General features: G+C 36.6%; 48 protein-coding genes, 21 tRNA genes, 3 rRNA genes and 1 pseudogene (2 of these 73 running past the window's edge). 13 read left to right on the top strand and 60 right to left on the bottom strand.

Annotated elements, in window-relative coordinates:
- Both menD and KDN24_RS20410 read right to left on the bottom strand, forming a co-directional pair.
- A protein-coding gene (gene menD, locus KDN24_RS20405) for a 2-succinyl-5-enolpyruvyl-6-hydroxy-3-cyclohexene-1-carboxylic-acid synthase (protein ID WP_491348137.1) crosses the window boundary here: on the bottom strand, positions 1-1,443 show its 5' portion. 309 nt of this gene lie to the left of the window's left edge; the window shows 1,443 of its 1,752 coding nt (coding positions 1-1,443); the start codon lies at positions 1,441-1,443; its stop codon lies beyond the left edge, outside the window.
- On the bottom strand, positions 1,440-2,846 hold the full coding sequence (locus tag KDN24_RS20410; protein ID WP_491348138.1) for an isochorismate synthase: 1,407 nt from the start codon (positions 2,844-2,846) through the stop codon (positions 1,440-1,442). The genes menD and KDN24_RS20410 overlap by 4 nt, the downstream gene beginning before the upstream one ends.
- Before the next feature lie 276 nt (positions 2,847-3,122).
- On the opposite strand from KDN24_RS20410, the gene KDN24_RS20415 reads away from it, so the two are divergent.
- A complete protein-coding gene (locus tag KDN24_RS20415; RefSeq protein WP_409973130.1) occupies positions 3,123-4,052 on the top strand; it encodes a 1,4-dihydroxy-2-naphthoate polyprenyltransferase in 930 nt (309 codons plus the stop codon).
- Between the two features lie 204 nt (positions 4,053-4,256).
- Positions 4,257-5,045, top strand: coding sequence for a TraR/DksA C4-type zinc finger protein (locus tag KDN24_RS20420; protein WP_409973131.1), 789 nt, complete (start codon positions 4,257-4,259; stop codon positions 5,043-5,045).
- Positions 5,046-5,259: 214 nt separating this feature from the next.
- Here KDN24_RS20420 and KDN24_RS20425 read toward each other — a convergent pair whose 3' ends face one another.
- Genes KDN24_RS20425 through glgB form a run of 5 tightly spaced genes read right to left on the bottom strand, consistent with a single transcriptional unit; the run spans position 5,260 to position 13,166 of the window.
- Positions 5,260-7,653 carry a glycogen/starch/alpha-glucan phosphorylase gene (locus tag KDN24_RS20425; protein ID WP_409973132.1) on the bottom strand — a complete coding sequence of 798 codons (2,394 nt, stop codon included), beginning with the start codon at positions 7,651-7,653 and terminating at the stop codon, positions 5,260-5,262.
- Complete coding sequence (gene glgA / locus KDN24_RS20430; protein ID WP_491348139.1) at positions 7,640-9,094, bottom strand: glycogen synthase GlgA; 1,455 nt, start codon at positions 9,092-9,094, stop codon at positions 7,640-7,642. The genes KDN24_RS20425 and glgA overlap by 14 nt, the downstream gene beginning before the upstream one ends.
- Positions 9,091-10,119: a GlgC family sugar phosphate nucleotidyltransferase gene (locus KDN24_RS20435; protein ID WP_409973133.1), complete on the bottom strand. Its 1,029-nt coding sequence runs from the start codon at positions 10,117-10,119 to the stop codon at positions 9,091-9,093. The genes glgA and KDN24_RS20435 overlap by 4 nt, the downstream gene beginning before the upstream one ends.
- A gap of 19 nt (positions 10,120-10,138) precedes the next feature.
- A complete protein-coding gene (locus KDN24_RS20440) occupies positions 10,139-11,284 on the bottom strand; it encodes a glucose-1-phosphate adenylyltransferase (RefSeq protein WP_409973134.1) in 1,146 nt (381 codons plus the stop codon).
- A complete protein-coding gene (gene glgB, locus KDN24_RS20445) occupies positions 11,232-13,166 on the bottom strand; it encodes a 1,4-alpha-glucan branching protein GlgB (protein ID WP_409973135.1) in 1,935 nt (644 codons plus the stop codon). The genes KDN24_RS20440 and glgB overlap by 53 nt, the downstream gene beginning before the upstream one ends.
- Before the next feature lie 225 nt (positions 13,167-13,391).
- On the opposite strand from glgB, the gene KDN24_RS20450 reads away from it, so the two are divergent.
- A complete protein-coding gene (locus tag KDN24_RS20450; RefSeq protein WP_409973136.1) occupies positions 13,392-13,589 on the top strand; it encodes a hypothetical protein in 198 nt (65 codons plus the stop codon).
- A 73-nt stretch (positions 13,590-13,662) separates the two neighbouring features.
- On the opposite strand, the gene KDN24_RS20455 is transcribed toward KDN24_RS20450, so the two are convergent.
- From KDN24_RS20455 to KDN24_RS20580, 26 genes are all read right to left on the bottom strand, one after another.
- The gene (locus tag KDN24_RS20455) at positions 13,663-14,556 is read right to left on the bottom strand and encodes a D-alanyl-D-alanine carboxypeptidase family protein (protein WP_409973137.1); all 894 of its coding nucleotides are present in this window, start codon (positions 14,554-14,556) and stop codon (positions 13,663-13,665) included.
- Between the two features lie 171 nt (positions 14,557-14,727).
- Positions 14,728-15,807, bottom strand: a complete 1,080-nt coding sequence (locus KDN24_RS20460; RefSeq protein ID WP_409973138.1) for a sensor histidine kinase — start codon at positions 15,805-15,807, stop codon at positions 14,728-14,730.
- Complete coding sequence (gene vanR, locus KDN24_RS20465) at positions 15,800-16,480, bottom strand: VanR-ABDEGLN family response regulator transcription factor (RefSeq protein ID WP_409973151.1); 681 nt, start codon at positions 16,478-16,480, stop codon at positions 15,800-15,802. Before vanR ends, KDN24_RS20460 begins: the two co-directional genes overlap by 8 nt.
- Positions 16,481-16,687: 207 nt before the next feature.
- Positions 16,688-16,759, bottom strand: a tRNA-Glu gene (locus KDN24_RS20470).
- A gap of 8 nt (positions 16,760-16,767) precedes the next feature.
- A tRNA-Ser gene (locus tag KDN24_RS20475) sits at positions 16,768-16,858 on the bottom strand.
- 4 nt (positions 16,859-16,862) lie between these two features.
- Positions 16,863-16,937 (bottom strand) — tRNA-Asn (locus tag KDN24_RS20480).
- A 12-nt stretch (positions 16,938-16,949) separates the two neighbouring features.
- A tRNA-Ile gene (locus KDN24_RS20485) sits at positions 16,950-17,026 on the bottom strand.
- Positions 17,027-17,032: 6 nt separating this feature from the next.
- Positions 17,033-17,106, bottom strand: a tRNA-Gly gene (locus tag KDN24_RS20490).
- 188 nt (positions 17,107-17,294) lie between these two features.
- Positions 17,295-17,370, bottom strand: a tRNA-Phe gene (locus tag KDN24_RS20495).
- Between the two features lie 171 nt (positions 17,371-17,541).
- Positions 17,542-17,618 (bottom strand) — tRNA-Asp (locus KDN24_RS20500).
- A 3-nt stretch (positions 17,619-17,621) separates the two neighbouring features.
- Positions 17,622-17,695: transfer RNA gene (locus tag KDN24_RS20505), tRNA-Met, on the bottom strand.
- Positions 17,696-17,881: 186 nt separating this feature from the next.
- A tRNA-Ser gene (locus KDN24_RS20510) sits at positions 17,882-17,974 on the bottom strand.
- A 10-nt stretch (positions 17,975-17,984) separates the two neighbouring features.
- Positions 17,985-18,061: transfer RNA gene (locus KDN24_RS20515), tRNA-Ile, on the bottom strand.
- A 42-nt stretch (positions 18,062-18,103) separates the two neighbouring features.
- Positions 18,104-18,180, bottom strand: a tRNA-Met gene (locus KDN24_RS20520).
- Positions 18,181-18,210: 30 nt separating this feature from the next.
- Positions 18,211-18,283: transfer RNA gene (locus KDN24_RS20525), tRNA-Ala, on the bottom strand.
- A gap of 10 nt (positions 18,284-18,293) precedes the next feature.
- Positions 18,294-18,370: transfer RNA gene (locus KDN24_RS20530), tRNA-Pro, on the bottom strand.
- 10 nt (positions 18,371-18,380) lie between these two features.
- Positions 18,381-18,454: transfer RNA gene (locus KDN24_RS20535), tRNA-Arg, on the bottom strand.
- Between the two features lie 7 nt (positions 18,455-18,461).
- Positions 18,462-18,550, bottom strand: a tRNA-Leu gene (locus KDN24_RS20540).
- 6 nt (positions 18,551-18,556) lie between these two features.
- A tRNA-Gly gene (locus KDN24_RS20545) sits at positions 18,557-18,631 on the bottom strand.
- A gap of 13 nt (positions 18,632-18,644) precedes the next feature.
- Positions 18,645-18,726, bottom strand: a tRNA-Leu gene (locus KDN24_RS20550).
- A 10-nt stretch (positions 18,727-18,736) separates the two neighbouring features.
- Positions 18,737-18,812: transfer RNA gene (locus KDN24_RS20555), tRNA-Lys, on the bottom strand.
- Between the two features lie 134 nt (positions 18,813-18,946).
- Positions 18,947-19,022, bottom strand: a tRNA-Thr gene (locus tag KDN24_RS20560).
- Between the two features lie 6 nt (positions 19,023-19,028).
- Positions 19,029-19,104, bottom strand: a tRNA-Val gene (locus KDN24_RS20565).
- A 10-nt stretch (positions 19,105-19,114) separates the two neighbouring features.
- A 5S ribosomal RNA gene (gene rrf / locus KDN24_RS20570) occupies positions 19,115-19,231 on the bottom strand.
- Between the two features lie 147 nt (positions 19,232-19,378).
- Positions 19,379-22,314, bottom strand: a 23S ribosomal RNA gene (locus KDN24_RS20575).
- A 313-nt stretch (positions 22,315-22,627) separates the two neighbouring features.
- Positions 22,628-24,177 (bottom strand): 16S ribosomal RNA (locus KDN24_RS20580).
- The 16S, 23S and 5S rRNA genes sit together here with 20 tRNA genes alongside, the layout of an rRNA operon.
- A 724-nt stretch (positions 24,178-24,901) precedes the next feature.
- Between KDN24_RS20580 and KDN24_RS20585 the strand changes: the two genes are divergently transcribed.
- Complete coding sequence (locus KDN24_RS20585) at positions 24,902-25,279, top strand: DUF488 domain-containing protein (RefSeq protein WP_409970518.1); 378 nt, start codon at positions 24,902-24,904, stop codon at positions 25,277-25,279.
- Between the two features lie 387 nt (positions 25,280-25,666).
- Here the strand turns inward: KDN24_RS20585 and KDN24_RS20590 are convergent, their stop codons facing one another.
- The 3 genes from KDN24_RS20590 to KDN24_RS20600 are packed head-to-tail and all read right to left on the bottom strand — an operon-like array spanning position 25,667 to position 27,718.
- Entirely contained in the window at positions 25,667-26,236 is a 570-nt protein-coding gene (locus KDN24_RS20590) for a GNAT family N-acetyltransferase (RefSeq protein ID WP_409970517.1), read from the bottom strand.
- Positions 26,237-26,259: 23 nt separating this feature from the next.
- Complete coding sequence (locus tag KDN24_RS20595; protein WP_409970516.1) at positions 26,260-26,793, bottom strand: GNAT family N-acetyltransferase; 534 nt, start codon at positions 26,791-26,793, stop codon at positions 26,260-26,262.
- 16 nt (positions 26,794-26,809) lie between these two features.
- A complete protein-coding gene (locus tag KDN24_RS20600) occupies positions 26,810-27,718 on the bottom strand; it encodes a DMT family transporter (protein WP_491348140.1) in 909 nt (302 codons plus the stop codon).
- Positions 27,719-27,847: 129 nt separating this feature from the next.
- Between KDN24_RS20600 and KDN24_RS20605 the strand changes: the two genes are divergently transcribed.
- The 3 genes from KDN24_RS20605 (at position 27,848) to KDN24_RS20615 (ending at position 30,492) form a co-directional block, all read left to right on the top strand.
- Complete coding sequence (locus KDN24_RS20605) at positions 27,848-28,543, top strand: MgtC/SapB family protein (protein WP_491348141.1); 696 nt, start codon at positions 27,848-27,850, stop codon at positions 28,541-28,543.
- A 54-nt stretch (positions 28,544-28,597) separates the two neighbouring features.
- Positions 28,598-28,670, top strand: a tRNA-Ala gene (locus KDN24_RS20610).
- A gap of 586 nt (positions 28,671-29,256) precedes the next feature.
- Positions 29,257-30,492: an IS110 family RNA-guided transposase gene (locus KDN24_RS20615; protein WP_491348142.1), complete on the top strand. Its 1,236-nt coding sequence runs from the start codon at positions 29,257-29,259 to the stop codon at positions 30,490-30,492.
- 185 nt (positions 30,493-30,677) lie between these two features.
- On the opposite strand, the gene KDN24_RS20620 is transcribed toward KDN24_RS20615, so the two are convergent.
- From KDN24_RS20620 to KDN24_RS20670, 11 genes are all read right to left on the bottom strand, one after another.
- Positions 30,678-31,142 (bottom strand): hypothetical protein, encoded by a 465-nt coding sequence (locus KDN24_RS20620; protein WP_409970620.1) that lies wholly within the window; start codon positions 31,140-31,142, stop codon positions 30,678-30,680.
- A 140-nt stretch (positions 31,143-31,282) separates the two neighbouring features.
- Positions 31,283-31,867, bottom strand: a complete 585-nt coding sequence (locus KDN24_RS20625) for a hypothetical protein (protein WP_409970619.1) — start codon at positions 31,865-31,867, stop codon at positions 31,283-31,285.
- Positions 31,868-32,418: 551 nt separating this feature from the next.
- The gene (locus tag KDN24_RS20630; protein ID WP_409970618.1) at positions 32,419-33,714 is read right to left on the bottom strand and encodes an IS110 family RNA-guided transposase; all 1,296 of its coding nucleotides are present in this window, start codon (positions 33,712-33,714) and stop codon (positions 32,419-32,421) included.
- A gap of 266 nt (positions 33,715-33,980) precedes the next feature.
- On the bottom strand, positions 33,981-35,111 hold the full coding sequence (locus tag KDN24_RS20635; RefSeq protein WP_409970617.1) for a site-specific integrase: 1,131 nt from the start codon (positions 35,109-35,111) through the stop codon (positions 33,981-33,983).
- Positions 35,112-35,834: 723 nt separating this feature from the next.
- Positions 35,835-36,035, bottom strand: coding sequence for a hypothetical protein (locus KDN24_RS20640; protein WP_409970616.1), 201 nt, complete (start codon positions 36,033-36,035; stop codon positions 35,835-35,837).
- Positions 36,032-36,787, bottom strand: coding sequence for an IS21-like element helper ATPase IstB (gene istB, locus KDN24_RS20645; RefSeq protein WP_409970615.1), 756 nt, complete (start codon positions 36,785-36,787; stop codon positions 36,032-36,034). Before istB ends, KDN24_RS20640 begins: the two co-directional genes overlap by 4 nt.
- Positions 36,784-38,331: an IS21 family transposase gene (gene istA, locus KDN24_RS20650; RefSeq protein ID WP_409970614.1), complete on the bottom strand. Its 1,548-nt coding sequence runs from the start codon at positions 38,329-38,331 to the stop codon at positions 36,784-36,786. The genes istB and istA overlap by 4 nt, the downstream gene beginning before the upstream one ends.
- 253 nt (positions 38,332-38,584) lie before the next feature.
- The gene (locus KDN24_RS20655; protein WP_409970613.1) at positions 38,585-38,941 is read right to left on the bottom strand and encodes a YxeA family protein; all 357 of its coding nucleotides are present in this window, start codon (positions 38,939-38,941) and stop codon (positions 38,585-38,587) included.
- Between the two features lie 22 nt (positions 38,942-38,963).
- Positions 38,964-39,698 (bottom strand): ABC transporter permease, encoded by a 735-nt coding sequence (locus KDN24_RS20660; protein WP_409970612.1) that lies wholly within the window; start codon positions 39,696-39,698, stop codon positions 38,964-38,966.
- Between the two features lie 12 nt (positions 39,699-39,710).
- On the bottom strand, positions 39,711-40,466 hold the full coding sequence (locus tag KDN24_RS20665) for an ABC transporter permease (protein WP_409970611.1): 756 nt from the start codon (positions 40,464-40,466) through the stop codon (positions 39,711-39,713).
- The gene (locus KDN24_RS20670) at positions 40,466-41,377 is read right to left on the bottom strand and encodes an ABC transporter ATP-binding protein (protein ID WP_409970610.1); all 912 of its coding nucleotides are present in this window, start codon (positions 41,375-41,377) and stop codon (positions 40,466-40,468) included. The genes KDN24_RS20665 and KDN24_RS20670 overlap by 1 nt, the downstream gene beginning before the upstream one ends.
- Positions 41,378-41,546: 169 nt before the next feature.
- Here KDN24_RS20670 and KDN24_RS20675 point away from each other — a divergent pair, with 169 nt between their 5' ends.
- Both KDN24_RS20675 and KDN24_RS20680 read left to right on the top strand, forming a co-directional pair.
- Positions 41,547-42,260 carry a response regulator transcription factor gene (locus tag KDN24_RS20675; protein ID WP_409970609.1) on the top strand — a complete coding sequence of 238 codons (714 nt, stop codon included), beginning with the start codon at positions 41,547-41,549 and terminating at the stop codon, positions 42,258-42,260.
- Positions 42,260-43,648, top strand: a complete 1,389-nt coding sequence (locus KDN24_RS20680) for a sensor histidine kinase (protein ID WP_409970608.1) — start codon at positions 42,260-42,262, stop codon at positions 43,646-43,648. The genes KDN24_RS20675 and KDN24_RS20680 overlap by 1 nt, the downstream gene beginning before the upstream one ends.
- A 177-nt stretch (positions 43,649-43,825) precedes the next feature.
- Here KDN24_RS20680 and KDN24_RS20685 read toward each other — a convergent pair.
- Positions 43,826-44,104: pseudogene (locus KDN24_RS20685) on the bottom strand (recombinase family protein); the annotation flags it as partial.
- A 123-nt stretch (positions 44,105-44,227) separates the two neighbouring features.
- Between KDN24_RS20685 and KDN24_RS20690 the strand changes: the two are divergent.
- Entirely contained in the window at positions 44,228-44,395 is a 168-nt protein-coding gene (locus tag KDN24_RS20690) for a hypothetical protein (protein WP_491348143.1), read from the top strand.
- Between the two features lie 541 nt (positions 44,396-44,936).
- On the opposite strand, the gene KDN24_RS20695 is transcribed toward KDN24_RS20690, so the two are convergent.
- Positions 44,937-45,332 (bottom strand): hypothetical protein, encoded by a 396-nt coding sequence (locus tag KDN24_RS20695; RefSeq protein ID WP_409970607.1) that lies wholly within the window; start codon positions 45,330-45,332, stop codon positions 44,937-44,939.
- 540 nt (positions 45,333-45,872) lie between these two features.
- Here KDN24_RS20695 and KDN24_RS20700 point away from each other — a divergent pair.
- Complete coding sequence (locus KDN24_RS20700; protein WP_491348497.1) at positions 45,873-46,022, top strand: hypothetical protein; 150 nt, start codon at positions 45,873-45,875, stop codon at positions 46,020-46,022.
- Positions 46,023-46,280: 258 nt separating this feature from the next.
- Here KDN24_RS20700 and KDN24_RS20705 read toward each other — a convergent pair whose 3' ends face one another.
- From KDN24_RS20705 to KDN24_RS20730, 6 genes are all read right to left on the bottom strand, one after another.
- Entirely contained in the window at positions 46,281-47,894 is a 1,614-nt protein-coding gene (locus KDN24_RS20705) for an ATP-binding cassette domain-containing protein (RefSeq protein WP_409970606.1), read from the bottom strand.
- A 16-nt stretch (positions 47,895-47,910) separates the two neighbouring features.
- Positions 47,911-49,017 carry a YcaO-like family protein gene (locus KDN24_RS20710; RefSeq protein ID WP_409970605.1) on the bottom strand — a complete coding sequence of 369 codons (1,107 nt, stop codon included), beginning with the start codon at positions 49,015-49,017 and terminating at the stop codon, positions 47,911-47,913.
- Positions 49,018-49,028: 11 nt separating this feature from the next.
- On the bottom strand, positions 49,029-50,078 hold the full coding sequence (locus tag KDN24_RS20715; protein ID WP_409970604.1) for a YcaO-like family protein: 1,050 nt from the start codon (positions 50,076-50,078) through the stop codon (positions 49,029-49,031).
- Complete coding sequence (locus KDN24_RS20720) at positions 50,075-50,914, bottom strand: nitroreductase family protein (protein WP_409970603.1); 840 nt, start codon at positions 50,912-50,914, stop codon at positions 50,075-50,077. Before KDN24_RS20720 ends, KDN24_RS20715 begins: the two co-directional genes overlap by 4 nt.
- Positions 50,904-51,797 (bottom strand): McbB family protein, encoded by an 894-nt coding sequence (locus tag KDN24_RS20725; protein ID WP_409970602.1) that lies wholly within the window; start codon positions 51,795-51,797, stop codon positions 50,904-50,906. Before KDN24_RS20725 ends, KDN24_RS20720 begins: the two co-directional genes overlap by 11 nt.
- Before the next feature lie 61 nt (positions 51,798-51,858).
- Positions 51,859-52,089 carry a hypothetical protein gene (locus tag KDN24_RS20730; RefSeq protein WP_409970601.1) on the bottom strand — a complete coding sequence of 77 codons (231 nt, stop codon included), beginning with the start codon at positions 52,087-52,089 and terminating at the stop codon, positions 51,859-51,861.
- A gap of 357 nt (positions 52,090-52,446) precedes the next feature.
- On the opposite strand from KDN24_RS20730, the gene KDN24_RS20735 reads away from it, so the two are divergent.
- The gene (locus KDN24_RS20735; protein WP_491348144.1) at positions 52,447-52,638 is read left to right on the top strand and encodes a hypothetical protein; all 192 of its coding nucleotides are present in this window, start codon (positions 52,447-52,449) and stop codon (positions 52,636-52,638) included.
- A gap of 76 nt (positions 52,639-52,714) precedes the next feature.
- Positions 52,715-53,578, top strand: coding sequence for a hypothetical protein (locus KDN24_RS20740; protein ID WP_491348145.1), 864 nt, complete (start codon positions 52,715-52,717; stop codon positions 53,576-53,578).
- A gap of 597 nt (positions 53,579-54,175) precedes the next feature.
- Here KDN24_RS20740 and KDN24_RS20745 read toward each other — a convergent pair.
- From KDN24_RS20745 to KDN24_RS20765, 5 genes are all read right to left on the bottom strand, one after another.
- Positions 54,176-55,530, bottom strand: a protein-coding gene (locus KDN24_RS20745; RefSeq protein ID WP_491348108.1) for an IS3 family transposase whose coding sequence is annotated in 2 segments (ribosomal slippage) — positions 54,176-55,077 and positions 55,077-55,530 — 1,356 coding nt in all. Because the reading frame shifts where the segments join, the coding sequence is not laid out codon by codon here.
- Positions 55,531-55,670: 140 nt separating this feature from the next.
- A complete protein-coding gene (locus KDN24_RS20750; RefSeq protein ID WP_409974327.1) occupies positions 55,671-56,099 on the bottom strand; it encodes a site-specific integrase in 429 nt (142 codons plus the stop codon).
- Positions 56,090-56,437, bottom strand: coding sequence for a tyrosine-type recombinase/integrase (locus KDN24_RS20755; RefSeq protein WP_409974326.1), 348 nt, complete (start codon positions 56,435-56,437; stop codon positions 56,090-56,092). Before KDN24_RS20755 ends, KDN24_RS20750 begins: the two co-directional genes overlap by 10 nt.
- 39 nt (positions 56,438-56,476) lie before the next feature.
- Complete coding sequence (locus tag KDN24_RS20760) at positions 56,477-56,668, bottom strand: tyrosine-type recombinase/integrase (protein WP_409974325.1); 192 nt, start codon at positions 56,666-56,668, stop codon at positions 56,477-56,479.
- Positions 56,669-57,330: 662 nt separating this feature from the next.
- A protein-coding gene (locus KDN24_RS20765) for an RNA 2'-phosphotransferase (protein WP_409974324.1) crosses the window boundary here: on the bottom strand, positions 57,331-57,671 show its 3' portion. 199 nt of this gene lie beyond the right edge of the window; 341 of the gene's 540 nt are visible here — the last part of the coding sequence; its start codon lies beyond the right edge, outside the window — the gene reads right to left on this strand; its stop codon occupies positions 57,331-57,333.

Here is a 57,671-nt window from a genome sequence, read left to right on the forward strand (position 1 = left end):
AATAATATTTATATTTATTCCGTATTGTTTTGCTGCAATAAGCCCATTTAAATCATGGAAGAAGGTCAAATCTCCAACTACTAAATATAGTGGCTGCAAGGAAACCCCTGCTCCTAACGCAGTGGATGTTGTGCCATCAATTCCATTTGCCCCGCGGTTTGCCATGAGACGTATTGACTTTCCATTAGAATGGAAAAAGGTATCTAAATCTCTTATTGGCATACTATTGCCAACAAATACTGTTGCACCATCAGGTAAGGACTCTGCTAACTGAGAAAATAACTTCCCCTCACTAAGCTCTTCAATATCATTTATCCTTCTGAGATGTGTTCGAGCTATTTCATTCATCTTTACCCATTTTTCTAGAAAACGAGTAACTTTCTTTTCCTCAACAAATGGAAGGATAGAAGAACAAAATTGCGTTTCTTGACAATGAATCATTTCTGTAGAAAGCATACCTGGATCTCGCCATCCACCACCGCCATCAATGACAAATTGACGGACACCATGATTTTCTTTCAGAAAAATGGATAGGGGCTTTGAAACTGGCATGGCACCAAAACGAATAATGACATCTGGTTTCAAATATTTCTTTGCATCTTCATTTTTCAAAAACGTATCATATGCATCCATAATATACGTATGCTCGTGTTCACCGCTTCTTAATTGGGAAAGCGGATCTGCAAGAATAGGGAATTTAAGTGAATCAGCCAGCTTTGTCACAGCTTCTGAGAAACCATCTAATTCAATCGGGCCACAAACAATAATTCCCCTCGAATATTCATTAATGCTTTCACCAATTTCTTGGTACTCTTCCTTACGTAAAGTTAACTCTCCTGTTTGAATTTTCACATATCCACTTGAACGCTCAGTTAACTCGAATAGATCTTCTTTATCCAATTGTGGAATTAAAGGCTCACGGAAAGGAAAGTTCAAATGTACAGGGCCTGCTGGAGCTCGGAGTGCCACTGCTGCTGCTCTTGCACAAACTGTCCGAGCATAGCGAATCATCGCTACTGAGTTTTCTGGGGGAGCCATTTCGACGAACCATTTCACATGATGCCCATATAAATGAATTTGGTCAATTGCTTGAGGAGCGCCGACATCACGTAAATCATGCGGGCGATCAGCTGTTAACACAATTAATGGGATTCTTGATATATTCGCCTCAACTACTGCAGGGAAGTAATTAGCACCAGCAGTTCCTGATGTACAAAGGATGGCTGTTGGTTTATTCGAAGCCTTCGCAATACCTAACGCAAAAAAGGCAGCCGAACGCTCGTCCACATGTATATGTACACGAAGGTCAGGATGCTCTGCCATTACCATTGCCATCGGGGTAGACCTCGATCCTGGGCTTACTACAATATCCTCTACCCCATTATGAACTAACTCTGAAACAAAAGCGGCGATATAAGAGGTTAATGCCTCTTGATGACTCATATATTTTTACCTCCAAGTGCTGTCAGCATCGGTCGAAATTTTATTTTTGTTTCAATATATTCACTATTTGCATCGGAATCCTCCACAACACCACATCCAGCAAAAAGTGATGCTTCTTTCCCTTGAACAAGTCCAGACCGAATGGATACGGAAAACTCGCCGTTACCTTGATAATCCATCCACCCCAGTGGAGCACCGTATAAACCTCTATCAAGCTCTTCTACTTCTCTAATTTTCACTACGCCTGGCTCTTTTGGCAATCCTCCTAATGCAGGTGTTGGATGGAGCCGATCTACTAATAATAACAATGATGTATGTTCATTTGCTTTCCCAATAATAGGTGTATAAAGATGCTGAATATCTCTCATTTTTAATAGCTGTGTTTCTTTTGGTAAAATAACTTCTTCACATACTTCTTCCATCGCTTCTTTAATCATTTGCACAACATACTCATGTTCAATGATATTTTTCGGATCATTTAATAATGTTTCTCCGAGAAGCTGATCATCTTTCTCCGTCTTCCCTCTTGCAATGGAGCCGGCAAGACATGTTGTAAATAAATTTTCTCCACTTTTTTTCACTAAACGTTCAGGGGAAGCGCCGAGAAAACAATCTCCATTTGATTCAAATGCAAATACAAAACTTTCATGCTGTTCAGCTAACAAATGTGTTAGCACTTGCTCTACTTGAATTTCATTATTGAAAAACAATCTTAATTCCCGTGCCAACACTACTTTATCTAATGAAGTTTGCTTTAAATCTTGCACAACTGAGGTGACAGTATCCTTCCATCCCTCTGGATTCACTTCAATCTCATCTATTAAATGAAACATATGATCATTTTGAACATTTGATAATGATGAGAAAAGTGTTTTTCTTTCAGAAACGACTTTTTCAATTAATGACAGGTCATCATGCTGTGTGCACACAATATTTGTCGTTAAAAAAGCCTTCCCTTGAATTTCACTATACATAAACTGTGGAATATGAAATAAAGAATCAGCATATTTCTCCCAAAGCTTTGTTTTTTCTTTCAACGGATCAAAAGAAAAACCACCAAACATAACAGGGCCAATTCCATTCATTTTATATGGATTATATATGACAGCATCAGCAATAAAGCGCTTCCACTCTTTTTCGACATGAAAAAAGCGGCCAGCAGCCTGAGCCGATTGAATTTGTTTACATATTCCAAGGCCAATAATAAAAGTCTCATCGGAAGGGTCTTTCCAGAAAAATCGCTCGCCTAAAAAGCTTTCTTGTCCTGCTACAAAAAAGGAAAGGGGTTCTATTTGATTAATTTGTTGCACTTCACTAATTAGAACTGGTTTACATAAGGCTTTAGCTTTTTCTATTGCTTCAAGGATCCCTTCTTTTAGTTCCGTTTCTTGTATCGTAACCAAAAAAATCCCTCCAATAACAGCCAGTCGACTATTATCTTTTATCTATCTTTAATTTTAACATACACCTACTAAAGACGCTATGTCAATTATCCTCAACTTCTCATTAGCTATACATTATCACCTGAAAAATCCATTGACACTTTTATTCATATTTACTAGACTAAATGATGGATATGACAAATAAATTTTTGACAGAACAAACGATTTTTGTTAATATAAATAAGTTTGAAACTAATTATGACGTTTTACTATAAGAAATCAAAGGGGAGAGTTACGATGCAACCTGAAATGCATACAAATTTTCCATCTTCCGAGCAAAAAAATTGGAAAGTCTGGTGGCAATTAACAAGACCTCATACACTTACTGCTTCCTTTGTTCCTGTTTTACTCGGAACTGCTTTAGCGATTCAAGAAACAACTATTCATTTCGGCATGTTTTTTGCCATGTTACTTGCAAGCTTATTAATTCAAGCGGCAACGAATATGTTTAATGAGTATTATGATTTTAAAAGAGGACTCGACAATGAGGAATCTGTTGGGATTGGTGGAGCGATTGTTCGCAATGGCATTAAACCGAAAACAGTTATGAATCTAGCATTTACGCTGTATGGTGTTTCGATATTAATCGGGGTTTATATTTGTGCAAACAGCAGCTGGTGGCTTGCTCTTATTGGATTAATTAGCATGGGAATTGGCTATTTATATACAGGTGGTCCCCTTCCAATTGCTTACACTCCATTTGGAGAAATCTTTGCTGGATTTTTCATGGGAATGCTAATCATCTTAATTGCATTCTTTATTCAAACGGGAACTGTAACAACAACAAGTGTGCTCGTTTCTATTCCGATCTTAATTCTCGTTGGAGCCATTTTATTATCAAATAATATTCGTGATTTAGATGGAGATAAAGAGTTTGGCCGCAAAACATTAGCCATTTTATTAGGAAGAAATGGAGCAATAAAGTTACTGGCTAGTATGTTTATCGTTTCTTACGTATGGGTATTTATTCTAATTGCGATGAATATCATTTCTCCTTGGTTAGCTATCGTTGTATTAAGTGCACCGAAAGCCATTAAGGCGACGAAAGGTTTCATCGGAAAAACAGTTCCGATTACGATGATGCCTGCTATGCAAGCAACAGCTCAAACAAATACGATATTTGGCTTTTTATTATCAATCGGACTTTTTCTAGGCTATTTTTTATAAAGTGAACTTAAATCAGTGAACCGCTCATTTTTGGATGGGCGGTTTTTACATATATCAGAATTTTACATTCTTTGAAGTTGATGAGTGTCTAGCTACAGCGCTTGAGCTTTTCTTATTTTACTGTCATGTTTTTGAAAATCTCGCTCATACTAATTACATGTAGATTTCTTACGCTGAAATCATTTTTTCGAGGAAGTGAACCGAGTGTTAACAAATACACAACTAAATGAATTAAAAGCAATGCTAATGGAAGAAAAAAAATCATTGGAATCACTCTTACATGGAGATACAGCAGGAAGTTTAGAAGGTGTAAATGCTCGTGAAGCAGTTGGAGAATTATCGATATATGATAATCATCCAGCAGATATGGGAACTGAATTAAATGAACGAGAAAAGGATTTTGCATTAGAGGGGCATTTCGCGACTGAGCTTCATAAAGTTCAGTCAGCCCTACAAGCAATGGAAGAAGGAACATACGGGAAATGTAAAGTGTGTGGAAGTGATATTATTTTTGACCGCCTTGAGGTGATTCCAGCTACATTATATTGCAAAGAGCATAGCCCTGAGCAAAAGGTTTTCAGAGACAGACCTGTTGAGGAGGATGTTCTCGAGCCTGCACATGGAAACACTTTTCAGCATCATCAATTTCGTGAAGTTATTGATAATGAAGACAGCTTTCAGGAGGTTGCACGCTACGGAACATCAGAAACTCCTTCAGATTTAAGAGGCGATTATGAAGATTACAATTCCCTTTATAATGAGGGACATGATGATGAAGGCTTCACCGAGGATTACGAAACATTCATTGGAAACGATATTGCTGCGAACACAAGAACTATTTATCCTTCGAAAAAACACGAAGAGTACGAAGCCATGCTAAATGAAGAAAATATTGAAGCCCCTTTTGGAGATGTCCCTTATAGCTATTCGGACGATTATGTAAAAGAAAGAGAGGATAGCGACGATAATCAAAGAGGGAATGCTGAGGAATAGGAGACATTTCATCATTCGACTTCGGTACATATGATTGAAGTCGATTCTTATAGATAAGTATCATAAATCGACCTTGCTATATACGATTAAGGTCGATTCATACGGACAAGCATCTTAAATCGACCTCACATCATGCGATTGAGGTCGATTCTTATAAACAAGTCTTTTATACTGACTTCATTACATATGAGTAAGGTCGATTCTACTTGTCATTCTAAAGTGGTTTGATCCCCCAAATATCATGAGCATAATCCTTAATGGTTCGATCACTAGAAAAGTAACCTGAAGCAGCAATATTCTGCAAACTCATTTTTAACCATTTGTCTCGATTCTCGTAAGTAATACCAGCACATTCTTGGATTCGAGCGTATGCATCAAAATCCTTTAAAACGAAGTATTGGTCATTTTCAAGTAATAGGGAGTCAAAAATCAATTCGAATTCGTCTTCAACTTCAGGAAAAAAGCCATTTATCATTTGATCCATCACTTGGCGAATTCGTTGATCATGATGATAATATTCCATTGAATTGTAACCACCCTGTCGAGAATAATTCCATACATCTTCTGCGGTTAATCCAAAAATGAAAATATTCTCTGCTCCTACTTTTTCTTTTATTTCAACATTGGCACCATCAAGTGTACCAAGCGTAATAGCACCATTCATCATAAATTTCATATTGCCAGTTCCTGAAGCTTCCTTGCTGGCTGTTGAAATTTGCTCACTCACGTCTGCTGCTGGAAAAACTTCTTCCGCTAATGATACGCGATAATTTTCAAGGAAAACAACCTTTAATCTGTCGTTTGTTTGTAAATCATGATTTACCTTTTCAGCAACTGTATTAATAAGCTTAATAATTTTCTTCGCATAGTAATAGCCTGGAGAAGCTTTTGCACCAAAGATAAAAGTACGTGGGTGCATCGTAAAGCTAGAATCCTCCTTTAATCGATTGTACAAATACATAATATGGACAATATTTAGTAATTGCCGTTTATATGCATGAAGACGTTTCACCTGTACATCAAAGATGGAAGAGGTATCTACAACTAGCCCTGTTTGCTGTTTAATTCGTTGGGCAAGTCTATTTTTATTTTTCGCCTTAATCAGTGAAAGCTGTTGAAGAAATGCGCGATCTTCCTTAAATCGATGTAACTCCATAAGTTGTTCTGGCTGCTGAATCCAAGACTCCCCAATCCCCTCTGAAATAAAGGTTGCAAGCAATGGATTTGCTTTTAAAAGCCATCTTCTATGGGTTATTCCATTTGTTTTATTATTAAATTTTTCAGGAAATAATTGATAAAAGGCATTCATTTCTCGTTTCTTTAAAATTTCTGTATGTAAGGCTGCTACACCATTCACACTATAGCTACCAACTAGAGCTAAATGGGCCATCTTTATTTCATCATGAGTAATGATCGCCATGCTCTCAATCTTCTCCCATTCCCCAGGATATTGCTCCCAAAGCTGGCGGCAATAACGCTCATTTATCTCCTGAACGATCATAAATATCCGTGGCAATAAAGGCTGAAATATTCGTACTGGCCATTTCTCAAGTGCCTCCGATAAAGTAGTATGATTCGTATAAGAAATTGTGTTTACCGTAATATGCCATGCTTCATCCCAGCTTAAGCCTTCCTCATCAAGCAAAATTCGCATGAGCTCTGGAACTGCAAGAACAGGGTGAGTATCATTAATATGAATGGATATATGTTCATGCAAATTCATTAAATGAGTATGTCCCTTTCGATAGCTGCGAATGATGGAGCAGAGGCTTGCGGAAACAAGAAAATATTGCTGCTTTAAACGGAGGATTTTCCCATCATCATGTGTATCGTCTGGATACAAAAATTCTGACACGGATTCAGTCTCACGCTTATATTTTAAAATGTCCTTATGAATAGGATAAGTAGATAACTCTGCATTCCATAGTCTTAACGTGTTAACAGTATCATTTCTATATCCGACAATCGGTAAGTCATAAGGAACAGCTGTGATCATTTCCGCATTTAAATGGTGGAATACGAGCTTTCCATTTTCCTCTTTACATTCAATATGTCCCCAAAAAGGAATATCAATTGCTAAATCAGCTCTTCTTATCTCCCACACATGTCCGTTCTTCAGCCATTGCTCTGGAAGCTCCACTTGATAGCCACCAACTATTTTCTGTTCAAATAACCCATGCTTATAACGGATTCCACAGCCATGACCAGGTAAATTTAACGTTGCAAGGGAGTCCATAAAGCAGGCTGCTAATCTCCCTAATCCGCCATTCCCAAGTCCAGCGTCCGCTTCCATTTCTTCAAGGTCATCTAAATGAATACCCAAGTCGGCTAAACCCTCTTTAACAATGTCCTCAAATCCTAAATTCAATAGATTATGATAAATGAGTTTACCGAGGAGAAATTCGATTGACAGATAATATACTTGCTTCCCGTTCGCTACTCGATAACGTTCATTCGTTTTTATCCAGTTCGTACTAATATGTTCTCTCAGCATATTTCCAAGCGTAAAATATTGATCTAAATTCGAGCTTTCCTTAAAGCTTTTTCCACACATCATCTCAAGCTTTTTTAAAAACGCAGCTTTAAATTCCTCTTTATTCGAAAACATCTTGCTCACTCCTTGAGACGAGTTCATCATATAGCTGATAATACTTACGGGCCGACTTCTCCCAGCTATTGTCTGTTGTCATCGCATTTTTCACAATGGTTTGGAAACATTCTTCATCCCGATAAAAACTAAGTGCCTGCTGAATGGTAAACAACATATCATGAGCATTAAAGTTATGAAATGAAAATCCATTCCCTAGACCTGTCTGTTCATCAAACGTATTTACTGTGTCATTCAGTCCGCCTGTTTCTCTAACAATGGGAACCGCCCCATATTTCATCGCAATCATTTGACCTAGCCCACATGGTTCGAATTTCGAAGGCATTAAGAATAAGTCTGCTCCAGCATAAATTTGATGTGCTAATTGTTCGTCAAAGCCAATAAATGCTCTGCATTTCCGTGGATAAGCTGCTTCCATTTCACGAAAAAAATGTTCAAATTCCTTATCCCCTGTTCCGAGAATGATAAACTGAATATCTTCAGCCATTAATTGTTGAAAAACACATTGAACTAGCTCAAGCCCTTTTTGAGGGGTGAGTCTAGTAACCATAACGAGTAAAGCAGCCTCTTCTCTTTGTGGAAGTCCAAAATCATTTTGCAGCTTTCGTTTATTTACTCGTTTCTTCTGAATATCTCCTACATCATAGCATTGATAAATAGTTTGATCAGAAGCAGGATTATATAAGTCCTCATCTGTTCCATTTAAAATTCCTTCGATACTAGCAGATCTTTTTTGCAGTAGTCCATGAAGTCTTTCCCCATAATATTCCGTTTGGATTTCATCTTTATAGGTAGGACTGACTGTTGTAATTTTATCAGCTGCCACTAATGCACCTTTCATAAAATTAATATTTCCATAAAACTCAAGCTTGTCGATATGGAAATGTCGATCGTCTAGCCCTAATAAGTCCACAAGTGTCTCCTTTGGCATAATCCCTTGAAATTGGAGATTATGAATGGTAAAAACTGTTTGAATTCGTTCATAGCCACTTCTCAAACTATACTGTTCTTTCAATAAATAAGGGATCATCGCTGTATGCCAATCATGACAATGAATAATATCAGGGAAAAAATCGATATAAGGCAGACTTTCTAATACTGCGCGATTAAAAAAAGCAAACCTCTCTCCATCATCAAAATAACCGTATAATCGATCATTGTGAAAGTAGTACTCATTATCGACAAAATAATAAGTAATTCCTTGAACATTCGCTTCTTCAATTCCACAGTCTTGATTTCTCCAGCCCACTGCTACATTCATTACAGCTTTTGTCACCATCTTTTCTTTAATTTCCTCAGCTATTATGCCATATTTCGGAAGGATTACTCTTATATCTGCTCCAAACTTAGCTATTTCCTTTGGCAACGAACCGGCAACATCAGCAAGCCCACCAGACTTTACAAATGGAACACACTCAGAAACGGCAAATAACACTCTCACGAATTCATCAACGCTCCTTGAACGGTCCCTTTTTGAATGACATACGGTAATTCATCAGTTCCCGTTATAACCGCACCTGATTCAATTTTGGCATCTTTATCTAAAATGACAGACTCTAATAAACAATTGTCACCAATCTGACTTTTTTGCATAATGATACAGTTTTTCACAACCGTTCCCTTCCCAATTTTTACTGCTCGAGAAATAATACTATTTTCTACAACCCCTTCGATTTGGCAGCCATTTGCAATCATGGAATGGGAAACAGTAGCCCCTTTCATATATCTTGATGGTGGCTCATCCTTAACCTTCGTATAAATAGGCTGGTCTTTACGAAACAGTTGCTTCCATATTTGTGGTTCTAAAATGGACATGCTCGTAGAAAAATAGGTTTGGATTGAATCGATCATTTTCGCATAGCCATCATACTCATATGTGCAAAGATTATAGGCATGCTCTCGACTTGAAACAACATCATACATACACGTATATCCAGTCAATTCTCTCGTTTGAATTAATTCGATAAGAAGGGATGTTTTCACTAAATACATTTGTAAGGACTCACCATTATGACGAATTTCCGTCATATCACAGCCCGAATAAATATGCCTTTCCAATACGGGCCTAAAATCCATATTAAAAACAGTAAAACAATTAGCGATAAGGGAATACTTCTGTTTACTACGATAAAAATAATCAATATTCGCTTCGAAATGGCTAAATGAGCCAATTCCTTTTCTTTGTCCATCAATATCTGGGGAAGGGAAAAAGAATAATCCATCCTTTTTCCGATTCAAATCCCAATTTTTGCCTGAGCCTAAATGATCCATTAAGGAGCGATATTGAAATTTTGGAAAAATCGCCACACTTTCAATATTAGAATTTACCATATTAGATAAGACAAAATCGATAAGCCGATACCTACCTGCAAATGGAACTGCTGCGAGGGAGCGGTGATTCATTAACTCCGCCAATCCTTCGTGATAGGTTGTCGCATCGATTACACCTAATAATTGATTTTTCAACTATATTTCCCCCTTGAAACTATTGTCTAGCTTTGGAGGCTAGCATTTCCTCAGAAACGAGGATGATTTCATTATCCATTGAAGCTTTTATGATCGTTCCATCTGGTATTTTCATATCTGTTGGAACAATTGCTTTTTCAATAAAGACATTCTCCCCGATCTCAGCATTTGGCATGATGACAGATTCACGAATAAATGAGCTTTTTCCAATTGCCACTCCTTGAAAAAGAACAGACTTCTCTATATCTCCATTTATCGTACAGCCCTCATTAATTAATGAATCACCAATACTTGCTTCAGGAGAGATATACTGTGGTGGATGATTCGGGTTAACCGAATAAATCCGCCAATCATGTTCAAATAAATTGAGCTCACATTGTTCATCCAATAAATCCATATTCGCTTCCCAAAGGCTTTTCACTGTCCCAACATCCTTCCAATAGCCATGAAACGGGTAAGCTACTAGCTTCTTTCTATCTTCTAACAGACATGGGATAATATCCTTGCCGAAATCATGAGTTGAATCATGGTTCCGATTATCCATTTCTAAATATTCCTTTAGTAGTGACCAATTAAATATATAAATCCCCATAGAAGCAAGATTGTTTTTTGGTGAACTCGGTTTTTCTTCGAAATCGACAATTTCCATATCAATGTTTGTATTCATAATTCCAAATCGATTGGCTTCCTGCCAAGGTACTTCAATAACAGAAATTGTCACATCCGCTTTTTTCTCCATATGGAAATTAAGCATCAACTCATAGTTCATTTTGTAAATATGATCACCTGATAAAATCAATACATATTCAGGAGAATATTGCTCAATATAATTCAGATTTTGATAAATCGCACTTGCCGTACCGGTATACCATTTCACCTCAGATGTCTCACTATATGGCGGGAGAACCGTGACCCCTCCATTTCTACGATCCAAGTCCCATGCACTGCCAATACCGATATACGTGTTTAGAACAAGTGGTTGATATTGTGTAAGGACTCCTACTGTATCTATCCCTGAATTCGCACAATTGCTTAGTGTAAAGTCAATGATTCGATATTTACCACCAAATGGAACAGCTGGCTTTGCAATTGTTTTTGTTAAGGAGTAAAGTCTACTTCCTTGTCCCCCTGCTAATAGCATGGCTACGCACTTTTTCTTTCCCAATCCCTTTCCTCTCCTTCCGATGTTTTACCGGACGTAATATTGATATTCCAAAAGGCGGAATGGTTATGCATACCGAATAAGGTTTGCCATGATAATTCACTGCCTCTGTCTGTAAAAGCTTTTTATTACGACTTCCCGAGCCTCCGAACTCATCTTCATCGCTATTTAAGATTTCCCGATAGGAACCTTCTTTCGGGACACCAATTCGATAATTATGATACTTATGATTCGTAAAATTACACACAACAACGAGATGCTCATCTGCTTTTTTTCCCTTGCGAATAAATGAAAAGATTGACTGCTCATCATTATTTACATCGATCCATTCGAAGCTCTCATGAAGATGGTCAATTTCATAAAACGGTTTAGAACGACGGTATAGTTTTAAAAGTTTTTTCATATATTCATTCATTTTTCGATGCATTTCATAGTCAAGTAAATTCCAATCAAGCTGCTCCCTATCTTTCCACTCATCAAATTGCCCTAACTCAGCCCCCATAAAAAGCAGCTTCTTCCCGGGGTGTGCGATCATATAGCCAAAAAGCAATCGAAGCTGGGCAAATCTCTCCCAATATGTACCTGGCATTTTATTTAATAATGATTTTTTTCCATGAACGACCTCATCATGTGAAAGTGGTAACACAAAATTTTCCTTAAAAGCATAAAGTAACGGAAAAGTCATTTTTTTATGAACGTTTGCACGTAAATTAGGCTCTGTTTCCATATACGTAAGAATGTCATTCATCCAACCCATATTCCATTTATAAGTGAAACCAAGCCCACCATCTCTTACAGAAGAAGTGACATTAGGCAAATCTGTTGAATCTTCAGCCATTATTAGACAGGTTGGATCTGTTTCTAGGACGACTTCATTTAACTTTTTCAAAAATTGGATACCAAATGGATTTTCAGTTTTACGATGTTGATTTGGCCAATAAATCATATTTGCAACTGCATCCACTCTAAAACCGTCAATATGATAATATTCCATCCAAAAAAGTGCATTTGAAATAAGAAAGCTTTGTACTTCATTTTTTCCTAAATCAAAATTGGCCGTTCCCCAAACGCTATTCTCACGATCAGCTGCCGTTTCATACTCATATAAATAAGAGCCGTCAAACTGATATAAGCCATGTGCATCCTTACAGAAATGACCAGGTACCCAGTCAAGAATGACGCCAATGCCAGATTGATGACATTGATCAATAAAATACATAAAATCATGCGGAGTCCCATATCTGCTCGTAACTGAATAATAACCTGTTCCTTGATAGCCCCATGAATCGTCGAGCGGATGCTCAACTAATGGCAAAATCTCAATATGGGTAAATCCGTGCTCAATTATATAAGGGAGCAAACAGTCCGCCAATTCCTGATAAGAATAATATGCACCATCTTTTTTCTTTCGCCATGAACCTAAATGTAGTTCGTAAATGGCCATCGGTTCTGAACGTGAATTCTTTCTTGCCTTTTTTTGCAGCCATTTATGATCATTCCATTCATATCCTCCTAAGGAATAAACGATAGAGGCAGTATTTGGCCGGACCTCAGAATAAAAGCTGAAAGGATCCGACTTTAAAATTCTCCTTCCTTCTTTTGTCATAATCTCGAATTTATATAAAGCACCCTGTAAATCTTTATTTACAAGAATACTCCAAATACCCTCATTGTTAACTCTATGTAAGCAATACCCTCTTCCATTCCAATCATTAAAATCTCCAACTAGTCTGACAATTCCAGCATTCGGTGCCCATACAGAAAATCTCGTAAATACCCTATTCTCACTTGTCACTAAATGAGCACCAAATAATCGATAGCTCTCATACAGACTTCCATCATGAAATAAGTGGATTTGAAAATCAGTTGGAAATTTTGTATTCATATAATTCTTCTCCTACTAGTGTATTTAAATTTTGCCTTCATGATTTATATTCGAGTGACCTTCAAAAAAGCCTTGTAAATGCTATGTAAATCTTCCGACAACTTTAGTCGGGTTTTGCCATCTTTTACTGAAATTCTAAGCTTATTTACTGTTTTCAACATAAAACGAGTCATGCAATGACAAAATAAAAGGAGGTTAAATGAAGAGGATGGGAGGAAATGTAAAGTGAGTAAAGAAGAAGATGAATTTTTATTAAGGGAGTTTGAAAAAAAGGAAGAGAAAGTACCGATATTTGGACCGCCAGATGGCAAGATTTTAGCAGTAGGTGATTTATTTCGTGGGCCCTCAACAGGGATTACGTCTGAAATTGATTTAAACAATCCCGGAAGAAAGCTGGAGGAGAGGGAAGTAAAATTAGATTAAATCTCTTATTATTTGTAAAAATTGAAAGAAGCTGTCCTATGTAAATAGTTTACGACAGCTTCTTTCATCATAATTATGATTTAATTTGTTGATAAAGCTTAATACTGTCAGCTATTTGTGCCCTTTCTGGGTTGCTAATATCTTTTAAGGGTGCTCCCATTACGATACAAATGTATTCACGGCCATCTTTAATTCCAAGGGTTGCCCAGCATTCCCCAGCTTCATAGGTTGTACCTGACTTCCCTCCAATTATATTAAACTCTTTTTGATTCACATCATTAAGCCTGGTTAGAACAGTTGATTTTAGCATAATTCCATCTGGATGATCCGCTGTTGGTGTTGTTAGAAAAGTCTCTTTCGTAAAAATGGCTCTAAAGTTTTCATTGTCCAATGCGTAGTCTAGAAGGCGAGCCATATCATAAGCAGTTGTATATTGATTCTTATCATGTAATCCTTCAGGGTTAGTGAAATGTGTATCCCCCAACTCAAGTTCGGCTGCCTTCTCATTCATCAATGCAACAAAATCATCCACATTTCCTGCTACATGAACAGCAAGAGAATTAGCCGCCTCTCCACCAGAGCTCAATATAGTTCCATAAAGAAGATCACGGTAGGTTACTGGTTCTCTCCCATAAAAGCCTGCCATCGAAGCATTATTTGCTACCATTTCCTTATAAGTCTCAACATCTATCGGAGTAGTTGCAGATAAATCATCAATATGCTCAAGAGCAACAATCGTTGTCATAATCTTTGTAAGAGAAGCTGGATATGCTCTGGACTTAGAGCTCTTTTCAAATTCTATACGATTATCTTCTCTGTCGAGTAAAAGAATATATTTACTTGCATACTGGTCATTATCAAAAACCTTTAAAAATTTCGGCAAATGAATAATATCCATTTTTATTAGAATAAATAAACCAACGAATACAATAACTAAAAACTTTAGGGCTTTAATAAACTTTTTCATATATACCTCACTCTTTGTTTTTCAAAAGCTTTTCTATCCTATTTAAATTAGACTTACTTACGTTCTAACACGATTAAAAAAAGCTCCTTATTATCTGATATAAGAATATCAAATAATAAGGGGCTTATTTTTTGTTTTACATGATTAAATCCTTACATTTTTCTTACGAAATTAAGAAGGAAGCCTTACATTCACTTCAACAAATTCATTTTCACTTTTAGCCTCGATAATCCCACCGTGTGCCGTTACAATGGACTTCGCAATCGCAAGCCCAAGTCCAGCGCCTCCCGTCTGAGAACTTCTTGAAGAATCCATTCTAAAAAATTCATCAAAAATATGAGCCATTTTTGCACTAGGGATCGTTGGTCCCCTGTTTGTAACACGTACATCTACAAAATCATGATCCTTACGTACACAAATAGTAATCTCACTATTTTCATAAGAATAATTGATAGCATTTCTAATTATATTATCGATAACCCTTTCCATCTTATTCGGATCCATGTCCAATTGAATATCAGATTCTATATCACTATGAATTGAAAGATTTTTTTCACTCAAAAATGGGGTAAATTCATAAATAATTTGCTCCATCATCATGCTAAAATGAACCTCAGTCTTTTCCAGTATCATATCATTTAAATTAAATCTTGTAATTTCAAAAAACTCATTTATTAAATCCTCTAGCCGAACAGCTTTATCGAAACTGATCTTTAAATACTTTTTTCGAAAACTATGGCTAAGATCATTTTCTTCAGAAAGTATGGTCAAATAGCCGATAATCGATGTTAGAGGAGTCTTGAGATCATGCGCTAAATAAATGATCAAATCATTCTTCCTTTTCTCCGCATCCTTTGCTAATTTCTCATTTTCTCTTAAACTAAACTTGATATTATTCATCTTTGCGGTAACATCTTTTAGATCTCCTGAAAGAGAAATGAGCGCATCATCTTTCTTATAAATCTCGTCAATTGCAGCAATAATCTCATCTGTATGCTTGATAGATTTATGAAACAATATAAAAGTGATAAGGGCATAGCCAAACGACAGAACGATAAAAATTAAAAAAGCTTTATTATAATTAGCCCAGTGATAAAAAGGATAAAGAAATTCAGAACCAAAATATGTATCACTGCTTAAAGTAACTTTAAATATGAAAAATAAAAGGATAACAAAAACCGTATAGAGAATGGCCCACATAAGAAATTCTAATGCGAATTTTCTTCTGAAAAATGGATAGAAATTATTCAATGATGTAGCCGACCCCCCAAACCGTTTTGATAAATTTTGGCTTTCGCGCATTCTCCCCCATTTTTTCCCTTAATCTTGCAATATGAGCCATAATCGTATTGTTGTTATCAATATATTTATCGCCCCAAACATTAGTAAAAAGCTCTTCTGATGAAATAACCTTTCCTCTTTTTTTAGCGAGATATAATAAGATATCAAATTCCAAAGGGGTCAGCTCAATCTCTTTTTCATAAAGACTCACTTTACGAGAATCGATCACGATAGATAACCCATGAATATCAATAAAGTCAGATTCCATTTCTTTATTATAAAATTTTGTTCTGCGAATCTGAGTTTTGACCCTCGCAATCAATTCGAGTGGATTGAAAGGTTTAGTAATGTAATCATCAGCGCCTATTGTTAAACCCATGATTTTGTCAATATCTTCAACCTTTGCTGTAAGCATAATAACAGGGTAATAATATTTCTCTCTAATTCTCTTTAAAAGAGTAAAGCCATCCACATCTGGAAGCATGATGTCCAAAATAGCTAAATCAAAATTATGATGAATCATTTGAAGTGCAGCCTCACCAGCATGGACCTTTACTACCTCATAGCCCTCATTCTGAAGATAAAATTCAACCAAATCAGCTATTTCCTTTTCATCATCAACAACAAGAATTTTTACCATGATAACCCCCAAAACAAACCATTTATTATAAGGAGACGTTCCCCCTTTTTCATTATACTTATAGCATATTCCCAATGAGAACTCCATGATTATTATCCCAGTTCTTCGGATATGCAGCAGATCGTTTGCAGAGTACTGTTATGACAATCACCTTTCCCAAAACAAAAAATGCGTAAAGAAACTAGACGTTTCTTTACGCATTTCTTAGTATGACCCCTACGGGATTCGAACCCGTGTTACCGCCGTGAAAGGGCGGTGTCTTAACCGCTTGACCAAGGGGCCAAAATAAGTGGCGGAGAAGGAGGGATTTGAACCCTCGCGCCGCTTACGCGACCTACACCCTTAGCAGGGGCGCCTCTTCAGCCTCTTGAGTACTTCTCCATTATGGCTCCGCAGGTAGGATTCGAACCTACGACCGTTCGGTTAACAGCCGAATGCTCTACCACTGAGCTACTGCGGAATAAAAGGAATATGGTGGGCCTAAATGGACTCGAACCATCGACCTCACGCTTATCAGGCGTGCGCTCTAACCAGCTGAGCTATAGGCCCTTCTATTGGAGCGGGTGAAGGGAATCGAACCCTCATCAACAGCTTGGAAGGCTGTGGTTTTACCACTAAACTACACCCGCATTTTTTATTGCTATAATCCAAAGATTCACTTACGCTCTTTCATGCCTCTTCCTCTTCTAGTATATTCAAGGAAGTAAATGCGTCGAGGCAACTCGATGATAATTCATGGAAGCTTCGCTCGTGGCTGTGGTTTTACCACTAAACTACACCCGCATTTTTTTATTGCCTATGATTAACGGTAAGTAAATGGTGGCTCAGGACGGAATCGAACCGCCGACACAAGGATTTTCAGTCCTTTGCTCTACCGACTGAGCTACTGAGCCAAATGAAATATTATTTCCTAAACAAATTTTGCGGTAAAAAGTGTGCGCCAAATCTCTTCGTGATTTGTTGCAAATTTTAAAAGTTTACCATTCGGTGATGTTTTGCTCTGTTGCTGTAATCTTTTAAAATTCTCTACCGACTGAGCTACTGAGCCAAACATTTTTTTAAAATGGCGGTCCGGACGGGACTCGAACCCGCGACCTCCTGCGTGACAGGCAGGCATTCTAACCAACTGAACTACCGGACCAAATTGCGGGGACAGGATTTGAACCTGCGACCTTCGGGTTATGAGCCCGACGAGCTACCGAACTGCTCCACCCCGCGATAATAATATTTTTTAAAGTTTCACAATGCTTGTTTTAAGCATTAAGACTGTCCCGATTTCAGGAAGCTTACTCAAGAAGCAGCTCAATCGGTACAACTCGCAGTTTACTCGATGAAGTAACGCTCGTTGCTCCACCCCGCGATAGTAATATTTTAAATCTTGTTATGCCATTCATTTAAGAAAAATGGCGGAGGAAGAGGGATTCGAACCCCCGCGCGGTTTAACCCGCCTGTCGGTTTTCAAGACCGATCCCTTCAGCCGGACTTGGGTATTCCTCCGTATGTTATATGGTGGACCTTGTAGGACTCGAACCTACGACCGGACGGTTATGAGCCGTCTGCTCTAACCAGCTGAGCTAAAGGTCCAAGATTCATCATTATATCAAAACTTGTAAGCAATCTTGAATATGGTAGCGGCGGAGGGGATCGAACCCCCGACCTTACGGGTATGAACCGTACGCTCTAGCCAGCTGAGCTACACCGCCAAATAAATGTTTATTATATTTAAATAATAATGGAGCCTAGCGGGATCGAACCGCTGACCTCCTGCGTGCAAGGCAGGCGCTCTCCCAGCTGAGCTAAGGCCCCGTAATTTTAGTGGTCGGGAAGACAGGATTCGAACCTGCGACCCCTTGGTCCCAAACCAAGTGCTCTACCAAGCTGAGCTACTTCCCGAAAAAACAAACGCGCCCGAAAGGAGTCGAACCCATAACCTTCTGATCCGTAGTCAGACGCTCTATCCAATTGAGCTACGGGCGCAATATAATGGTGCCGAGAACCGGAATCGAACCGGTACGGTAGTCACCTACCGCAGGATTTTAAGTCCTGTGCGTCTGCCAGTTCCGCCACCCCGGCACATTATGGAGCGGAAGACGGGATTCGAACCCGCGACCCCCACCTTGGCAAGGTGGTGTTCTACCACTGAACTACTTCCGCATATTATGTAAAGTGCGGGTGAAGGGAGTCGAACCCCCACGCCTTGCGGCGCTAGATCCTAAGTCTAGTGCGTCTGCCAATTCCGCCACACCCGCATATTTAAAGTGGTGAGCCATGCAGGATTCGAACCTGCGACCCTCTGATTAAAAGTCAGATGCTCTACCGACTGAGCTAATGGCTCAAAATTCAAAGTTTTAAAAACTGAATTTTGATAGTAGTAATAAATATGCTCCAAAGCCCTTTGGTCTTTGTCGCAGATTTTAAAAGCTTACCATTCGTTGAAGTAAAGCTTCGTGGCTGTAATCTTTTAAAATCTGGTGCCGGCCAGAGGACTTGAACCCCCAACCTACTGATTACAAGTCAGTTGCTCTACCAATTGAGCTAGGCCGGCTCATAATGGTGGAGGATGACGGGATCGAACCGCCGACCCTCTGCTTGTAAGGCAGATGCTCTCCCAGCTGAGCTAATCCTCCATATTTAATAGCTTGGCGGCGTCCTACTCTCACAGGGGGAGAGCCCCCAACTACCATCGGCGCTGAGAAGCTTAACTTCCGTGTTCGGGATGGGAACGGGTGTGACCTTCTCGCTATCGCCACCAAACCAATATCTTAATATCCTCATTTAAGAGATTTTCTAAAGACATACTCTATTATAACTAATTTTTAGCTTTTTGCAAGAGGAAAATTTGCAATTTCATTCCCTCAAAACTAGATAATAAGAAGAAGAAATAGAGTAATCATAATTATTTTGGTTAAGTCCTCGACCGATTAGTATTTGTCAGCTCCACGTGTCACCACGCTTCCACCTCAAACCTATCAACCTGATCATCTTTCAGGGGTCTTACTAGCTTGCGCTATGGGAAATCTCATCTCGAGGGGGGCTTCATGCTTAGATGCTTTCAGCACTTATCCCGTCCGCACATAGCTACCCAGCTATGCCTTTGGCAAGACAACTGGTACACCAGCGGTGCGTCCATCCCGGTCCTCTCGTACTAAGGACAGCTCCTCTCAAATTTCCTGCGCCCACGACGGATAGGGACCGAACTGTCTCACGACGTTCTGAACCCAGCTCGCGTACCGCTTTAATGGGCGAACAGCCCAACCCTTGGGACCGACTACAGCCCCAGGATGCGATGAGCCGACATCGAGGTGCCAAACCTCCCCGTCGATGTGGACTCTTGGGGGAGATAAGCCTGTTATCCCCGGGGTAGCTTTTATCCGTTGAGCGATGGCCCTTCCATGCGGAACCACCGGATCACTAAGCCCGACTTTCGTCCCTGCTCGACTTGTAGGTCTCGCAGTCAAGCTCCCTTGTGCCTTTACACTCTACGAATGATTTCCAACCATTCTGAGGGAACCTTTGGGCGCCTCCGTTACTCTTTAGGAGGCGACCGCCCCAGTCAAACTGCCCACCTGACACTGTCTCCCGCCCCGATAAGGGGCGCGGGTTAGAATTTCAATACAGCCAGGGTAGTATCCCACCGATGCCTCCACCGAAGCTGGCGCTCCGGCTTCCTAGGCTCCTACCTATCCTGTACAAGCTGTACCGAAATTCAATATCAGGCTACAGTAAAGCTCCACGGGGTCTTTCCGTCCTGTCGCGGGTAACCTGCATCTTCACAGGTACTATAATTTCACCGAGTCTCTCGTTGAGACAGTGCCCAGATCGTTACGCCTTTCGTGCGGGTCGGAACTTACCCGACAAGGAATTTCGCTACCTTAGGACCGTTATAGTTACGGCCGCCGTTTACTGGGGCTTCAATTCAGAGCTTCGCTTACGCTAACCCCTCCTCTTAACCTTCCAGCACCGGGCAGGCGTCAGCCCCTATACTTCGCCTTGCGGCTTCGCAGAGACCTGTGTTTTTGCTAAACAGTCGCCTGGGCCTATTCACTGCGGCTCATCCGGGCTATTCACCCAAATGAGCACCCCTTCTCCCGAAGTTACGGGGTGATTTTGCCGAGTTCCTTAACGAGAGTTCTCTCGCTCACCTTAGGATTCTCTCCTCGCCTACCTGTGTCGGTTTGCGGTACGGGCACCTGTTACCTCGCTAGAGGCTTTTCTTGGCAGTGTGGATTCAGGAACTTCGGTACTCTATTTCCCTCGCCGTCACAGCTCAGCCTTCACGATAATGGGATTTGCCTCATTATCAGCCTAACTGCTTGGACGCGCTATTCCAGCAGCGCGCTTACCCTATCCTCCTGCGTCCCCCCATTGCTCAAACGGTAATTTGGTGGTACAGGAATATCAACCTGTTGTCCATCGCCTACGCTTTTCAGCCTCGGCTTAGGTCCCGACTAACCCTGAGCGGACGAGCCTTCCTCAGGAAACCTTAGGCATTCGGTGGATGGGATTCTCACCCATCTTTCGCTACTCATACCGGCATTCTCACTTCTAAGCGCTCCACTAGTCCTTACGGTCTAGCTTCAACGCCCTTAGAACGCTCTCCTACCACGGACACCATACGGTGTCCATCCACAGTTTCGGTGATACGTTTAGCCCCGGTACATTTTCGGCGCAGAGTCACTCGACCAGTGAGCTATTACGCACTCTTTAAATGGTGGCTGCTTCTAAGCCAACATCCTGGTTGTCTAAGCAACTCCACATCCTTTTCCACTTAACGTATACTTTGGGACCTTAACTGGTGGTCTGGGCTGTTTCCCTCTTGACTACGGATCTTATCACTCGCAGTCTGACTCCCATGGATAAGTCTTTGGCATTCGGAGTTTGTCTGAATTCGGTAACCCGATGGGGGCCCCTAGTCCAAACAGTGCTCTACCTCCAAGACTCTTACTACATGAGGCTAGCCCTAAAGCTATTTCGGAGAGAACCAGCTATCTCCAAGTTCGATTGGAATTTCTCCGCTACCCACACCTCATCCCCGCACTTTTCAACGTGCGTGGGTTCGGTCCTCCATCCAGTGTTACCTGGACTTCAACCTGGACATGGGTAGGTCACCTGGTTTCGGGTCTACGACCACATACTACATTCGCCCTATTCAGACTCGCTTTCGCTGCGGCTCCGTCTTCTCAACTTAACCTCGCATGTAATCGTAACTCGCCGGTTCATTCTACAAAAGGCACGCCATCACCCGTTAATGGGCTCTGACTACTTGTAGGCACACGGTTTCAGGAACTATTTCACTCCCCTTCCGGGGTGCTTTTCACCTTTCCCTCACGGTACTGGTTCACTATCGGTCACTAGGGAGTATTTAGCCTTGGGAGATGGTCCTCCCTGCTTCCGACGGGATTTCACGTGTCCCGCCGTACTCAGGATCCACTCTGGAGGGAACGAAGTTTCAACTACAGGGCTTTTACCTTCTCTGGCCGGCCTTTCCAGACCTGTTCATTTACCTCATTCCTTTGTAACTCCGTGTAGAGTGTCCTACAACCCCAAGAGGCAAGCCTCTTGGTTTGGGCTAATCCCGTTTCGCTCGCCGCTACTCAGGGAATCGCGTTTGCTTTCTCTTCCTCCGGGTACTTAGATGTTTCAGTTCCCCGGGTCTGCCTTCTATACCCTATGTATTCAGGTAAAGATACTGTTCCATTACGAACAGCGGGTTTCCCCATTCGGAAATCTCCGGATCAAAGCTTACTTACAGCTCCCCGAAGCATATCGGTGTTAGTCCCGTCCTTCATCGGCTCCTAGTGCCTAGGCATTCACCGTGCGCCCTTTCTAACTTAACCTGTTCGGCTAATGATAAGCAGCGTATCTCTGCGTCACCTGCGCTCGTTCACCTCCTCATGTGCTGAAGCACACTCCGGGGTTCACTCACTTGGTTCCTTGATCTACTTGCTTCTCATTACCCTCACAATTCGTAAGAATTGTGATTGGTTTTAAACTCTATTAAATAATAGAGAGAAATACTAAAATGGCGATTACTCGGTTTTTCTTCTTCATTATCTAGTTTTCAAAGAACGAAGTTTTGAGAGATTGTTCTCTCAAAACTGAACGAACAAATGACGTCTTTTTATGAAGTTTCCACTTCATTTTCCTTAGAAAGGAGGTGATCCAGCCGCACCTTCCGATACGGCTACCTTGTTACGACTTCACCCCAATCATCTGTCCCACCTTAGGCGGCTGGCTCCAAAAGGTTACCCCACCGACTTCGGGTGTTACAAACTCTCGTGGTGTGACGGGCGGTGTGTACAAGGCCCGGGAACGTATTCACCGCGGCATGCTGATCCGCGATTACTAGCGATTCCGGCTTCATGCAGGCGAGTTGCAGCCTGCAATCCGAACTGAGAATGGTTTTATGGGATTGGCTTAACCTCGCGGTCTCGCAGCCCTTTGTTCCATCCATTGTAGCACGTGTGTAGCCCAGGTCATAAGGGGCATGATGATTTGACGTCATCCCCACCTTCCTCCGGTTTGTCACCGGCAGTCACCTTAGAGTGCCCAACTGAATGCTGGCAACTAAGATCAAGGGTTGCGCTCGTTGCGGGACTTAACCCAACATCTCACGACACGAGCTGACGACAACCATGCACCACCTGTCACTCTGTCCCCCGAAGGGGAAAGCCCTATCTCTAGGGTTGGCAGAGGATGTCAAGACCTGGTAAGGTTCTTCGCGTTGCTTCGAATTAAACCACATGCTCCACCGCTTGTGCGGGCCCCCGTCAATTCCTTTGAGTTTCAGCCTTGCGGCCGTACTCCCCAGGCGGAGTGCTTAATGCGTTTGCTGCAGCACTAAGGGGCGGAAACCCCCTAACACTTAGCACTCATCGTTTACGGCGTGGACTACCAGGGTATCTAATCCTGTTCGCTCCCCACGCTTTCGCGCCTCAGTGTCAGTTACAGACCAGAAAGTCGCCTTCGCCACTGGTGTTCCTCCACATCTCTACGCATTTCACCGCTACACGTGGAATTCCACTTTCCTCTTCTGCACTCAAGTTCCCCAGTTTCCAATGACCCTCCCCGGTTGAGCCGGGGGCTTTCACATCAGACTTAAGGAACCACCTGCGCGCGCTTTACGCCCAATAATTCCGGACAACGCTTGCCACCTACGTATTACCGCGGCTGCTGGCACGTAGTTAGCCGTGGCTTTCTGGTTAGGTACCGTCAAGGTACCGGCAGTTACTCCGATACTTGTTCTTCCCTAACAACAGAGTTTTACGATCCGAAAACCTTCATCACTCACGCGGCGTTGCTCCGTCAGACTTTCGTCCATTGCGGAAGATTCCCTACTGCTGCCTCCCGTAGGAGTCTGGGCCGTGTCTCAGTCCCAGTGTGGCCGATCACCCTCTCAGGTCGGCTACGCATCGTTGCCTTGGTGAGCCGTTACCTCACCAACTAGCTAATGCGCCGCGGGCCCATCTGTAAGTGATAGCAAAAGCCATCTTTCAGCTTTTCCTCATGTGAGGAAAAGAGTTATCCGGTATTAGCTCCGGTTTCCCGAAGTTATCCCCGTCTTACAGGCAGGTTGCCCACGTGTTACTCACCCGTCCGCCGCTAACTTTTGGGAGCAAGCTCCCGCAAGTTCGCTCGACTTGCATGTATTAGGCACGCCGCCAGCGTTCGTCCTGAGCCAGGATCAAACTCTCCAATAAGATGAGACTTCCTTCGCGGGATGTTTTTCCCCGTGATGGTTAGTCGAATCAATCGGGTATTTACGGGCAGTTATCCGCAAGGATATTACTGCGCGTTAATACGCGATAAAGAGTGAGTTGATTAGCTCTAAAATTGTCTTTTCAAAAAAGACTAAAAAATTAACGTTGACGTTTTTGTTCGTTCAGTTTTCAAAGAACAAAGCTACCACATTGAGTCACTTCATGAATAAACACCTGTGAATAATATCTATGTAGCTTTGCGACGAGCTGAGGAGTCACATCCTCGAATAATCTACGGCGCAGGAGCCAAGGCTTCATTCAATCTGCCAAACAATTTCAGTAAGTTATTTTTGCTTTATCGCTGAGAAGCGACTTTCTTAATTTAACACATTCCCTCATTATTAGTCAATAACTTTTTTTGAAAATCTTTTTCTTATTTAAAGCTACTTATTGAGGACGAGTTCTAATATACCATGCGTGAAAAATGTTTGCAATATAATTTTTATATTTTTATTCGTTTTTTATTTTTCATTATTTAGCTGTAATCTTCAAAGCTTCTATAGCATTGTTCACTGCCTTGCTTGTTAATACTCATCCTATATTTAAATGAATTAAACTATATAGCAATTGAGATACTCATTGTACAATAAAAAAATGAAGCACTTTTTACTGAATGAAATTCAAGTACTTGATCCATTAAATAAGAATGAGGACTGATACTATAATGAAAATTAGGATTAAAAGAATATACGATCCCGTTGAACAACAGGACGGCTGCAGAATTCAAGTCGACCGATTGTGGCCACGTGGAATATCTAAGGAAAGAGCGAGTTTGGCACATTGGATGAAAGAAGTAGCTCCTAGTCATCAGCTTCGAAAACAGTTTAATCATAACTCAGAACAATTCGAAGAGTTTCGAATGAACTATATTGAAGAATTACGTTCGGATACTTTAAAATCTCAAATGATTAAGGAATTATGTCAGTTAGCAACAACTCATGATCTTACACTATTATATGCTGCCAAAAATACAACATATAATCATGCAGTCGTGTTGAGGGAAGAAATCCTCCACATATCCACAGACTTAACAACAATATAAAGACTAGAAAATCAATAATTCACATTTTTATTAACAGGATGTGGATAAAGATACGCACTTTATCCACAAACTCATTCATTTCAGCCAAGTTATTCACAAGCATACTTCTAGTTCGTATGACTAAAAAATAATCATAGCCCCCCATTCAAGTTCATACTATCTACTAACTCTATCATTTTGAAAGGGGGAATCGGACTGGAAACGATAACACTTTATTTATCATTTTTTATGACTATCTTCTTATTTGCGTATGCATACGCAGAAGGAATAAAGATCGCAAATACTGAAGATAAGGTGTATGGAGGGACATTTATCTTCTCTGTAATAAGTGCCTTCGTTTTCTCCAAATTTACATATTTATTTATGTAACAAAAATCTCACTCACAATTAGGTGGATGGCAAGTAGTTCTCTTTTAAAACTGCAGAGATCGCAGCATCAACGAATTGACCTTTTTCAAAATAACGTTTTCTTAGAATACCTTCAAATTCAAAGCCATTTTTCTCAAGAACTCGTCCAGATGGAATATTCCTCGGGTCGTAAAATGCTTCAACTCTATTTAGGTCCATTTCAATGAATCCGTATCGTATAACAGCTGCAATAACCTCTGACATAATACCCTGCCCCCAGAAGGATGGGTGGAGCTCATAGCCGAGTTCCGCTTTCCAATGCTCACGTTCAATCGCATGGAATCCGCAAGTTCCAATTAATTGATTATCTCCTTTTAAAGTTATTGCCCAGCGGATCTGCTCCCTATCTTCATATCTTGTAAGGAATCTGTTGATCTGCTCTTCCGCTTGCTTTTCAGTCGTAAAAGATTCAAGATCATAATATTTTGTTACTTCATCCTTTGAAAAATAGCTAAACATATTTGGCGCATCACTTAAATCAAGCTTGCGAAGTACTAGTCTTTCTGTTTCTAATATTGGAAAAGACAAAAAAGCTCTTTCAATAGCCATCATAATATCCCCTTTTATATAGTTTATATGGTTTGAAGTTTCCTGTTGAGCACTTCAATATCTTTCCAAACATAAGCGATTTCTATATGTTTTCCCCCTGCTATCGTAATTTCTTCTTCTGCCACTTTTGTCGGATCATATTTTTCATAAAAGAGCTTACTATTATTTTCTGCAAGAACCCAAACAAGAATGGATGAGTACTCTGATAGGAGCTCCTTTACTCCTGCACTTAATAATGCAGTTCCGATTTTTCTTCCTTTATAACTTTCTAGTAGATAGATAGCATATAATTCTCCATCAGCTCCGAATTTATTCGTACGCTCAGGTCCAAATGCAGCAAACCCGATAATGTCTCCTGCACTATTTTCCGCCACATAGACAGGCTCTTTATCCGTTTTTGACGATAGGCCTGCTTCCCACATACGGAAACGATCTTCAACCTTAAGATTATCCAAATACGCTTGATTGACGATTCCTTTATATGTTTCTTGCCAGCTTCTGACATGAACATCGGCGATCCCTTTCGCATCATCTACAACAGCTCTACGAATTTTCATCTATTTCTCTCCTTTTTCACGTAACTGCCTTATCTTTCATTTTCTTCATCCGAATTCTTCGTTCGTCTAGTAAAAATAGAGAAACTCCCGCAATCACTATACCTCCTCCAATGAGTTGAGTCCATGTAATCGATTCTTGCAATAGAAAATAGGCTAAAAAGGCTGCCCCTACTGGCTCGAAAAGGATTGCCATTGAAATGGTTGAAGTGCTTAAATATTTTAAAGACCAATTAAATAATGTATGCCCTAGTAAAGTTGGTACTAATGCAAGTAGAATGAAGTAAACCCAGTCATTCGTTTCATATGGAAATAGCGGCTCTTGTTTCATAAGCACATAGATTAGAAGTGTTACTGTACTTATACTATAAACGACAAAAGTATACGTAATTAAAGACAGCCTTTGCCGAACGGTTTGGCCAAACATGAAATTTGCTGTAATTAAGGCACAGGCTATTAAGGCCAATATATCCCCATATAAGGCAGAACCACTAATTCTAAAATCACCCCAGCTAATGATGATGCTTCCAACAATAGCAGTTATTCCACTTAAAATGGCTTTCCATGAGAACTTTTCCTTGAAAAATAGATACGTTCCGATAAAAGCAAACAACGGTTGAAGTGTGACAAGCACGGTTGAGCTCGCCACAGATGTGTAGTTTAATGACTCAAACCATAAAATGAAGTGGAAAGCGAGAAATACCCCTGCTATTATTGAAAACACCCAGTCTCGTCTAGTAATAAGACGGAGCTCTGGAACATATTTTAGTAAAAATATCGGCAGCATAAATAAGACTGAAAAAAACAAGCGATAAAAAGCAATGACTCCAGATGGAGCTGTCGATACTTTAACAAGAATGGCTGACGTTGACACCGAAATAACGCCAATAATGAGAAGTACATAAGGATTTATTTTTGTGTCTGACATATATGATTCTCCTATTTCTTAATTTCTATATTTCAAAGTATATCTCATATTTTTACTTTGTTAAGCAGTTAATGAAATCTTTTTATTAATAGAATAGCATTCTAAATAAATATAAAAAAGAGGGATAGTATGAACCATCTAGAGTTAGAAGTCTTGATGAAGCTAGGAATTTCTGCCATTCTTGGACTAGTCATTGGGATTGAACGTGAATTAAGAAGAAAACCTGTCGGATTGAAGACAAGCTTAGTCATTGCCATCGTCAGCTGCCTCTTGACGATCGTTTCAATAAAATCAGCCTACGTATTCCCAGGAAAAGAAGGGGTTCAAATTACGATGGATCCGTTGCGTTTAGCGGCGCAAATTGTTTCCGGAATCGGATTTTTAGGAGCTGGGGTTATTTTACGAAGAGGAAATGATAGCATATCTGGATTAACAACAGCTGCATTAATTTGGGGAGCTGCCGGAATTGGAATTGCAGTTGGTGCAGGCTTCTATATTGAAGCAATGACTGGGGTGGCACTACTCATCATTAGCGTTGAAGTCATTCCTATGTTTATTAAATTAGTCGGTCCGAGACAATTACGTGAGAGGGAAGTTACCCTTCAACTAAAAGTTAGCAGTAAAGAAAACATCGAAGACATCCTCTCAGCTGTAAAAGATTTGAAAATATCCATCATACGTGTACGAATAAAAGATATCGAAGAGCAAAAGTATCTCATCCAACTTATCGTTACAACAAGCCATAAGAAAAGTATTACCGATATTTATTACAGCGTATCCGAGTTGAGTGGCGTGCGGAGTGTTGAAATAGAAAGTATGCAATAGTCCTCTTGCCAAATTCCAATGTTGCCGATATAATCATTGTTGTACCAACCAATTGGGGGATTAGCTCAGCTGGGAGAGCGCTACGCTGGCAGCGTAGAGGTCAGGGGTTCGAGCCCCCTATTCTCCATAAAGGAAACCCTTGCGTAGCAAGGGTTTTTCTTGTTTTTCATTCTCCCTATTTCTTGTTAAAACGTGAAGTGTGCACAAAGTGTACACCTTTAGTATACTAAAGCGTTAGAAAGCAACTTATTTGTACATTATTTTACCGAATTAATTAACTCACCTGTGTATCCTTGGAATAAAGTTTGATTAAAATACCTCACAAACCCGTATTTTACGATATATTTGACAATCCCTTTTGAAAAAAGAATAATCAAAAGGGATTGTTATTCAACAGATTAAAGTTTGATTTTTTAAAAAAGTTTGATCATTTTCTACTTATGTTGTTCAACAATCGCGCCCTATCGTATTATTAGGTCAGCCAGAAAATATTTCTGGTTGACCATTTTTTATATCGATATATGATAACGGTAGCCGGGGTAGAACGTTCGCGCCCGTGGGGCTAAGACCCCGTCCGCAAAACAGTTCGCCCCCTACTTGTAGAAACATGTTTGAGGCTGGTTGGGACAATGATCTCGTATAACAAGCGAAGCTATGACACTACAAGAAGGATTAGGGGTACCGGTAATTATATTTGGAGGAGGAAGTTTATAATGAATCCAGTCATTGGTCTGGATGTGGCAAAAGGTGAAAGTCAGATTCAAGCATACTTGGAGAGAAAGAAACCCTACAAAAAAAGTTTCAAAGTAAAACATGATCTTGATGGGTTAGCTAGTTTATTAGATTTTATTAAAGAGATAGAAGATATTTCAGGAGAACGTCCCCCTCTTGTAATGGAATCAACGGGTCATTATCATACACCGGTTGTTCAATATTTTGAGGACAAAGGCTATTTAATTATTATTGTAAATCCACTCATCTCCTATAAAGCAAAAAGTTCTAGTTTGCGAAAGGTAAAAACAGATATCATTGATGCCAATCACCTCTGCGAGCTGTATTATAAAGAGGATTTAGAGCCTTATAAAAAGCGTGGTATCCAACTTATGAACTTACGTCATCTTACGAGACAGCACGATAATATCACAGGCATGTTTGTACAAACCAAACTACAATTTCAAGCAGTTTTGGATCAAGTTTTTCCTGGATATAGTAAGGTTTTTGGAGATTTATATTCGGACGTTTCTTTAAAGACATTACAAGCATTTCCTACTTCAGAAGATGTCTTGAAAGGTGATACTGAAACATTAACAACTAAAATAAAAGAATTCTGTAATACTCGTTCACTACAATGGGCAAACAAACAGGCTGAAAAGCTAATGACTGCCGCAGCTCAAAACCCTTTTCAGAAGGTTTTATACTCTAGTCTTGCCCTGAGCTTAGATATGTTTATTAATATGCTCTTTGAATACAAAAAACATCTATCCATGCTTGAAAATGAGATAGATGTTTTAGCAAAAAGTATTGAAGAATCTAAGATTATCCGATCAATTCCCGGTATCGGTGAAAAAATCGCAGCCACGATTATTTCTGAAGTTGGGGAAATTGAAAGGTTTAATCATCCTAAGAAACTAGTCGCATTTGCCGGTCTTGATCCAAGTGTCTTTGAATCTGGCACATTCAAAGGTACTTACAATCGAATTACCAAAAGAGGCTCTAGCAGACTACGTCAAGCTTTGTATATGGCTGTTAAATGTGCTATTCGTGACTGTCGCAAACAGAAAACAACGGATGAAATCCTTCCTCGTAATAAGAGATTACGAGCGTTTTATGATAAAAAACGGGAAGAAGGAAAACCTTTTAGAGTAGCTGTGATAGCTTGTGCAAACAAACTCCTACATTGGATTTATGCACTTTTAAAAAGCAAAACTTCTTTCCAAGATTTAGCTTGATTTAACAATTTAACCGAGTTAACCGGAACTTTCCAAACACAGTATTTGGACGGTTATTTGGTATACACGAATTTAGTATAACATGATATTTTTAATTTTTTTATTAAAAAATGTTGACAACTATTGGCTGGTTTTGATGAAGATCTTTATTGAACTAAAGCCCCCAATAGTTAAATAAGAAATTATTATTTTCCACGATTATTATTTAAAACTTTATAAATGAGAATAATAACTAAAATACACAATATTGAAAAAATAAAAATCTTAATAATTCCCTGTTGTCCACCAAAAAATCCATCAAAAGCACTTCTTACTTCATATTCCCCTTCTCTATACGCCTTTATATATCGACCATCAGATTCTTCAATAGCTATTGCTTCGTCTGTGTTAATACCTTTGATTGAATAATACTTAGTACCCTTTTTAAAAGTATTAGAGAAATTACCAGAATAAGATTCCATATCTGAGTATTTAGTGACTTGACCAATTTCGCTATCAATTTCGGTTACATACTCATCGCTTACTACATAAATATAACCTTGCCATACTACAAATTGAAAAGCCCAAGAAGTTGCAAGTAGCTTACTTGGTAAAAAAAAAGTGATTAAAATAAATAATACTGCAATCGAAAGTAAATTTTTATTTCTCATACAAGTCCCCCTTTCTTCAATTTGACGTTTAGTATTTTGTATAAGTTTCAATAGCTGTCTTATTGAACAGTTCTGCCCCGTTAGCACAAGAAGCAATTGTTATTGTTTAGCAATCGCCCCCGTTAGTAGAATATATTCCCTTATTTCCAATCAATGTATCTTGCGTCTCCACCAAATAATTCATCAGCTATCAAATTACCATCTTTATCAAAAGCTCTAATAGTCCATGTATCCTCTGAATATTCGTCAGTGACAAAAAGTACATAGTTATCCTTTACTTCTTTTAAATAATATTCGTCAATGTTTTCTCTTACACCATCAAGGGTTAATTCGTATTTATCCGATGGCATTACACCTTCCATATGGTTTCCCAGTGCAATATACTCGATGTTAGAATTTTTTGCTGTTTTTATAGCAACTAAAAAATCATCCTCATCGCCAATTCCAGTGGCTTGAAATGGTTTGCCTTCTTCTACCATACCCTCCCATGCACCACCATCATACCGATACAAAAAGCCAAACTTTTTTTCTAATTTTGCCACCCCGAATGTATTATGAGTATTATCTTCAAATAATACTGCTTTTGCATAATTACCAATATCACTTGAATGAATCATTTTAACATCGCCTGGTACTGCATTTATCTCTTTAAAGTGCAATCCTGATAAAATACCGATTAAAAATAAACCTAAAATTAAAATGACACCAAATAAAACTTTTTTCATTTAATTCACCTCTCACAACTTGAATTTTACCATAGATAGCCAATATTCTTCTTGCACTAACCTGCCCCTTTAGCTTAAGTACGTCTTTTCACAATCTTCATTTCTCTTAATAAGCGTTATTCAACAATCTCCCTCAATAATGAATGTAAAATCTAACGATTTCTCCTGTTTTCTTAGATTTTCATAGTAGTCTTGTTTCAAAGGTTATCTTCTGTGTGGATAGAGATGGATTTTGAGGATAAAATTGGACATTTGAAGAAAAAAGACTCACAGCTTAATAAACCAATCTTTTACATAAATTGGTTCATTAGTGAAAATATGATAGCACTGGTGGATGTCCACATATCTCATGGAGGTCAACCCTCCCATGCCTCACAGAGTCTTTGCTCTCAAATTCCTTCGTCCAACCTTTCCATGAGGTGGATGTCAGTTACGCTGGCCCACAGGGTCCTTGCCCGAAGTATTGTTGCTTTACTGACTAATCCGTGCTTCAAATGTACCTAAACCTTGAGTACCTAACTACTTACTACTTAATCTATTCTAAAACATTATCAACCGGCTATTTTTACATTCTCTGATACTGCCATATGAGGAATATCCGTTAACATCCTTGCTTCACTAAATTCAAATTGTTTTTTACCTATGGCAAAGAATATACGTATGAGCTTATTACACAAAGCGATCAGAGATTGCATCTTTTTCAATGGGTTGTCAGGTCGTTGTGTATAATAGGTATGAAGTGCTTTAAAAGCTGAATTCTTCGCAACGAGTATCATACAGACTCTGAACAGCAGAGCACGAAGTTTCTTTCTACCTCGCTTCGTAATCCTTGTTTGTCCCTTATGCTTTCCAGACGTATTTTCCTTAAGACTTAACCCAGCGAGCTTAATGATTTGCCTAGGATGGGAGTACTCATTTAGATCTCCGACTTCTGCAAAAAAGCCTGCGACAGTATCTCTTCCGATTCCCTTGATGGCAAGCATCTGTTGAACACCGGGTATTTGATCAATTAATGCATCTATTTTGGTATCCAATTCTTCGAATTTAGACTGGATTAACTCATATTTAGCTATCAATGTTTGTAATTCTAATTTCGCCATATCTGCCCCTTGACGAATACCAATAGATTCACGGGCTGCTTGTTTTAAATCCTGAATCTTACTTATCCCTACACTGCGTTTAACAGCTTTTCTTAAGTGATTTAATAGATCCTGATCAGAGAAATGTACAAGTTCATGTGGTAATACATTTAACTTCAAAAATTGTAAAGCTGCTTTACCTTCCCAATTCTTAAAAACCGTTAAAAATTCAGGGAAATATCGGTCAATCCAGTTATGCATTTGACCTTGTACAATTTGTTGGTCAACAGTTAAGAGATCACGAATTTTCTTAGCCACACGGAGTTCTGCATAAATACCTTGTGGAATAGTTGGTTCAGCATATCTCCCGTCCTTAACCAATTGCGCAATAACTCTAGCATCTTTTATATCGTTTTTAGTTGGTGAATTATCATCTAATTCCTTACTTTTCTTAACGTGTAATGGATTAACTAACACAAATTTAATCGTATGTTCCCTAAGAATATAAGCTAAATTAAGCCAATAATGACCTGTCGGCTCCATACCGACAATTACTTGATTCATCATTTGAGCTTTCATAAGTCGTGAGATCCAATTAAGAAAATGACAAAATCCATCTTTTGTATTTTCAAAGTAACAAGGTGAGCCAAACTCTAACCCTCTAAAATCTTGAGCTCTGGCTACATGTTTGTATTTTGCAATATCTACTCCGATAATAAGTGTTTTAGAAGTAATTTGAGCGATTTTCTTGTTTTGGTTATAATTCATGATAGGCCTCCTGGTCATGATAGATTTTGCCCATTTCGCTGGCCAGCTTCAGGACATTCTAATCATACCAAGAGGTCTTTTTGATACTCAAATCTCATTTTCCTTCAATACAGGAATGCTGGCCCGATTGTGGAATAAGAAAAAATCCAGCTTTGACACAGGATTTTTAGTCAAACTTTATTATTATTTATCAATCTTTATTTTAAATTATCGAACTATGTATTAAATGATAAATCTTTTTAAAAAACGACAACCTTACTCCCGCATCATCTTTCAATTGAAGAATCTTTAAAAAACTCGTTTTCAAATCGAATGGCAGCCTCTATTTGTAAATCCTCATTTACATGTGAATACAAATCTAATGTTACCGCAACTCGTGAATGTCCTAATCGCTCTTGAACAACTTTAGGATTTATTCCGTTAATCATTAACTGAGTGGCATGTAAGTGCCTTAAATCATGAATTGTTATCTTTGGCAATCCTGATTGATTAATTAGACGATTGAAATCTCTTAAAAGATTTCTTGGATCCTTAAAGCCCCCTTCAAACGTAGAAAAAACCATTCCTTGATCATTATACGTTTCTTTAAAATTCTTTTTATGATTTGATTGCTCTTCTTTGTGTTGTAGAAGTTTATTTAATAAATATGCCGATATGGATATTTGACGTTTAGAGCTTTGTGTTTTTACATCTTTTAAAAACAAGCCCTTTTCTATAGTTTTTGCTAATGATCTTACTACCCTTATTTTCCCCTTCTGAAAATCAATATCTTCCCACTTCAACCCTAGAGCTTCTCCTCTTCTCATTCCTGTGAAGATAATCAATTCAAAAATTGGATCTATATTTTGGGATCCCAGTAATTTCAAGAACTGCTTAGTTTGTTCTATCGTCCAAAGGTTTATTTCCTTTACTTCAATTTTTGGGGGAGTCGCGTCTAAAGCTGGATTAATCTTTATTAAAGACCATTTAATCGCCTGACCGAAGGCACGTCTCATTAAATTATGAAATTCCCTTACAGTCTTAGCTGATAGTCCTAATTCTATTTTTTGGTTGTAAAATTCATCAAGTTTTTTCGTTGTAATCATTTGTAATGGGGTTTTTCCAAAGTATGGGATCACATGTTTTTCAATATAAAACCAGCGCGTTTCCGCTGTAGTTTCTGCTACTGACATTTTATAAGAATTATTAAACCACTCCTCAATATATGTCGAAAACAGTACGTTATTTTGTTTCACGTAAGTCCCATCGTTTATTTCACATAACGCTTTGTTAAGATATTCCTGAGCATCCTTCTTTGTTTTAAATCCTCCTTTATACTTTTGTTCCCTCTTTCCTCCTACACCTATGTCATATCTAACAGCATAAATCTTACCTCTTTTAAAGATAGAGCCTTTCATTTTTCTTTTGCCTCCCATCCATTTCTTAAACTTTTAGATAAAAGGATGCCCTATAAATAGATTTGGGAAACAATAAATCAAAAAACTTCATGCTATATCCAAAAAGTTTATCGCTTTTTACACAATTCTCTTTTCTATTTCATAATTATCCTATTTACTCTAAATAAAATAAGTTCAATCAAAAATTTTAATAATGTACATTAAATGTGCAATTAATAAAAATTAATGGTATGTGGCAAAATAAATTTATACTTCTGCTAGAAAAGAATTGATTACTCTTATAATTAAAAACACAAATTAGTTTCCTCAATTCCATCAAAAATCAACTATAATATTTCTCATAAAGCGAAAGCTTTTTTGTAACAATTTTACGCTCTTTTCACCATCTATATTAGTTATACTTTTTGATCACAAAGAACTTTACAATTGAGCATATTTTATGGATTCTAATATCATCTCTGTTTCAAAAAGCAATCGTTAATCCCAATAAACTTAGTGTTCACTCATTTTCAGCATTTTGAAGTAAGAAAGAGTTCATTTCTACTTGACGGTCACTAAAGTCCATATTAGGGTGAGTATTGCAGACAGAATGAGCCAGTTGTGCAGAGTTTTGAGCCACTATTTGCGGACAATCGAGCCAGTAAGTGCGGAGTCGGGAGCCAATGGTAGTAAAGTATAAGCAGCTATTGGAAACGTAGAAGTCTCCAATAGCTTTAGTTTATCTTATTTAAAGCGTTTCCCGTCAAGGTGTTTATCAATGATCTCAAGAGCCCAGCGAACGAGTTCATCATGATCGAATTTATCTTCATCCAGCCAGATACATGGAGGTAATAGCTTTGCTTCCACACTCCTCATTATGTCATCAGGTAAATGCCTATGAAAGAAATACATTGCTATACGGAGTTCTACTTCTTCAGGAATCATTGAGATACCGTCAATCCGTGACGTTCTCTCATTGAAACTTCCCCGTCAACTAGTATTTTGTACGAATCGTGCACAATACGGTCCAAAATCGCATCAGCTATCTGTGCCTGTCCTAACTTAGAATGCCACCCTTCCGGTGAAAATTGGGAACAGAATATTGTAGATGTTCGCTTTAATCTTGCTTCAATAATTTCTAACACATGAAGCACATGTTCCTCTGAAAGTTCGGTTAATAACCACTCATCAAGTATCAATAAATCAATCTTTTTATATTTTTGGATTAGCTTTCGGAAACTGCCATCAGCTTCATATTTCGCAACAGCTAATTCATCAAGTAATTCAGGTAATCTTATATACTTTACTTTGTAAAACTGTCGACACGCTTGAATTCCAAAGGCATTCGCTATCCATGTTTTTCCGTTTCCTGAAGCCGCCATTAAAATGATGTTATGATGATTCTGGATGTAATTCCCCGTTGCTAATTCTAAGATTAAATTCTTATCTAACTTACGGTCTGGATGGTATTCTATATCTTCGATAGCTGCGGTTGGATCATTAAACGTAGCTTGTTTAATCAAACGTTCCAATTTATTTGTCTTGCGGCGGTCATACTCGTAATCTACCAATAGATTGAAACGATCATCAAAGTCCATGTTGTTATATTCCTTGTTTTGACTTTGTTGCTGATATAACTCTGCCATTGCTCCCATTCTCATTTCAGTTAATTTACGTAACGTTTCTTCGTTCATCATTTACTATCCGTCCCAAAGTATTTAGCCCCACGTACAAACCCATAATCCTCATTTTGAGTTTGGTAGTTTTCTATGTCTCTCTTCTTGTTCTTTCGTTGCTTTTTCTTCCGATCAAGTATGCTTTTTAAAACTGAAATCGTTGGATTTGTTGATATCTCAAGTAATGTTTGTGTTGCTTGTTCTAATTCATCCGTTGTATACTTTGTTGATAAATTCCTTAATGTACTCAGGACATTTAACGCTTTCTTTTCTATATTATTTCTCAAAATATAAGAGACAAATTCTGTCATATATGGTCCTACTGACTCAGCCCACTTCTTGTTGTTTTCTGGATTATGTTCTAGATATAATCGATGGTTATCAGGCATATGATCCGTATTCGTAGAATATTGACCAATTTCTCCATTTAATCGTTTATGGGATGCAATTCTTGTTTCTTTGAAGTAAACTTCAATTAGATCCGTAGTCAGTCGAACATCGACAGATTCACGGACATAGTCATATGGAACGGAATAATACATTCGTTCAACTTGGATGTGGTAGTTCAGTTGAACCTTTGCTATTTTCCATTCAGTAAGCTTGTATCTTGTTTGAGGGAGAGCTTGAAGATAGGATTTTTCTTCTTCCTCGAACACCTTTTTTCTTGAGCCCGGACGCTTTTGGAAATCGAGCGTATTAAGATCCTCCAATTTTCTAAAAATCTGTTGATTTAAGTCCTCAAGATGAAAACACTGATAGTCTCTTAAAGAAGCAATAATCTGTCTTGAAACATGCCCAACTGAACCCTCGACACTTGGTTTATCCTTTGGTTTACGAACACGACTTGGAACGACAACTGTACGGTAGTAATCAGCAAGTTCACGATAGGCTTCATTTAAAAGAGGTTCACTTCTAAGAGCCTTTGTCACCCCGGTCTTTAAATTATCTGGAACTAAGACTTCAGGAACACCTCCAAAATATTCAAATGCATGAATATGAGCTGTCAGCCAGTTTGCGGACTTCATATCTAAGAATGCCTCGACATAACTCAATTGACTATAAGGCAAGGTAGCTACAAATACATACGCAGATAAAATCTCCCCAGTAGAACGATCTTTAATTTCCAGAGTGGAACCAGCCCAATCTACTTCCATAATTTCACCTGGTTTTCGCCGAATAGGCATAGTAAGCTTATACTTTTTGGCATACTTTCCGTAGTTCTCGGTAAAAGTACGATAAGCATAAGGTATCTTGCCACCTTCACGAGCTTCATCTGCATATTCTTTATGCAATAAGGTTAAAGTGATATTCTTTTTTTGAAGTTCCTTATGAACTTTCTCCCAATCCACTGGAAAGTAACCTTTCTCGATAGCTTGTTTCTCTGGGAAAAGAAACGATTCCAGCCACGGATTGGTCATGATGTCGTCCAAACTTTCTAAGCCAAGTTTCTTGGCTTTACGAACGACATTGGAGACTGTATTTCTTGAATGTCCAGTACTTGAACTTATTGTTCTTTGACTGACATTCTCAAAATACAGTTCCAGAATCTTACGATAATTAATCATAAAAAAGCCTCCTGTATAATAGAGTCATGTTCATTGGCATGCAGAGGTAGCGTCAGGAAAATGCGGATTTACAACATTAAAGAAATCTCAATATTAAAAGCCTAAATTCTCATTATGAAATTACTGAGAATTTAGGCCTTTCATTGCTTCATTATTGCCACCCTTTAATGGAATAAAGAATAATTATTTGTTTGCAATAGCTCCCGTATAGCAGCTGTTTCATAATTCCTCATTAATATTATGTTTCAGTTTTTCACTTTGAATAAACGCTTTTAATTTGTTTAGGTAATTCCTCTAACTGAACCTCCTGCCAGTATGTAACACCACGAAAAGGTGCCACATACAATTCTAAATATGCGCCTTCTTGTAATTGTTTGCTACTGGTAAAAGTAAGAGTCTTTTTTTCTCCTTTTTCATCAAAGGCATCTAAGTTATATTCATATCGCTGATTATCACCTAATTTTATTTCATCATTAACGACCATAGTATAATAAAGAGTTTTCCCTTCCGGATTTTCTGGGGTCAGCTTATTAGGATTATAAAAGAAGATGGAAAACGCTACGACAATCAACAGTATTAGGCCAATTATTCCAAACAAAACTTTTTTCATGCTAACACTTCCTTTTATTTGTTTAAGCTACTACATCCTTCTTTCTCATCCACTGAATTGCTACTAAGCTAATGACAATTAGGTAGAGTAGATTCATTATCAAGAATAATAAATAATCATTTTGGGATGAAAAACCCGATTGACTGAGTACACCCATTCCTATAGTCAAAAGAGAATGGGGAAAAAACATTCCTAAATCCATTACGTACATTCCTAAACCCAAAAAAGTAGTACATAAACCGATACCGATGGGAACAGCGAAACTACGAAAACGCATTGAAAGGGCCAACTGTAAAGCGCTAATTGTAAGGCTAGCTATCCATCCCTGTATTAACCATTTAAATAATTCATTAGGAAGTGCAGAGGTCAGCCCTACCAACTTTCCCCCAAGAAGATACAAAAGAAAAAACGAACCTTGAACAAAAATGAGCATTACACTGACAACAAACAATTTAGAAAGAAAAATACTTGCTACAGATACTGGTGCGGTCATGATCATGTTCCAGTTTTTATTTAAATGCTCTAATCTCCACATATACGCACAGCAAATGGCAATAAGTATGGGAAAGAAAAATTCCCCATAAAATAATCCAACTTGTGACCAGAGGCTATACCATTCTTTCCCTAAAACACCTTGATTCAAATAAAAGTTGGCACTTCCAATTAATACACTTATAATCGGAAGAATTATCAGAATCACCCATATGCGTGAATGTTTTAGTTTCAACCACTCAGCAGAAATACATCGTATTAACATTGTCACCCCTCCTTATAACTCTTGCCTTGAAATATGGTTGCTACCAGCTAAATAGATAATAATCCCAGCTATAACCAGCACCTCAATTGAAGGCAATAATGTATTTAAATCCTGTATAATAAATTGCATTTTTTCATTTACATAGTTTTGCTTAACGGGGCTTAACCCTGTGTAATAGGACCAAATGAAAAATCTTCGAATTCCTAACGGAAATAAATCAGCTGCCATGCCGATAAATCCCCCAATCATACCAAGAGATAAAGCGAAAGCTTGATTTTTAACCGCCATTGATACCCATTGTTGCAGTGCAATAATGATCATGGTGGTCAAAACTGTTCCCATAAGGAATTGTATAAGCAGGGTTAATGGTATAGGTTGTTCAAAACCTTTAATAATACCAAATATACTGATAGAAAAAACTTGCAATAAAATTACCCACAACATGACAATACTTGCACAAATATACTTTGCTGCATAGAGTTGCCCCCGTTTCACAGAAACTGTCAGCAATAGTTTCCATGTATTCCCCTTATGCTCCATATCACAGATACGAGATACACATATTGCTGAAAGAATAGGTAAAAACAAGCCGTTCATAGAGGTCAGCATCATAATAAGCTGTTCCCAACTAGCATTCTCTGGATTACGGGAAATTGACATACTAGTTGCCATGAACGCCCACATTATTTCTACAAGCAAAAATAATGTAATCATCAAAAAAATATGCTTATGACGTAATTTGTAGAATTCGAGGCCTATCAGTTTCATTACAGGCTACGCTCCTTTCCTGTAATCTCTAGGAAAATACTCTCTAGGTTCTTTTTATGATCTTCAATACGAAGTACTCCTATATTGGCCTCAACTAAATCTCTATTTACTTGTTCTATCTGTTCATCTTTCAAGTTTTCAAACACCAAAGAATCACCACGTTGTAACGGGAAGAAGCCTTTAGTAGAAAGTAGTTCTTGTGCCAACATATTATTACGAGTTTTTATCATAATGGTTGGATGACTCTTGTTTTTTAATTCATCCATGCTACCTTGAAATAGCATTTTACCATCGTTAATAATGCCTACTGATGTTGCAATCTGTTCAATTTCTGAAAGGAGGTGACTAGAGATAAGTACCGTTATTCCATAGCGCTGGGGTAAAGATTTAATCAGCTCCCTAATTTCACCAATACCAGCAGGGTCAAGACCATTTGTAGGTTCGTCTAGTATTAAAAGCTTTGGTAAAGATAATAACGCCATAGCAATCCCTAATCGCTGTTTCATGCCTAGTGAATATTGACTTACCTTTTTATCCTTTTGGTTTTCTAATCGAACGATTTTTAATGCTTCTGATATATTCCTATCTGGAACTCCCCGCAGTCTTTGTATAATTCGCATATTTTCAAGCCCAGATAGATGTCCATAATAAGACGGAGATTCAATAAGAGAACCAGTTTGGCCTAAAATAAGACGGCGATTTGCATCAAAATCCTTTCCAAAGACCTTTACTTTGCCATCAGTTGGTCGTGTTAATCCTAATATCATTTTTAATGTGGTAGATTTTCCTGCTCCGTTTGGTCCAAGAAATCCAAAAATATCCCCTTCACCTACAGATAAATTTACATCCTTCACACGATATGTATTACCATATCGTTTGGAAAGATTGTGGGTAGTAACTATTTGACTCATATTCTCATCCTCCAATTTGTTTCATCAATGTTCTTTATATACAATATAAAAAGTTAACCTTTCGTCAGGCTGAAATTGACCTTACGCTAACCTTAAATCATAATTAATGACCAGATTATAAGGATGAAGGAAGAAAAGAGTAATATATAATTATATTGGGTGATATTAATTGGATAATATAAAAAATAAAAAGTTACTTATCGTAGACGATGAGCATGAAATAAGGAATATGGTGGATGGATTCTTACGTAAGGAAGGATTTGATCGCATTTATCAGGCCTCCAATTGTGTGGAGGCTATAGAAGTTTGCCAATCTGTAAAACCGGATTTAGCTATTTTAGATGTAATGCTCCCTGATGGCGACGGATTTTCCCTTCTATCTTCCTTACGTCAATCATCAAATATGCCTGTCCTTTTTTTAACGGCAAGAGGTGAAGACGAAGATCGATTATTAGGTCTTGGACTTGGTGCTGATGATTATATTGTTAAACCTTTTTTACCACGCGAACTAGTTCTCCGCCTAACGGCAATCTTGAGAAGGGTCTATTCACCACCAAAGCCGGAACAATATCCTGTTTTTCAGTTAGGGAACCGCGTGATTAATCTAGAAAGTGGTACGGTTCGTAGTGACATTAATGAGATTTCTTTGACAGCAAAGGAACATGCATTACTGTTAAAACTTTTTGAAAATCGAAATCGAATCGTTACCAGCGATGCACTTTGTCAGGCAGCATGGGGGGATGATTATTATGGTTATGAAAATACACTGATGGTACACATCCGCCGTATCCGTGAAAAAATTGAAGTAAATCCTTCTAAAACTGAATATTTACTGACTATTCGGGGGTTAGGATATAAATTAATGGTTAAGGGAGGCGAATAATGGAAGGTTCATTACGTATTTTAAAGCGCTTTATTGGTGCAACTATGATAATTTCCGCCTTTTTATTGGTTTTAAATTTTATCTTGTTAGGCGTTTGGATACTTAATGGCATGAACGAAGGGAATTCTCCTGCCACAGTTGTTCAAAAAGTAGCAGAGGGGTTACACCATTCATCTGATAGCTATTCTCTAGATTCAACACCTACAAAATTACTGGAACAGAATCATGCATGGGCCATGCTAATTGACGATACCGGACAAGTGGGATGGAAATATCAACTTCCTGATGAGCTTCCCGAAACCTATTCATTGACAGATGTAGCCAAGTTTACCCAAAGGTACTTAATGGATTACCCTGTTTTTGTATGGGAACATAGTGAAGGAATAGTAGTTGTAGGGTATCCAAAAGGGAGCTTGGCAAAATATCAGCATATCCTTCTTACAAATTGGGTCTCATCTTTACCGTTAAGGATAGCTTCTTTACTTATTATTAATATAGGTTTGGCTTTACTTTTATCACTTCTCATTGGTTATAAACTGATTCGCTCTATCCGTCCACTAACTCAAGGAATACAAGCTCTTGGTGAGGATAGAGAGGTATTTATAGAGCCAAAAGGCATATTAGCCGACCTTGCACAAAACGTAAATCGTGTTGCAACTTTACTTCGTAAGAAAAATGTTAGTTTAAAAGAACGGGATGAAGCACGTTCCAACTGGATAGCCGGGATTTCACATGACATTCGAACCCCACTTTCTATGGTACTTGGTTATGCAAGTGACTTGGAGGAAAATAGCGATATCCCTTCAGAACAAAGAAGACAAGCTAGTATTATTCGGCGACAAGCAGAGAATTTACGATCTCTTGTAAGTGATTTAAACCTTGTCTCAATGCTTGAATATGAAATGCATCCTCTTAACAAAAAGCCAATCCGCCTTTCCGCACTTGCAAGACAAGTTGCATCCGAATTTTTAAATAACGGGTTAGATGAACGTTTCACAATAGAAGTTGGAATTTTAGATGAAAGGGTTCAAATCGATGGCGATGAGCGATTATTAAAGCGTGCCATTAGTAATCTAATACAAAACAGTATTAATCATAATCCTGATGGATGTATAATAATTTTACAAACGACCTTTAATGAAAGTAATAGGACCTGTATTTTTATCATAGAGGATAACGGTAATGGAATCCCTCAAAGTGAAATTCCTAATCTATTGGAATTACCCTTTTCTTCTAAAAGAAAGCGTGCTAGCCACAATGGACATGGTTTAGGCTTACCAATGGTTGCAAGAATCGCAAAGGCCCATCAAGGATATTTAATTTTAACAAGTGATGTCGGTAAAGGGGTGCGTGCAGAACTTGTATTGCCTTCCGTAAGTATCAATTAAATGAAAGTATGTTTTTGCATGGAAAACAAGGCTTTACATACAAATTAGCATAATATCTTGTATATAAGGCCTTTTCATACAATGTTTAACATCTTTTCTACCGTGATATCAAAATTCCCACCCTAATAAATAGCCAATCTTCTGAAAGGGGTAAAATGGTCCTTTAATGGAGGTAATCCGTTGTCGCATACGAATAAGATCTCTCTCTAATTGGTTAACACCAGCCGTTTGTAATTAAGAATTGGCTGTATGGATTGGATTATCTTCTGATAAATCTAGCCATGTATCTTTTAGTGATTTTAAACTTGCCTTTTTACCTCTTATATTATCAATTAATTCAAATAAATCCTGTGTACTACGGGTGATCCAAGTTAAGTCTGTCACATAAATAATGTCGCCTTCCTGTGAATCCTTTAACATTTTTTGTGGTTGCTCACAATCCTTTGTTGCTCCATTTCTATAGCTGGCTCTCTAGTCTGCAGAAAGTGGCTCTTTCTTCCGCAATCACTGGCTCAAAACTCCGCACTTGTGGCTCAATTCATCTGCAATAATCATTTTAGGCATAGTTTTACTACATTAATGTCAGAATCAGGGTCATCTATTACATCAATCATGCAGCTCATTAATCACTCTAATCTATATTCAACAAGTATTTATATAAAATCTAACTATACAAGAAATCAAAACATCAAAGTGACTCAAAACGATATCTTATTTAAAAAGCTGAATGAAATGAATCTTATTTAATGAAACTAAAATTAGCAGGATGACTAAAGAAATGCCACTAGAAACATTGAAGATCAAATGAAAAATATCTATAGAATTAATGTTTCTCTCACTATGATAAGTAAGATAACTGATAAGATTATGCCTCCGAACGTAAAAGATTTCTATACGAATAATTCACTCCTAAACCAAAAATACCAAAACACTAATGACGGGGGTAGACCCTAAAATTTCTTTTGAAAAAAGAGAAGAGGCTGGAACAAAAGGTTTTCAGTCAATGAAAAAACCGAACTATTATTTGAAACTCTAATTAAGAGCTTCGGAATAGTTCGGTTTTTATTGTTTTTCACGTGTTCAGTAACGTATATTTTTCGGCTTTAAAAGTGGATAATTTAGTTATGTCCCAGCCCCATTCCTCATTTCTACTAAATCACTATCAAATTATATCCTTACTCTACTATATTCTGAGTAGGTAAGCCTGCTATGAATTAGAATTAGATTTCATCACTCCAGTAACTATCTGTGATACCAACTATAGCCGGCGTACTAGAATTTTAAACTTTCAGTGCTTAGAATAAGTAGAACTCATTAAATCTTCTTTCATATCCAAGTTTTTTTGAGCAGAATAAGAGGCGTAAATGAAGAAATAGGCCATCGCAATTATGATGAGTAAAAATCCAAGAGCAATTATCCAGTAGCCTGGTCCAAAGAAACTAGGTGTTACAATAATATAGACCAGTGCTCCAAGGAAACATAATATTACACCGGCACACAATAATATGTTTGCAATTCTTCCCTTCTCTGCACTTAGCCAATGTTGTATCAAAATCATTACTACCATTAATGCAGGAAAAAGAAAGAAGCCAAGATCTAGGTGAACAAACGTATACACTTTAATATTAGTAATAAGTCCTCCTTCTTTATAATCGTCCATATTAAATTGAATAAATAAGCCCATGCAACCTACGATTAAAGCTATATTCTAGACAAACGTAGTAAACTCGCAGCCTTAGATGACTATTTCTTTAGGAGAAAATGAAGTGAGTAGATAAATCCATAGCACTATCCTCTATTTCATTCAGATAATACATATACCATAAAATGCTGATTATTTCGGATAAAAACTCGCTGTAAGCAAAAAAAAAATTCCTTTTCTTAATATCAACCTAAAAATCTCTTTGACATTGACCTTACTTGAGAAAGATAGGTATCTTCACAAAATAAATTGTTTGTAGAAGAGAAACAAAAATTACAATATTTTCAGGTAAAAAATGGAGCTATTCTCGGTTTACAATTTGATTGAACGCCATTAAAACACCTACAGAAATCGTTTAATAGAATGGAAGATTTTACTAAAACTGCAACAAAAATAAAGTTCATTGAAAATGATGATAATGGTACAGCAATTGAATGTATTAATTTATCATATGGTTACAATGATGGCTATGTCATATCAAATTAGAATTTAAGAATTGAAAAAGAAAGTAAGACAGCAATTATTGGGGGCAGTGGCTCAGGCAAATCAACATTATTATTTTTCTTATCCCTTCTAGTCTTTTTTAATGCAGACAAACTAAAACCCGCTGCCGAGTGTTATACTCAGGAGCGGGTTTGCATTTCATTATTTAAGAGTTTGCGATTTTTCTAGATCTCTTTATTGTAGTAACTAAACAAACCAAGAGTTATAGAAAAATAAACAATTTAATGAGAAAAGGATTTTTTGCAGTAATAATGTGACTTGTCGTACTCAAAATTTAATATATACACTCTTTTTCTAGAGACCTTATATCATTACCACATTAATTTCTTTTTTTAGTCTGCCTTTTTGTTACTTAACTAATTGCAAACTCTATCGCAACTAATTATTAGTGTATTCTCTATTATCGAACGGTCCCATATTGGAATTTCACACTTCCTCTAAGACTCCATTGTTCAATTCAAATATCCTATTAAATTTTTTTAATACTTTTAAATCATGTGTAACCATAATAGTAATCTTATCTTTTCTCATTTCTTTAATTAAATCAATCATCTTATTTGACATTTCAAAATCAAGAGCACTCGTCACCTCATCTAATAATAGAATTGGGGGATTAACTAATAGCGCTCTAATTATAGACAGCCTCTGTCTTTGACCTCCAGATAAATTTCGTCCGTCTTTTTCGATCCAATATTCAAAATTATTATGTAGAAAATCAAGATTTAGTTTTAAAAATAAGTCATCAGCAACCTTCATAAAATTCTGTTCTTCATGACTTTCAATAAATAAATTCTCTTTCAGAGTACCCTTAATAAAATTACTATCTTGAAAAACGTAATTCACATAATTAAAAAATTCATTATCTGGAATATCTTTTATATCTCTTCCATTTAGATAAATTATCCCATTATTAGGATGAATAAATTTAGCAATTAAATTTAATAGTGTTGATTTTCCACTACCACTTATACCTTTTATACCCACGAATTCTCCATTACACAAGTTAAAAGATACACTATTCAAAATTTCGGTGTCAGATATTTTAAAACAAATATTAGACAACCTTAAATTATATATTTTTTGCTTATCAGGCGTATTATTAAATTTAATTCTTTGTTTGCTCTCTAATACATTTATTATTTGCATCTCGGATGCCTTAATACTTTTGAGTAATCCATAATTGAAAACCAGACTTTGTACAGGACCCGAAATAAACCCAATATAAGATGTCAATGCAAAAAGAGTTCCTATAGACATTTGATTTTCTTGTACCATTACTGAACCAAAATAAAAAATTACACATAAAAAAAGCGAGTAAAAAACTTTACCTAGGACAAATAAATTGTTAAGTACTTCTAATTTAACAACAGGAGACACATTTTTTTTAAAGAGATTAAACATTTTTGTAATATCCCATGCCTCTTTTTGAAAAATCCTTATCTCATTTGAAATACTATAACTATTTGATAACTCTTCTGTTATTTCCTCTAAATTTTTCTGTATAGTTAGAGAGGTATTAGTGATATGTTTACCAAGAATTTTAGGTAGTATGGAGTAAATTGGTATTATTAACATAGCTATTAATAAAAATTTATAATTAATTATTAAAATAAATATTAGAATAGCTATCAATTGAACATAACTTAAATAATTATCTAATTTTCTTCTTAATTTTTGTTTTGCTAAATTTACATCATTTATTTGAAACGAGATTAACTGAGCCTCATTAAATTTATTTAAGTCCTCGAGCTCTCTTACTTTTCTATGAATACTTTGTCGTAAATACAAACTATATAAGGATTCAATGTAAGTCATTAGTATTTGTTTTATAGAAAACGCAATATCGGCGATAACTAGGCTACCGGCAAATAATAAGATACTTTGAAGAAGAATATATTTATCCTTACTTTGTATACCCTTATCTATAACATATTTATTAGCGAGTGGAATATACATAAAAAAAGCAAAAGAAATTATACCAACTATTGATAGTATTAATAAAAGAACCCAATTTTCTTTTATAAAATTTTTAACTTGCACTTTACCACTCTTTCCCTTATGCGAAAGGTATTGAAATATATTTATTCTCATAGTTACTTTTTGGCAAATACTTTGTTATCTCAAAATCTAAAGGATCATACAATTCAGTATCGATATGAGGAAAACCTTCTGGAGAAAAAACTTTAACCACTTTAACATTAATATCTTTTTGTGGGTGTGGTAAAAAACATACATACATATCTAACTTAAAATCAGCATGAACTTTTAGAAGAATTTCTTTAAAGTTAGATTTAAATTTATAATCCAGTATATCCATTTCCTGATTACTATTTATCAAATAGGAATACTTATTTAAAAATTCACTTTTATCCATGTTGTAAAAGTTATATACATATTTATTGTTACTTGTTCTTTTTAGTGAATCTGGGTTTTCTTTTATAGAAATACTTGATTCTAATATCATTATGTACTCGTTAAGACTACCTTCTAATGCTTTCAATAAATCATAATCTGCTCCTAGACCTGAAGAAAATGCATTTCCACCATAACCTATTGTATAAATGACAAAAAAACCGTTTATTATCGAGATATTGAAAGAAAAAAATTCTTCCGATAGTCTTTCAGCAGCTTTTAATAATATCCTTAGATTTTTATTAATAAAAAAGTATTTTTTTATTAAATCATAGTTCAACTTCTGACCCTCGCTCCTCGAAAGCCAATTATAGACCAGAGACTGTCTTTCAATAAATTCCTTAAAACCATTCTCTATTGCATTTTCACTATAGATATGTGATGCTAACCCACATGAATCGTTATTATATTCACTTTTCCCCTGTTTTACAAAAATAGGTAATTGAAAATTTAATAATACGTTTTCTGCTTCTACTTTAGCTTCTTCACCTGTCAATAAATTGAAACAATCAATAACTGGTGTATCATTATAATAATTTTGAGGATAATAAATTAGTGAACATATTCTTTCTAAATGTTCTCCTAAACTAGCTTTAATAGCGGCTTTTTTATCACTTCTATATGCATGTCCTTTTGCATTTTCTATCATCTTTGTGTCAGCTTCAGCACGAAAACATTGATTGAGAAACGTGTTATTTCTGAGCTGAAATGATTGCAATAAAAAAGGGGTACCATTAATTCTTCTATACATAGTAATCTCCTTTAGACAATAGGGCATTCAGGAATTATAGCTAATTTTTCCTCTGTTAAACAAATTGTCCTTCTATTAATTACCCTATTTAAGTCTAGATAATTTTTCTTTGGCACATGATTATAAAGTTCATCAGATATTACTTTTACAACTACCAATTCCTTTTTTATTAATTGAGGCAGAATCATTATTTTTAATGATTTTATCCAGTTTGGTAGGTGTAAATAATAATCCGGATAATCCTCATTTAATGATAAATACGAATTCCCTACATGTTCTACAGGAGCATCCAGTATTGATTTTAAATATTCTAATATATCCGGATTAAAAAAAATATCTATCTCATTATCATTTGAGACATACCCTTTTAACTTATCATAATATTTAATTTCATAATAAGACCCTAATAAGTAAGTTTCAGATAATGACTTCTCTATTGCCTTTATTAATGACAAGGAAGAACCAATGCCGAATTTAAATTTTAGTGGATTAAACTCAGAATAAGCAATTGTTATAACTACTTGTAAAGGGAAGAATTCAGTTACTAAGAAAAAATAAACACTATAACCCTGATTTATCAAATGATCTTTATAAATAGAATCTACTTTTTCATTATATCTAACAAACTTCTTTCCATACCAAAACAGAAATATCGCATTCTTTTCCAACAATTCTGAAATTGCGTTTATCTTAGCTTTTAACGGATTTCTATGTGTAGCAGTTCCTGTTGTATCAACAAACGGCTCTACTAAGCTATATTTGGTTAAGCATTCTGGAATTAGCGTTGGTTTATTTTGAATAAGATCAAAAGCATGGATCATATTATTGTTCTCTTTTATATTTCCATAATTTAATGCCAGAGCTCTTCGTTCTAAAGATTCGGAGAATGCTTTTTTCTGAGCCAAATTTTTATTAGTGGAAACCGCTCCGCAATTAGTAGGCCCCATGTAACCATCGTTAATAAACGTTCCTATTACTGATGCAGAATTAAAAATAGGAGTATTTAGAAATGCCTTATTACTATAACCGAATCTGCTGCCTTTATCTTTGATAAAAATCATTTTATTGCACCAAACCATTGGAGCATTGCTATTGGAGCCAATCTAGGACTCAATCCTAAGATATTTGATAAACTGTTATCATTAAAACCAGACCAACAGCACTCACCATAATGTTCGTAATTCCATAACGTATTTCTAAAGCTTTGTGCCATTAAACCTACCTCAATTAGGGCATGTCTATATCCTCTGATTTTATATTTGGTAATGGCTCTTCTAATATCAATTGCATATAACATTGCTAAGTTTGGCATTTCTTCCATGTGGACATGAATTGACGCTTTACATTTAACAAGATCTTCTTCTGTAAACCCCTTTAATAACAATAATTGATTTTTTTTTGAATCATATAAATAACTTCCATTAGTTTTTAGAAAAGGAACTGTTTTATTATCTAATACTAACAGTATTGGAATTACCGGATAAAGCCCCCCTGCAGAAGGGTAGTTCCTGTGTGAATTTTCCATTTGACCAAAGGATCTAAACAATATATCGCTTAGATCGTCGATTTTAAAGATGTAATCTTCTTTAAAATACCTCTCGCTAGTTTTATTAATAGTCAATAGTTCTCTACTTACAGGTGGTAATGAAACTGTATCTTCTGTTAATATTGGTAAAGGGTCAGTATCTTCCGCAAGGCTTACCCAATAAATCAATTCAGAACTATCATAAAGATTCCAATGATAAGGTATGTTCCACGTAGACTTTTGATGCATCTTAACAACTTCATTTAATTCAGACTCAGTTAAAAGTGCTTCTTGAAGCCACTCCATACGCTTTAATTTATCCACTTTTTCGAAAAGATCAGACCGGTTTTTTTCAATGCTTTTATTGTTCATAGCAATCACACATTTCCCAATAAATTGATGTATCTTCATATTTCTTTAAGGTTGATACATCTAGCAATACACATTTATTAATGCTTTGTGGATGCAAGTTTAACTTCCCTAGATCTCCTAAAAATGAATTGACTTTATTACTAACTAAACAAGCAATATTTAAATCTTGAATGGCATCTAAATGAGTACCTACCTCAAAAGAATCATTTGTTTCACTGTACAAAGTATCAATTAAATGTTGATAAGTAACTTCATTTTCTTCTCCTGCGTATAAACTATTTTGTATATGTCCCATATGACAATTATGACAAGGTAATTTCCAATCTACGGAGTATAAACAATCTAGATAAAAATTATTAGAATAAATATACCCAAATAATGAAATGGAGTTTTTTAGATCCTTTTGAGTTTCAACAAACTCTTTTGCGAATTTTTTGTTATAAGGATTTAATAATACAACTAACAATTTTTGATTTAAATCTTCACAATAAACATTTTCAGTATTAATCTTATTTACTTCTAATATACCTTCAAACTTATTAAGTAACGTATTATATACTAATTCACTAATAGAATCATTATTTGAAATAATTGTTATTCCATTAATTTTAACTTCTTTATTCTTAATCTCCTCAATAATTTTGTAATTCATTAAAAATTCAATTGCCTCTTGTGTATCTTCATTGAAAATACTTTCTAACTCCAAATATGTAGTAGTTTTATTAAATTTTAGTTCCCATTCTGTAAGTAAAGTTATCATTCTATTATCATTTATTTTACTAATACCTTGGGATGTTTGAATAACCACAGCTTCACTCAACTTATAAAATAGAAATTTATGAATATTGTAAGTTGTATTATCTAGACTTTGTTGTTGAACCAATTAATTTACCTCCTAAAACATAGAAGATAAGTAAAAAGCTACTTATCTTCCGTGTTTGTCTTTAAGCAAAAATTTTAATTTTCGAAGAAGAGCCACAGCCAGTTGAACAACCCTTGCCTGGTTTTATACATGTAGTTTGACCAACGCAAAGGCAACTACTTCCACCACATCCACTAGCACAGTTTGGATCTTGTTCAAATCTTACAGGTTCGTAACTACCCAATATTGCACCAGTTCCAAACTTTGAAGAATTCTTAGATTTAACTTCTACTGAATTTTTTGAAATACTCATAATTTCCCTCCTTTCCCATATGCATCCAAAAATATCATAAATCTATTAAGTATTCAATATATTTATATAATTTTTTTAAAAAAATATATCAAAAATACGAAATTTTCACACACATATATATATAGGTTTAAACTAGGAGGATAATGATTTTAATTCTTTTAAGAAAATTAAATAAATAACTGGAAATGGTTAAATTTTTATTGTAAAATAATACAAATTAGAGAATTTTATCAAACTCTCAAAATGAATTTATATACCTTTTGCTACGCTGTTTTTCGAGTAAATGATATTAACTTGTTCCTAAAAAATCATGAATAGTTAAAAAATGATCTGGAATTATGTTTAAGGGGAGAACAAATGGCTAAAATAATTTTGGTTATTATCTTAATATTATTACCTTTATTAACTGTTGTTTTTTTTATTTTCGGGAAATTATCACTAGCTTTTTCTTTTGGATTCTTCACTCTAGCAATATTTGGATCGGTCGGAACTTATTATTCTATGAAATCAAAAGATGATTTATACAGAAATTATAATAAGAAGATTTAATATTAGAAAAAGGGGAATTTTCATTTCCAAGTAAGGAGAAGTATTTTTTTCAAGTAGAGGAAACAGGTGAAAATGGATGAAACATTATATAAGTTTACTTTTACTACTATTACTTTTCTTAACAGGTTGTAGTGAAACTAAAAATTTAACTTCTGAACCAGTTGATAAAATTGATAAAGATAACAATTTGATAACTAGGAAGTTTTTCGCAGAAGGATCAAATACCAAATTTGTTATTCATAATGATGGGAAACTGAGTAAGGATGCCATTAATAATATTTCTAAACAAATCAATGATTCTTATATATATATCACTAATAATTATAAAAACGAAAATTACGACTGGAATAAAAAGATAGATATATATATTAAGACAGAAATCAAGGAAAGTTTAGCAACGAAAAATCACATTGTTCTGTACAATTCTCATGGAAATAACTTTAATTTAACTCACGAAATGACCCACACTCTTTTAGGTATTGGGAATCAAGATATGAACGGTTTTAATTATGAATATGGACTTTTTACTCAAGAAGGCTTGGCAACAGTAATCGAAGAAGAACTATATCCGGAAAAATTTGTATATCCTAACAACGGTGTAGAAACCCATAAGGTTATGAAATATATTTTAGATTCTAAACAGTATATACCTTTATACAAACTAATACATAATGAAATCAGTGAACAATACTTCCGTTCCTCGGATGGTAAAACAATGTGGATTAGTTATATTGAGTCTGGTTCATTTATGAAATATTTGATTGAATTTTATAATAAAGACAAAGTAATGGAAATTTATAATACTCCTAACTTTCAGAATGATTTTATCGAAGTATTTGGTTGTTCTATTGAGGATGTAGAAAAAGAATGGATAAAATTTATATTAAATGATGTACCATCACTAACATCAAATGAAAAAGGTAGATTACTTTTCCCATAAAAACTTATTTAGAAAAAATGATTACTAGTTGTTTACCTCAAGGAAGTAATTTAATAGTTAGTTAAAGACTATTAATTTTTATAATGTGCACCATTGCATTTTTAGAGATAATGATAATTGGTATTAACACTTTACCTTTACCAAATAAGTATTATGAAGAGAATTGCATTTAATCCACGTTCTCTATAAGTCAATATGGCTCAACATACAAAAGGCACTATGATCCAATTGTCATCGGGACTGAAATTGGTTCCGCAGTTTTATTACTGGTTCTAAACTTTTATTTCACAAGCATTTATACCTTTGTCGATCTAACTTAATTCTTTTTCTAAGATCTACATCAAAGAAAAAGTGTGCACAAAAGTGTGCACATACATAATTTTTTTATTTTATCTAAATTGTTCTAGATTTCTTTTAACAGCCCTCAAACCCTTGATACACAAGACTTAATTAATCTGTATTTATCTTATTTAACTCTGTTTATTTACTTCAATCCCGCTGGCAGCGTAGAGGTCAGGGGTTCGAGCCCCCTATTCTCCATATACAAAAACCCTTGCGTAGTGAAGTGACCCCTAAAAGTTAGACACGGTTATTTCATCAGGCAGCTTGAGTAAAATGAGTTCGGTATTGCACCGGACTCATTTTTAATTTTGCCTTTATTCGTTTCGTATTATAGTAATTGATATATTTTTCTAATTCTAATTTAAAATGTTCTACACTTTCAAATTCCTTTAAGTAGAGGAATTCCGACTTCATAATACCAAAGAAATTCTCTATTACCGAGTTGTCGTAACAGTTGCCTTTACGAGACATGCTTTGCACAATGCCCCTGGACTTAAGCGCATGCCGGTATTGATTCATTTGATAATGCCAGCCTTGATCTGAATGCATTAGTAGCTGATGATCCTCTGGTAAGCGCTCTAAAGCTTTCACCAACATATCTGATACAAGTGAATACGTTGGTCTAGAGCCAATTGTATAAGTAATAATTTCTCTATTAAATAAGTCTAAAATAGGAGATAAATAGAGTTTCTCGCCGAATAATTTAAATTCCGTAATGTCTGTTACCCACTTTTCATTTGGGACATTTGCGGTAAAATTACGGTCTAAAATATTAGGCGCAATTTTACCAACTGTACCTTTGTATGATTTATATTTTTTCATACGCACTAAACACTTTAAACCTAACTCTTTCATGATACGTTGAACCTTCTTATGATTTACTTTTTGTCCACGATTCGCTAGCTCATCACGAATACGACGGTACCCATAACGACCTTCATGTTCTTCATAAATCGCTTTGATTTCCACTTTCAAATCGGCATCTGGGTCTGGTTGATTCATTCGCTTCACTAAATCATAATACGTGCTACGTGGAATGCCAGCGAGTTTTACAAGTGCTTTCACCGAATATTTATGCCTTAATTCATAGACTACTTGTGCTTTGTCTTGTTTGGTGATTTTCCCTTGTTTTGAACTAAGGCATTCAACTTTTTTAAATACTCATTTTCCATTTCTAGCTGTTTAATACGTGCTTCAAGTGCTTCGGTAGACCCTTTGACCGGTGCTGGTTTAGGTTGTTGATTGGATTCCTTTTTCATGGATGGACGCCCCTTTTTCTTTGATTGAAGGGCATCTAATCCTTGTGTTTCAAATAGATTTCTCCAAACAACAATGGTTGAAGGGGCAGGGATCTTAAAAATCGCTGCTGTTTCATTTAAGGACGTACCATGTTCAATCATGTAATTTAGTACGTCTAGTTTATACTGTTGTGTGTAATTTGTACAAGGTTTAATAAAGGCTTCAACACCATTGTATTCGTATTGTTTGACCCATTTAAGGATAGCTTTATGATCAGTCCCGAACGATTTCGCTAGTTCATTTGAACTCTCATTTCCATTTAAATATCGCTCAACTGCTTGTAATTTATCTTCTGCAGTAAATTTAGCCATAGAAAAACTGCACCTCCAATTGTTAGATGGTGTCTAACAATTGGGGTGCAGTTCAACTACAAGGGTTTTTTCATATCTTTATTTCTCAACCCTTCGTTCGTTATCACGTTTCGTTCACAAACCGTTCACAAAAGTTCCATCTAACTAAGTCTTTTTTTCAATTCTCGTTCCAGTTTATCAACAGCATCTCTTTGCATACTAGGTAAAATATGTGAATATATTCGCAGTGTAATTTCAACATCCTCATGGCCCAATCGTTGTTGAACAAGTTTTGGATTTTCTCCATTAATCAACAAAAGAGTTGAATGAGTATGTCTTAAATCGTGAAAAGTGATCGTTCTAGCTTGAGTAAATTTCTGATCTCTGTAAAATTCCCTTAACAAGTTTCGAGGATCTTTGAAATTCCCATAAATATTTGGAAACACAAGATTGTTTTCTTTATAATTACTCCCTAACGATTTTTTCCATTTACCTTGCCGTTTTTTATGATGGCTAAGTTCTTTAATAAGAGAGTCGGAAATGTCAATGGTACGCATTGATGCTTTTGTTTTGGGAACCTTTACAAACAAACCCTTTGATTTTGAGAAGCTAAATTTCTACTTATAGAAATCGTTCGTTTTTCAAAATCAATGTCATTCCATCTCAATGCCAATATTTCCCCACGTCTCATTCCAGTACTTAACGCTGTAACATAAAGTGAATGGTTTTCTACATCTCTAGTTCCAATAATAAACTCAACTACCTCTTCATACCTCCAAGGGTCTACAGCTTTTATGCAAGGTTTAGGAGCAGTTGCTTTTATAGTCGGATTGTCGATTAGAAACCCTTGTTCCACTGCTTTAGAAAACGCCTTTGAAAGTATATGACGTAAATCCTTAACTGTTTTCTTACTTTTTCCTTCTTCCAATTTAGCAGCATAAAACTCATTTAAATCAACTGGAGTAATTTAAGATATAGGAGTTTTATCAAAGTAAGGAATTAAATGTTTTGATATCATATACTTACGATTTTCAGCAGTGGTTCCTTCAACCTCAAGTTTATAAATGTTATTAAACCACCAGAGAATATATGTAAAAAAGGGTTCCCTGCTAGGCTCAACTACTTCTTTATTATCCTTTTTCAAGAGAATCTCTGCCAAAAATAACTCTGCCTCTTCCTTTGATTGAAATCCACTTTTTTATTTTTGTACTCTCTTTCCATTCATACTTTCTGTGACATCATAACGTACAACCCAGTTTTTCTTTCCCTTCTTCTTAATTGATGCCAATTATAAGCTACCTCCTATTAATGAACAAAAAGTGCGCAAATGGTCTTTAGAAGTGTTTTCACTAGCTCATTTTCCTAAAACCGAATTATGCAAATTTGTTCTAATAGAAGTAAGCATTTCACACTCTTAATTCAAATTTTCTTTTATCTAAAAAATAGGATAAATATCTAGTAGGATATATTCTATCTCCTCACATCAGACGGTTTAGCATTAATAACAGATACTACAAATGACTTATCAATTGGATTCCCATCATTAATTTTACCTTGGGCATTAGCCCTTTTAACAACCTAACCATGCTATTAGTATAGGCATATTCTTTAATTATCCAATTTTCAATCTTAACAACCTCATATATTTCAACAAGGTTAAGATAATGCTGTAGCCAATTTACATCTTCGATAATGCAACCAATCTCGTATGCTTACTTACCATCATGAGCTTTTGATTCAAATTCCAAGTTATATTTGAACCATAATGTAAAAACCTTGAAAAGCTAAAAGCTAATCAAGGTCTCTAAATTCTATCTATGCTTACTCTATAGAAATGTACTCGGACGGAATAAAATCCGCCAGCCATATAGTATTATTACCTTTGTAAAACCTTATTCCTTCATCCAGAGCCTTCTCAGCATCAATTCTTAGTATAACGGGAGAAAAGTCTTTTCTTTTTCCTACTAAAAATGCTGTATCTGTATCAGCTGATAGATGAACAAATTGTCTACTCATAGGTTGAAGACCTTGGTTTAATATTTGCTCCACCAAATGTCTTGCTGTGCCATGGTAAATGATCGAAGAGGGAGTCCCAGTTCTCTTTTTTATTTTTTGAGTTATGGAGTGTCCATACAATGCTCTAATTTTTCCCTTTGAAATCT

Source organism: Cytobacillus sp. Bva_UNVM-123 (assembly GCF_046351715.2).
GTDB lineage: Bacteria > Bacillota > Bacilli > Bacillales > Cytobacillaceae > Cytobacillus.

What these genes read in the sequence shown, in the direction of transcription:
- KDN24_RS20585 (WP_409970518.1), top strand. Translation starts at nt 24,902, where the DNA reads ATGAAAATTAGGATTAAAAGAATATACGATCCCGTTGAACAACAGGAC.
- KDN24_RS20630 (WP_409970618.1), bottom strand. Translation starts at nt 33,714, where the DNA reads ATGAATTATAACCAAAACAAGAAAATCGCTCAAATTACTTCTAAAACA.
- glgB (WP_409973135.1), bottom strand. Translation starts at nt 13,166, where the DNA reads ATGAATACAAAATTTCCAACTGATTTTCAAATCCACTTATTTCATGAT.
- KDN24_RS20605 (WP_491348141.1), top strand. Translation starts at nt 27,848, where the DNA reads ATGAACCATCTAGAGTTAGAAGTCTTGATGAAGCTAGGAATTTCTGCC.
- KDN24_RS20695 (WP_409970607.1), bottom strand. Translation starts at nt 45,332, where the DNA reads ATGGGCTTATTTATTCAATTTAATATGGACGATTATAAAGAAGGAGGA.
- KDN24_RS20670 (WP_409970610.1), bottom strand. Translation starts at nt 41,377, where the DNA reads ATGAGTCAAATAGTTACTACCCACAATCTTTCCAAACGATATGGTAAT.
- KDN24_RS20735 (WP_491348144.1), top strand. Translation starts at nt 52,447, where the DNA reads ATGGCTAAAATAATTTTGGTTATTATCTTAATATTATTACCTTTATTA.
- KDN24_RS20740 (WP_491348145.1), top strand. Translation starts at nt 52,715, where the DNA reads ATGAAACATTATATAAGTTTACTTTTACTACTATTACTTTTCTTAACA.
- KDN24_RS20595 (WP_409970516.1), bottom strand. Translation starts at nt 26,793, where the DNA reads ATGAAAATTCGTAGAGCTGTTGTAGATGATGCGAAAGGGATCGCCGAT.
- KDN24_RS20730 (WP_409970601.1), bottom strand. Translation starts at nt 52,089, where the DNA reads ATGAGTATTTCAAAAAATTCAGTAGAAGTTAAATCTAAGAATTCTTCA.
- KDN24_RS20615 (WP_491348142.1), top strand. Translation starts at nt 29,257, where the DNA reads ATGAATCCAGTCATTGGTCTGGATGTGGCAAAAGGTGAAAGTCAGATT.
- istB (WP_409970615.1), bottom strand. Translation starts at nt 36,787, where the DNA reads ATGATGAACGAAGAAACGTTACGTAAATTAACTGAAATGAGAATGGGA.
- istA (WP_409970614.1), bottom strand. Translation starts at nt 38,331, where the DNA reads ATGATTAATTATCGTAAGATTCTGGAACTGTATTTTGAGAATGTCAGT.
- KDN24_RS20425 (WP_409973132.1), bottom strand. Translation starts at nt 7,653, where the DNA reads ATGTTTTCGAATAAAGAGGAATTTAAAGCTGCGTTTTTAAAAAAGCTT.
- KDN24_RS20415 (WP_409973130.1), top strand. Translation starts at nt 3,123, where the DNA reads ATGCAACCTGAAATGCATACAAATTTTCCATCTTCCGAGCAAAAAAAT.
- KDN24_RS20720 (WP_409970603.1), bottom strand. Translation starts at nt 50,914, where the DNA reads ATGAACAATAAAAGCATTGAAAAAAACCGGTCTGATCTTTTCGAAAAA.
- KDN24_RS20625 (WP_409970619.1), bottom strand. Translation starts at nt 31,867, where the DNA reads ATGAAAAAAGTTTTATTTGGTGTCATTTTAATTTTAGGTTTATTTTTA.
- KDN24_RS20620 (WP_409970620.1), bottom strand. Translation starts at nt 31,142, where the DNA reads ATGAGAAATAAAAATTTACTTTCGATTGCAGTATTATTTATTTTAATC.
- KDN24_RS20655 (WP_409970613.1), bottom strand. Translation starts at nt 38,941, where the DNA reads ATGAAAAAAGTTTTGTTTGGAATAATTGGCCTAATACTGTTGATTGTC.
- KDN24_RS20600 (WP_491348140.1), bottom strand. Translation starts at nt 27,718, where the DNA reads ATGTCAGACACAAAAATAAATCCTTATGTACTTCTCATTATTGGCGTT.
- KDN24_RS20640 (WP_409970616.1), bottom strand. Translation starts at nt 36,035, where the DNA reads ATGATTCCTGAAGAAGTAGAACTCCGTATAGCAATGTATTTCTTTCAT.
- KDN24_RS20710 (WP_409970605.1), bottom strand. Translation starts at nt 49,017, where the DNA reads ATGTATAGAAGAATTAATGGTACCCCTTTTTTATTGCAATCATTTCAG.
- KDN24_RS20715 (WP_409970604.1), bottom strand. Translation starts at nt 50,078, where the DNA reads ATGATTTTTATCAAAGATAAAGGCAGCAGATTCGGTTATAGTAATAAG.
- KDN24_RS20665 (WP_409970611.1), bottom strand. Translation starts at nt 40,466, where the DNA reads ATGAAACTGATAGGCCTCGAATTCTACAAATTACGTCATAAGCATATT.
- KDN24_RS20635 (WP_409970617.1), bottom strand. Translation starts at nt 35,111, where the DNA reads ATGAAAGGCTCTATCTTTAAAAGAGGTAAGATTTATGCTGTTAGATAT.
- KDN24_RS20660 (WP_409970612.1), bottom strand. Translation starts at nt 39,698, where the DNA reads ATGTTAATACGATGTATTTCTGCTGAGTGGTTGAAACTAAAACATTCA.
- KDN24_RS20590 (WP_409970517.1), bottom strand. Translation starts at nt 26,236, where the DNA reads ATGGCTATTGAAAGAGCTTTTTTGTCTTTTCCAATATTAGAAACAGAA.
- KDN24_RS20680 (WP_409970608.1), top strand. Translation starts at nt 42,260, where the DNA reads ATGGAAGGTTCATTACGTATTTTAAAGCGCTTTATTGGTGCAACTATG.
- KDN24_RS20690 (WP_491348143.1), top strand. Translation starts at nt 44,228, where the DNA reads ATGTCAGAATCAGGGTCATCTATTACATCAATCATGCAGCTCATTAAT.
- KDN24_RS20455 (WP_409973137.1), bottom strand. Translation starts at nt 14,556, where the DNA reads ATGAAAAAGTTTATTAAAGCCCTAAAGTTTTTAGTTATTGTATTCGTT.